The organism is Rhodoflexus sp. (assembly GCF_053489755.1).
Window position 1 is genome coordinate 1 of sequence record NZ_JBRCHD010000013.1, and the last position, 57,671, is coordinate 57,671.

56 protein-coding genes and 1 CRISPR repeat array (1 of these 57 running past the window's edge) are annotated in these 57,671 nt (G+C 45.1%); of the genes, 23 read left to right on the forward strand and 33 right to left on the reverse strand.

The features are described 5' to 3' along the window. Nucleotides 1-64 precede the first annotated feature (64 nt). Nucleotides 65-356: a CRISPR direct-repeat array (repeat unit 30 nt; unit sequence CTTTTAATCGCACCATTTTGGAATTGAAAT). Nucleotides 357-540: 184 nt separating this feature from the next. The 7 genes from ACWIP2_RS02355 to ACWIP2_RS02385 form a co-directional block, all read right to left on the reverse strand. Then, nucleotides 541-714: a transposase gene (locus tag ACWIP2_RS02355; protein ID WP_448518380.1), complete on the reverse strand. Its 174-nt coding sequence runs from the start codon at nucleotides 712-714 to the stop codon at nucleotides 541-543. 89 nt (nucleotides 715-803) lie between these two features. Next, nucleotides 804-1,145, reverse strand: a complete 342-nt coding sequence (locus ACWIP2_RS02360; RefSeq protein ID WP_448518291.1) for a transposase — start codon at nucleotides 1,143-1,145, stop codon at nucleotides 804-806. A 17-nt stretch (nucleotides 1,146-1,162) separates the two neighbouring features. After that, nucleotides 1,163-1,480: a winged helix-turn-helix domain-containing protein gene (locus ACWIP2_RS02365; RefSeq protein ID WP_448518292.1), complete on the reverse strand. Its 318-nt coding sequence runs from the start codon at nucleotides 1,478-1,480 to the stop codon at nucleotides 1,163-1,165. 263 nt (nucleotides 1,481-1,743) lie between these two features. Beyond that, on the reverse strand, nucleotides 1,744-3,486 hold the full coding sequence (locus ACWIP2_RS02370; RefSeq protein ID WP_448518293.1) for an ATP-binding protein: 1,743 nt from the start codon (nucleotides 3,484-3,486) through the stop codon (nucleotides 1,744-1,746). Next, a complete protein-coding gene (locus ACWIP2_RS02375) occupies nucleotides 3,487-5,232 on the reverse strand; it encodes an OmpL47-type beta-barrel domain-containing protein (protein WP_448518294.1) in 1,746 nt (581 codons plus the stop codon). 441 nt (nucleotides 5,233-5,673) lie between these two features. Then, entirely contained in the window at nucleotides 5,674-5,964 is a 291-nt protein-coding gene (locus tag ACWIP2_RS02380) for an integrase core domain-containing protein (protein ID WP_448518295.1), read from the reverse strand. Nucleotides 5,965-5,973: 9 nt separating this feature from the next. After that, a complete protein-coding gene (locus ACWIP2_RS02385; RefSeq protein WP_448518296.1) occupies nucleotides 5,974-6,177 on the reverse strand; it encodes a hypothetical protein in 204 nt (67 codons plus the stop codon). Nucleotides 6,178-6,312: 135 nt separating this feature from the next. On the opposite strand from ACWIP2_RS02385, the gene ACWIP2_RS02390 reads away from it, so the two are divergent. After that, entirely contained in the window at nucleotides 6,313-7,032 is a 720-nt protein-coding gene (locus ACWIP2_RS02390) for a hypothetical protein (RefSeq protein WP_448518297.1), read from the forward strand. 3 nt (nucleotides 7,033-7,035) lie between these two features. Beyond that, entirely contained in the window at nucleotides 7,036-8,001 is a 966-nt protein-coding gene (locus tag ACWIP2_RS02395) for a YheT family hydrolase (RefSeq protein WP_448518298.1), read from the forward strand. On the opposite strand, the gene hslV is transcribed toward ACWIP2_RS02395, so the two are convergent. From hslV to ACWIP2_RS02440, 9 genes are all read right to left on the reverse strand, one after another. Beyond that, nucleotides 7,993-8,535, reverse strand: coding sequence for an ATP-dependent protease subunit HslV (gene hslV, locus ACWIP2_RS02400; protein ID WP_448518299.1), 543 nt, complete (start codon nucleotides 8,533-8,535; stop codon nucleotides 7,993-7,995). The genes ACWIP2_RS02395 and hslV overlap by 9 nt on opposite strands. Further along, the gene (locus ACWIP2_RS02405; protein ID WP_448518300.1) at nucleotides 8,519-9,253 is read right to left on the reverse strand and encodes a hypothetical protein; all 735 of its coding nucleotides are present in this window, start codon (nucleotides 9,251-9,253) and stop codon (nucleotides 8,519-8,521) included. The genes hslV and ACWIP2_RS02405 overlap by 17 nt, the downstream gene beginning before the upstream one ends. A gap of 37 nt (nucleotides 9,254-9,290) precedes the next feature. Further along, complete coding sequence (locus tag ACWIP2_RS02410; RefSeq protein WP_448518301.1) at nucleotides 9,291-9,914, reverse strand: 4'-phosphopantetheinyl transferase family protein; 624 nt, start codon at nucleotides 9,912-9,914, stop codon at nucleotides 9,291-9,293. A gap of 6 nt (nucleotides 9,915-9,920) precedes the next feature. Further along, nucleotides 9,921-10,505, reverse strand: coding sequence for a porin family protein (locus ACWIP2_RS02415; protein WP_448518302.1), 585 nt, complete (start codon nucleotides 10,503-10,505; stop codon nucleotides 9,921-9,923). 23 nt (nucleotides 10,506-10,528) lie between these two features. After that, nucleotides 10,529-11,041 (reverse strand): HNH endonuclease, encoded by a 513-nt coding sequence (locus tag ACWIP2_RS02420; protein ID WP_448518303.1) that lies wholly within the window; start codon nucleotides 11,039-11,041, stop codon nucleotides 10,529-10,531. A gap of 76 nt (nucleotides 11,042-11,117) precedes the next feature. Beyond that, a complete protein-coding gene (locus tag ACWIP2_RS02425) occupies nucleotides 11,118-11,435 on the reverse strand; it encodes a rhodanese-like domain-containing protein (protein WP_448518304.1) in 318 nt (105 codons plus the stop codon). Between the two features lie 34 nt (nucleotides 11,436-11,469). Then, nucleotides 11,470-12,462, reverse strand: coding sequence for a flotillin-like protein FloA (gene floA, locus ACWIP2_RS02430; protein WP_448518305.1), 993 nt, complete (start codon nucleotides 12,460-12,462; stop codon nucleotides 11,470-11,472). 70 nt (nucleotides 12,463-12,532) lie between these two features. Further along, nucleotides 12,533-13,258, reverse strand: a complete 726-nt coding sequence (locus tag ACWIP2_RS02435) for a C40 family peptidase (RefSeq protein ID WP_448518306.1) — start codon at nucleotides 13,256-13,258, stop codon at nucleotides 12,533-12,535. A gap of 52 nt (nucleotides 13,259-13,310) precedes the next feature. Further along, nucleotides 13,311-14,468: a Na/Pi symporter gene (locus ACWIP2_RS02440; RefSeq protein WP_448518307.1), complete on the reverse strand. Its 1,158-nt coding sequence runs from the start codon at nucleotides 14,466-14,468 to the stop codon at nucleotides 13,311-13,313. Between the two features lie 137 nt (nucleotides 14,469-14,605). Between ACWIP2_RS02440 and ACWIP2_RS02445 the strand changes: the two genes are divergently transcribed. Continuing rightward, nucleotides 14,606-15,319: an SAM-dependent methyltransferase gene (locus tag ACWIP2_RS02445; RefSeq protein ID WP_448518308.1), complete on the forward strand. Its 714-nt coding sequence runs from the start codon at nucleotides 14,606-14,608 to the stop codon at nucleotides 15,317-15,319. A gap of 8 nt (nucleotides 15,320-15,327) precedes the next feature. On the opposite strand, the gene ACWIP2_RS02450 is transcribed toward ACWIP2_RS02445, so the two are convergent. Then, a complete protein-coding gene (locus ACWIP2_RS02450; protein WP_448518309.1) occupies nucleotides 15,328-16,011 on the reverse strand; it encodes a histidine phosphatase family protein in 684 nt (227 codons plus the stop codon). 159 nt (nucleotides 16,012-16,170) lie between these two features. Between ACWIP2_RS02450 and ACWIP2_RS02455 the strand changes: the two genes are divergently transcribed. Beyond that, entirely contained in the window at nucleotides 16,171-16,587 is a 417-nt protein-coding gene (locus tag ACWIP2_RS02455) for a hotdog fold thioesterase (protein WP_448518310.1), read from the forward strand. Between the two features lie 5 nt (nucleotides 16,588-16,592). Here the strand turns inward: ACWIP2_RS02455 and ACWIP2_RS02460 are convergent, their stop codons facing one another. After that, a complete protein-coding gene (locus tag ACWIP2_RS02460) occupies nucleotides 16,593-17,657 on the reverse strand; it encodes a tetratricopeptide repeat protein (RefSeq protein ID WP_448518311.1) in 1,065 nt (354 codons plus the stop codon). Between the two features lie 59 nt (nucleotides 17,658-17,716). Between ACWIP2_RS02460 and ACWIP2_RS02465 the strand changes: the two genes are divergently transcribed. Next, on the forward strand, nucleotides 17,717-18,751 hold the full coding sequence (locus tag ACWIP2_RS02465) for an AI-2E family transporter (RefSeq protein ID WP_448518312.1): 1,035 nt from the start codon (nucleotides 17,717-17,719) through the stop codon (nucleotides 18,749-18,751). Nucleotides 18,752-18,886: 135 nt separating this feature from the next. On the opposite strand, the gene ACWIP2_RS02470 is transcribed toward ACWIP2_RS02465, so the two are convergent. The 4 genes from ACWIP2_RS02470 to ACWIP2_RS02485 all read right to left on the reverse strand — a co-directional run bounded on the left by ACWIP2_RS02470 (nucleotide 18,887) and on the right by ACWIP2_RS02485 (nucleotide 22,402). Continuing rightward, nucleotides 18,887-20,149 (reverse strand): adenylosuccinate synthase, encoded by a 1,263-nt coding sequence (locus ACWIP2_RS02470; RefSeq protein ID WP_448518313.1) that lies wholly within the window; start codon nucleotides 20,147-20,149, stop codon nucleotides 18,887-18,889. A gap of 77 nt (nucleotides 20,150-20,226) precedes the next feature. After that, nucleotides 20,227-20,589: an STAS domain-containing protein gene (locus ACWIP2_RS02475; RefSeq protein ID WP_448518314.1), complete on the reverse strand. Its 363-nt coding sequence runs from the start codon at nucleotides 20,587-20,589 to the stop codon at nucleotides 20,227-20,229. Beyond that, nucleotides 20,582-21,064, reverse strand: a complete 483-nt coding sequence (locus ACWIP2_RS02480) for a Fur family transcriptional regulator (protein WP_448518315.1) — start codon at nucleotides 21,062-21,064, stop codon at nucleotides 20,582-20,584. Before ACWIP2_RS02480 ends, ACWIP2_RS02475 begins: the two co-directional genes overlap by 8 nt. A 48-nt stretch (nucleotides 21,065-21,112) precedes the next feature. Then, a complete protein-coding gene (locus ACWIP2_RS02485) occupies nucleotides 21,113-22,402 on the reverse strand; it encodes a bifunctional folylpolyglutamate synthase/dihydrofolate synthase (RefSeq protein WP_448518316.1) in 1,290 nt (429 codons plus the stop codon). Between the two features lie 71 nt (nucleotides 22,403-22,473). Between ACWIP2_RS02485 and ACWIP2_RS02490 the strand changes: the two genes are divergently transcribed. The 4 genes from ACWIP2_RS02490 to ACWIP2_RS02505 all read left to right on the forward strand — a co-directional run bounded on the left by ACWIP2_RS02490 (nucleotide 22,474) and on the right by ACWIP2_RS02505 (nucleotide 26,280). Continuing rightward, nucleotides 22,474-23,268, forward strand: coding sequence for an inositol monophosphatase family protein (locus tag ACWIP2_RS02490; protein ID WP_448518317.1), 795 nt, complete (start codon nucleotides 22,474-22,476; stop codon nucleotides 23,266-23,268). Between the two features lie 25 nt (nucleotides 23,269-23,293). After that, complete coding sequence (locus tag ACWIP2_RS02495; RefSeq protein WP_448518318.1) at nucleotides 23,294-24,364, forward strand: branched-chain amino acid aminotransferase; 1,071 nt, start codon at nucleotides 23,294-23,296, stop codon at nucleotides 24,362-24,364. Nucleotides 24,365-24,447: 83 nt separating this feature from the next. Beyond that, a complete protein-coding gene (locus tag ACWIP2_RS02500; RefSeq protein ID WP_448518319.1) occupies nucleotides 24,448-25,086 on the forward strand; it encodes a M15 family metallopeptidase in 639 nt (212 codons plus the stop codon). A 24-nt stretch (nucleotides 25,087-25,110) separates the two neighbouring features. Next, nucleotides 25,111-26,280, forward strand: coding sequence for a PQQ-dependent sugar dehydrogenase (locus ACWIP2_RS02505; protein ID WP_448518320.1), 1,170 nt, complete (start codon nucleotides 25,111-25,113; stop codon nucleotides 26,278-26,280). 22 nt (nucleotides 26,281-26,302) lie between these two features. Here the strand turns inward: ACWIP2_RS02505 and ACWIP2_RS02510 are convergent, their stop codons facing one another. Further along, entirely contained in the window at nucleotides 26,303-28,162 is a 1,860-nt protein-coding gene (locus ACWIP2_RS02510; RefSeq protein ID WP_448518321.1) for a DNA topoisomerase IV subunit B, read from the reverse strand. A gap of 184 nt (nucleotides 28,163-28,346) precedes the next feature. On the opposite strand from ACWIP2_RS02510, the gene ACWIP2_RS02515 reads away from it, so the two are divergent. From ACWIP2_RS02515 to ACWIP2_RS02535, 5 genes are read left to right on the forward strand one after another with little or no spacing between them, the layout of a single operon-like run. Further along, a complete protein-coding gene (locus ACWIP2_RS02515) occupies nucleotides 28,347-29,258 on the forward strand; it encodes a PfkB family carbohydrate kinase (RefSeq protein WP_448518322.1) in 912 nt (303 codons plus the stop codon). A gap of 9 nt (nucleotides 29,259-29,267) precedes the next feature. Further along, nucleotides 29,268-30,815: an ArnT family glycosyltransferase gene (locus ACWIP2_RS02520; RefSeq protein WP_448518381.1), complete on the forward strand. Its 1,548-nt coding sequence runs from the start codon at nucleotides 29,268-29,270 to the stop codon at nucleotides 30,813-30,815. Next, on the forward strand, nucleotides 30,816-31,802 hold the full coding sequence (locus tag ACWIP2_RS02525; RefSeq protein WP_448518323.1) for a glycosyltransferase family 2 protein: 987 nt from the start codon (nucleotides 30,816-30,818) through the stop codon (nucleotides 31,800-31,802). Beyond that, complete coding sequence (locus tag ACWIP2_RS02530) at nucleotides 31,795-32,811, forward strand: ABC transporter ATP-binding protein (protein ID WP_448518324.1); 1,017 nt, start codon at nucleotides 31,795-31,797, stop codon at nucleotides 32,809-32,811. The genes ACWIP2_RS02525 and ACWIP2_RS02530 overlap by 8 nt, the downstream gene beginning before the upstream one ends. Nucleotides 32,812-32,856: 45 nt before the next feature. Further along, nucleotides 32,857-33,678, forward strand: a complete 822-nt coding sequence (locus tag ACWIP2_RS02535; RefSeq protein ID WP_448518325.1) for a M48 family metallopeptidase — start codon at nucleotides 32,857-32,859, stop codon at nucleotides 33,676-33,678. A gap of 1 nt (nucleotide 33,679) precedes the next feature. Here ACWIP2_RS02535 and ACWIP2_RS02540 read toward each other — a convergent pair whose 3' ends face one another. Then, nucleotides 33,680-34,936 carry an OmpA family protein gene (locus ACWIP2_RS02540; protein ID WP_448518326.1) on the reverse strand — a complete coding sequence of 419 codons (1,257 nt, stop codon included), beginning with the start codon at nucleotides 34,934-34,936 and terminating at the stop codon, nucleotides 33,680-33,682. Nucleotides 34,937-35,061: 125 nt separating this feature from the next. Between ACWIP2_RS02540 and ACWIP2_RS02545 the strand changes: the two genes are divergently transcribed. After that, nucleotides 35,062-37,590, forward strand: coding sequence for a DUF5686 family protein (locus tag ACWIP2_RS02545; RefSeq protein ID WP_448518327.1), 2,529 nt, complete (start codon nucleotides 35,062-35,064; stop codon nucleotides 37,588-37,590). Between the two features lie 159 nt (nucleotides 37,591-37,749). Then, entirely contained in the window at nucleotides 37,750-39,621 is a 1,872-nt protein-coding gene (locus ACWIP2_RS02550) for a tetratricopeptide repeat-containing sensor histidine kinase (protein ID WP_448518328.1), read from the forward strand. Here ACWIP2_RS02550 and nhaA read toward each other — a convergent pair. Further along, the gene (nhaA, locus tag ACWIP2_RS02555; RefSeq protein ID WP_448518329.1) at nucleotides 39,602-40,933 is read right to left on the reverse strand and encodes a Na+/H+ antiporter NhaA; all 1,332 of its coding nucleotides are present in this window, start codon (nucleotides 40,931-40,933) and stop codon (nucleotides 39,602-39,604) included. The genes ACWIP2_RS02550 and nhaA overlap by 20 nt on opposite strands. Then, a complete protein-coding gene (locus tag ACWIP2_RS02560; RefSeq protein WP_448518330.1) occupies nucleotides 40,930-41,979 on the reverse strand; it encodes a hypothetical protein in 1,050 nt (349 codons plus the stop codon). The genes nhaA and ACWIP2_RS02560 overlap by 4 nt, the downstream gene beginning before the upstream one ends. 51 nt (nucleotides 41,980-42,030) lie before the next feature. Between ACWIP2_RS02560 and ACWIP2_RS02565 the strand changes: the two genes are divergently transcribed. From ACWIP2_RS02565 to hisS, 3 genes are all read left to right on the forward strand, one after another. Continuing rightward, nucleotides 42,031-42,441, forward strand: coding sequence for a Dabb family protein (locus ACWIP2_RS02565; RefSeq protein WP_448518331.1), 411 nt, complete (start codon nucleotides 42,031-42,033; stop codon nucleotides 42,439-42,441). A 120-nt stretch (nucleotides 42,442-42,561) separates the two neighbouring features. Then, a complete protein-coding gene (locus ACWIP2_RS02570) occupies nucleotides 42,562-42,963 on the forward strand; it encodes a hypothetical protein (protein ID WP_448518332.1) in 402 nt (133 codons plus the stop codon). A 125-nt stretch (nucleotides 42,964-43,088) separates the two neighbouring features. Then, nucleotides 43,089-44,429, forward strand: a complete 1,341-nt coding sequence (hisS, locus tag ACWIP2_RS02575) for a histidine--tRNA ligase (protein ID WP_448518333.1) — start codon at nucleotides 43,089-43,091, stop codon at nucleotides 44,427-44,429. On the opposite strand, the gene ACWIP2_RS02580 is transcribed toward hisS, so the two are convergent. The 4 genes from ACWIP2_RS02580 to ACWIP2_RS02595 all read right to left on the reverse strand — a co-directional run bounded on the left by ACWIP2_RS02580 (nucleotide 44,415) and on the right by ACWIP2_RS02595 (nucleotide 50,139). Continuing rightward, the gene (locus ACWIP2_RS02580) at nucleotides 44,415-45,539 is read right to left on the reverse strand and encodes a glycosyltransferase (protein ID WP_448518334.1); all 1,125 of its coding nucleotides are present in this window, start codon (nucleotides 45,537-45,539) and stop codon (nucleotides 44,415-44,417) included. The genes hisS and ACWIP2_RS02580 overlap by 15 nt on opposite strands. Before the next feature lie 7 nt (nucleotides 45,540-45,546). Then, entirely contained in the window at nucleotides 45,547-47,049 is a 1,503-nt protein-coding gene (gene dnaA / locus ACWIP2_RS02585; RefSeq protein ID WP_448518335.1) for a chromosomal replication initiator protein DnaA, read from the reverse strand. A gap of 292 nt (nucleotides 47,050-47,341) precedes the next feature. Next, entirely contained in the window at nucleotides 47,342-49,246 is a 1,905-nt protein-coding gene (locus ACWIP2_RS02590) for a T9SS type A sorting domain-containing protein (protein WP_448518336.1), read from the reverse strand. Between the two features lie 53 nt (nucleotides 49,247-49,299). Beyond that, complete coding sequence (locus ACWIP2_RS02595) at nucleotides 49,300-50,139, reverse strand: PASTA domain-containing protein (protein ID WP_448518337.1); 840 nt, start codon at nucleotides 50,137-50,139, stop codon at nucleotides 49,300-49,302. 116 nt (nucleotides 50,140-50,255) lie between these two features. Between ACWIP2_RS02595 and ACWIP2_RS02600 the strand changes: the two genes are divergently transcribed. Further along, the gene (locus ACWIP2_RS02600) at nucleotides 50,256-50,696 is read left to right on the forward strand and encodes a hypothetical protein (protein WP_448518338.1); all 441 of its coding nucleotides are present in this window, start codon (nucleotides 50,256-50,258) and stop codon (nucleotides 50,694-50,696) included. A 64-nt stretch (nucleotides 50,697-50,760) separates the two neighbouring features. Here ACWIP2_RS02600 and ACWIP2_RS02605 read toward each other — a convergent pair whose 3' ends face one another. Then, the gene (locus ACWIP2_RS02605; RefSeq protein ID WP_448518339.1) at nucleotides 50,761-50,982 is read right to left on the reverse strand and encodes a hypothetical protein; all 222 of its coding nucleotides are present in this window, start codon (nucleotides 50,980-50,982) and stop codon (nucleotides 50,761-50,763) included. Between the two features lie 226 nt (nucleotides 50,983-51,208). Between ACWIP2_RS02605 and ACWIP2_RS02610 the strand changes: the two genes are divergently transcribed. From ACWIP2_RS02610 to ACWIP2_RS02620, 3 genes are read left to right on the forward strand one after another with little or no spacing between them, the layout of a single operon-like run. Then, nucleotides 51,209-53,875: an MGH1-like glycoside hydrolase domain-containing protein gene (locus tag ACWIP2_RS02610; protein ID WP_448518340.1), complete on the forward strand. Its 2,667-nt coding sequence runs from the start codon at nucleotides 51,209-51,211 to the stop codon at nucleotides 53,873-53,875. A 16-nt stretch (nucleotides 53,876-53,891) separates the two neighbouring features. Continuing rightward, entirely contained in the window at nucleotides 53,892-55,676 is a 1,785-nt protein-coding gene (locus ACWIP2_RS02615; protein WP_448518341.1) for a tetratricopeptide repeat protein, read from the forward strand. Further along, the gene (locus ACWIP2_RS02620) at nucleotides 55,676-56,422 is read left to right on the forward strand and encodes a LytR/AlgR family response regulator transcription factor (protein ID WP_448518342.1); all 747 of its coding nucleotides are present in this window, start codon (nucleotides 55,676-55,678) and stop codon (nucleotides 56,420-56,422) included. Before ACWIP2_RS02615 ends, ACWIP2_RS02620 begins: the two co-directional genes overlap by 1 nt. A 7-nt stretch (nucleotides 56,423-56,429) precedes the next feature. On the opposite strand, the gene pfkA is transcribed toward ACWIP2_RS02620, so the two are convergent. Further along, complete coding sequence (gene pfkA / locus ACWIP2_RS02625; protein ID WP_448518343.1) at nucleotides 56,430-57,401, reverse strand: 6-phosphofructokinase; 972 nt, start codon at nucleotides 57,399-57,401, stop codon at nucleotides 56,430-56,432. Between the two features lie 168 nt (nucleotides 57,402-57,569). Further along, nucleotides 57,570-57,671, reverse strand: the end of a protein-coding gene (locus ACWIP2_RS02630) for a VWA domain-containing protein (RefSeq protein WP_448518344.1). Its footprint extends 1,557 nt past the window's final position; the window shows 102 of its 1,659 coding nt (coding positions 1,558-1,659); its start codon lies off the right edge, out of view — the gene reads right to left on this strand; its stop codon occupies nucleotides 57,570-57,572.

A 57,671-nucleotide genomic window follows, 5' to 3' on the forward strand; every position in this document is an offset into this window, starting at 1 on the left:
TTTAATCGCACCATTTTGGAATTGAAATGACTGTGCGCTTTGATCTGGTCTGAAAACTTGATAACTTTTAATCGCACCATTTTGGAATTGAAATTATTAATTAATGACATTATAGTAGGAAAAGGAGTTCTTTTAATCGCACCATTTTGGAATTGAAATCAATCTCTTTTTCTTTATTTACCCTTTGCTGCCTGACTTTTAATCGCACCATTTTGGAATTGAAATTAGCATAATTTGGGAAGCACCTAAATCCATTTTTACTTTTAATCGCACCATTTTGGAATTGAAATAGCGATGCGCGGCGTAGCGCTTTGTGACGGGTCATTCTTTTAATCGCACCATTTTGGAATTGAAATTGATGAGAGCATTGTATTTACCAACGACCAAGACCTCTTTTATATACAAGCGCAAGTGCTTTGCGAAAATTTAAAGTCAACCGTTGCACGCGCAACCTACTATTCTGAAACGTAGAGTTACTAACGATTTCAGCCGTTGCACGTCGCTCCATTGCCCACAGATAAGAATGGTTGAAAAAATCCATTACCTCTTGTTTGAAATCATCAAAACTCTCATACCAAAATGAATTAATTTTTTCCTTTTTGAGCAGTTTCCAACATTGTGCGCCGCCGTCCGCTCTATAGGATTGAGATTAGGTGAATAAGGTGGCAGATACATCACTTGTACGTGTGGATGCAGTTTCAGCCAATTTTTAATGACTCTGCTATTCTGCTATGATATATTAAACCTAAAAATAATTATGACATCTTACAGTGTTAGTGTTTTGATTTTCAGATACTTGAAGTCTAAAATCTTATGTCTAATTTCTTAATTCTAATATAATATGCCGCATTGTCGCAGATATGGACAATACGCTTGCCCGGATGTGCGGCTTCAATCTCTTCCCACAACTTAATCGTTGATTGGGCATTGACTTTTTCCTCCGTCACAGCATAGATTTCCTCAGGTTGCTCAGCATTGATAGCCCCTGTGATATTGAGCCGCTGACGACCTGTCTGACTGCGTACCTCAAAAGCCTCCCCCTTTAATATCCAACCATATTCAGGACGTGTGTTGAACTGCGGATAAACACCGTTGCACGCGCCATCATTGAAAAAAATGACTGTATCATCCTGTTTTTCAGCCATGAGTTGCTCAAAAGCCGCTACGTGTGCCTGTTGGGCTGCTGCATCAGCTTTGCCGGTACAACTTGTGTTTTCTTATAGCGAAAACCTAAGTTGTGCGACAACTTCACTACATGCTTTTCGTGGTAATGAATGCCAAATTTATATGCAATCCAAGCTGCTACAGCCCTTGCAGAAGCATATAGGCGTGAAGAAACCTCTTCATAAATAGCCTTGCGCTGCTCTTCGGTCAGTTTCCCTGCGTAGGGCACCCAATTTTCTTTCAAATAGTCTTCTACGCCCGCATTTTGATAGACAGTGGCGTAGCGATATACCGTCGCATTCGTTGCACGCCGCATCAATACCTAAGACCTGAGCAATCGCCTGTGCTGACAAGCCTGCATCTAAGGAAAGCATGATAGAAATCTTGATATAGCGTTTCTTGTCGCGTTCTTTCTTACGCAGCGGCGTGCAACGACTTTCTCAGATGGTCTCGCGTTTCCGTATCAAGCGTGATTTGTATACAGCTAAATTAAGGATTTTTTCGCATTTCGAATGCTACTGTGTATATTAAACCGATAAGTTTGCCTAAAACTATGTTCCGCTTTTCTTGCGGCGATGCTTATTTGAGGGGCGTTTTTACAAACCAATCACTTCCTTTACCAAGTTCGCTGTGCACCCAGATGTCGCCAAAGTTCATTTGGGCAAATTCTTTGCATAGCTTCAAACCTAAACCTACGCCTCGCTCGCCCGAAGTGCCTAAGGAGCTTTTGCCATCTTCAAAAATAGTTGGCAATCGTTCGGGAGCGATGCCTATTCCTGTATCTTGCAAAATAATGATACAGTGATGAGATGTTTGCTCGACGTTGAAGGTAATTTTTCCATTTTTTTTGTTGAACTTTATTGCATTATTGAGTAGGTTGCGCAAAATAAATTGTAAGTGGTTTTTGTCAAATCTACAAAAAACATCTTCCGCTATATGATTACAGATAGCGATTTGCTTTTGTTGAGCGGCTACTCGCAAAAGTTCTAACTGCTCTTGCACAATCTCACGTACGTTGATTTGTTCTGGCGCAGGATGCCCGCCTTTGATTTGGCTATTGCCCCATGCAAGCAGATTGTCCAAAGTAAACATTAACTGCGCAATATTGGAACGGAGTTGTGGGACAAACGATAGAAAATCTTCTCGACTAATATCGCCGGATATATATAAATCAAAAATGCCAACAAAAGAAGCCACAGGCGCGCGCAGGTCATGCCCGATGATGGCAAATACGCGGTCTTTCACTTGGTTCAGTTTGCGAAGTTCTGCTGCCTGAGCGGCAATTTCTTCGTTCTGCTGCAAAATTTCTTTATTTTTTATTTGCAAAATCTTATTCTCTGCAATTTTTCTCTTCCGGCTCACATAAAAAAACCAAGCCGACAGGCAGACGATTATCAAAGCGGCGCTCGCAACGACCACATACAAACGAATTTTTGCTTGTTGCTCTTGCTGTTGCATCTCTAAGCGCTCAATGGTTAGCGCTTTAATCAGACTGTCCTGACGGATAATCTCTAACGCCATCTGATTTTTGGTCAAGCGCTCTTTTAAGTTGTTGAGAGTAGAATCTTTAGCCGAAATCTCCCGACGAACTTTTTCTATCGCCTCTTCTTGTAAACGCAACTCCATCTCGGCTATCCTCTTTTGCTCGGCTAAGGCGATTTGTTTTTCCCGCTCAAAACTACCCTCCAATTGCCTTATCTTGTTTTTTTGCAAAGTCTCAAAAAAGCTTTTGTATAGCTCAAAATATTCTTGCGTTTTGGCGATATTACCCGCTTTTTCATAAGTTTCAGCCAATAGACCATAACAAGTTACAATGCGGTCTATAAAATTATTTTCTTTGGCTAATTCTAAGGCTTCTTCCAAAAGTTTAACCGACTCATCGTATTTTTTCTTGTGATTTAGCACAATAGAGGTGTTAATAAGGGCTGAAATAATTGGTTCAGCTTGTTTGAGTTGTCGCCTACCCGCCAAAACTTTGTTGAAATAAATAATCGCCGAGTCGTACTGCGCCAAATCGGAATGTAAAAAAGCAAGGTTATTATGGATGCCAAAAATGCCGCTTTGGTTGTCAATCAGTTGGTTCAAGGCAAGGGAGAGATGAAACAAATCGATAGCTTTGTTAAAATTTCGGTTTTCCCAATAGGTAAGAGCAGCTTTGTTGATAAAATCGCTTGCGCCGCGCCAATCTTTGGCTGCCTTGCGCGCTTGCGCTTGCTCCAAATATCCGTTTATCAGCAGCGAATCAGCGCCTTTACGGCTTTGACTAAAGGCAAGGCTATGAATGGCAAGCAACGTAACAATAATGCCGAGCGAGGGTTTCATTTAGAAATTGCCTGTTTTAAATTGTATTAGTTTCTCGCTTTTGTTGCCCAACTGGTCTTCCACCGTCACCATAATATTGTATTCGGTTTCCTTCTTGAAACCTGTCAATGGAGCTTGGTAAGGAACAAGAGCCCCGCCATTGATGCTGTAAAAAATTGTTTGCGCATTAGTAGCCTCATCTTGAGCGCTTAGGAACAACTTGACGTAAGAAGGATAAACATCTGGGCCTTCAATAGGCGCTGCGCTAAAAGAATGACTGATGACGGGCGGCTGGCCATCTATGACAAACTCTATGTTAATAGCGTTGCGATTGTTTACATTGTCATAGCCAATCAGTTCGAGTTGTTGCTTGCCTCTTCGCTCGGTCATGCTGATGCTTTGAGCATAATTTTCCTCTTCGCTCTGGTCGGCAAAGCGGTAATTTAGGCGTTGCAAACCTGATTCAGGGTCGTTAGCGATAATCTTTACATTAGTAGAAGGGCTGACAAAAGTTTCTTTGCCTTTTTGGAAGGTTTTTCCTTCAAATCGATAAGTTAGCGCTGGACCTGTTAAGTCCACGTAAACCGCGCCGACGGCATGTAATATTTCATCATAGCGTTTGTTTGCGTTTTCACGCTGATAGACGCCCACATTGCCCATTTTGTCTTGGGCATAATAACGAATCGTGTGGATACCTGACTTATCGGGCAAATAAAAAGGCTCTTGATAAGTTTGAAAAGGGTTGTTATCTATGCTGTAAAGCACTTCTTTAATGCCAGATTTATTGTCTAACGCGGTTAATTTGAGTTTGGTGCGCCCTGAAAAGTAAACTTGATTACCTACGATAAATTTATCACCCAAAATATCGGCAGACATAATTGGAGCGCTGCGGTCTAAATAAAACTCGTAGCTTTGTTCTTGTTCTTGATTTTGCACCCAATCAATCGAGTAGAAGTATATCGTGTGCTTGCCTTCGGTGAGTTTGTCTAAGGGAACGATCGTGTTAGGCGTATATGTCCGCCAAGGTTCATCATCAAAACGGTAAAAAGTTTTCGCTACGCCTACAATGTTATCGCTCACAAACAGATAGAATCGCGTTGTTGGCGAAACCACCTTGTTGTCGTTAATGCCAGTGATGTTTAGCAGGGTGGTTGGCGGGGTGAGGTCGACCGTAAATTGTTCTTGTTTAACTTTTTCTACATTGCCTACCCTATCTATCGCATAATAACTAAGGATTTGTTCGCCTTCTTGGGCAAACGTTAGCGTTTCTTTGTACGAGATGAATTCAGACTGGTTAAGTTTGAACAGCAACTGCTCCACGCCCGACATGTCATCAAAAGATGTAACGCTGATAGCCAAATCTTTGCCATAGTATTGGGTTTTAGCGGATGCATACTGATGAGGCGCTCGGTAAATTGTGCGGCTAACGGGCGCTTTGCCGTCGCCGTGGATTACATATTGAAAGGAATTCTCGGGGTCTATTGCGTCGGTGTGTTTTAACAGATGAATGCCGTGACCGTCCAAATAAATTGGTTTTACTTCTACAGCTTTTTCAGCCACTTTGCGCCCTGAAAGCGGAACGCCCGTCCCTTCCGGCGTAGTGGAAATGCGAATGTAAACAGGCAAATCTATGCGATGATAGTATCGGCTAAGGCTATCTACATAAAATCCGCTTGAAGAGCCGCCCTGCTGTTGCCCTTGCGTTTCTTGGACAAGAACGGCAAGCAAGAAAATAAAAATTACCAAAGAAAGACCTTTGCATTTCATATATCAGCGCAATTGTTACATTCTATGGTTAAAGCCAAATTTGTGCAAATGTTCGCCGAGCTTTGATAAGGAAGCTGATAATCAATACTTTGCGACGCAACGGTCGCATCTGAACCAACAAATTTTTCCAAAAATAGTCACAAAATTTAAGAAACCTTTTGTATCCGCGCCGCTGCGCTTAATAATAATAAAGCGGTTTTTTTATTTTCAGGCATATATCAACTCGTAAAAATTAGGACAATTAATCAGGTAAATCCCAAAAATCACTTCAATCATGGCATAAAAATAAGCCTGCTTTCCAGCGGTTCATTATCCGTTTGAAGCAACGTGCAACGGTTGAAGGCGGCCGCAGCAAAGATGACATTGATGTTGGCGCCAAAGACACCTTGATAGAAGTTCCGCCCCAATCTGTGGTTGTAGGCTTCCCATTTTTAGTACACTTTAAAAGTAGTCAATTACTTCATTGATTGCTAAGGTTGTTGTTTGATTTTGTTGTCTGTACATGTGGGGCAATAAGCCGCCTAATGCCTCGTGTGGTCTTGTGTTGTTGTAGTCTTCTACCCATAGCTGACTTACTTCTCTGACCTGATCAATGGCATCAAACCCATGTGCATCCGGTACCTGTTCCCGATAAGTTCTGTTATTCCATACCGTGCAACTCACCCCAAGCACGCAGCCTGCGGGCAATAAACTCAGGACTATTGCCCATACGAATACACTGGGGTTTACCATAGCGGTTGATCAGGTGGTTGAGTACCCAAACCACACGGCTGCTTTTGAGCGAATAATCAGTTTCAATAAAAACAAGGCCTCGCGCTTGTGATTATCCGGTACATGCAAAGAACGGAATTTAGCGCCATTGCTCAGCGCACCACTCATAAAGCCAATATTCCAAGTGTGGGTAAAGTTTTCGGGTACCTGTAAAGGCGCTTGTGGTTCACACACATTTCGGATTGACGGATGCTGCTGTAGTACTTCCCAAAGCCTTCCAAAGGATAATTCATTTCAGTATTATGCCCTTGTAGCAATGTTTATATTTGATTAAGTGCTTATTTTTGAACCTTAAAATCCCGATCACTTATGCGATTGCAACAGATTGTGCTTTTTTTCTTTCTGTTCCTTTTGACTGTTGCCTGTGGCACAACCGATACTATCGTACCCGGCTATGTCTTAAAAATCAAAGTTGTCAACTTTCGGGGTGAGCCTATGGAAGGCGTAACGGTAACACTTTTTGCCAATCAGGAAGCATTTATCAACAATCAGCAAGGAAACATACCGCCGCAGCAAACCAATCGAAACGGTGAGGTGATTTTTGAAGGGCTGCCTTTCACTACGCCCGGCTACTTTGTCAGCGCAGAGCGTGGAAACTCTAACAACTGGAGCGACCCCGTGAACGCCAGTATTAGTTTCAACATACGCGAGGTAGAGCAAACCCGAACGCTGCGCATTACAGAGTCAAGTATTCAAAATGCACTTGCAGGCAGATTCAGTCGCCGATGGAGGCGTGTTTCCTACAATCTGAATGGAACTGTCAATAATTCTTGCAGCTTTACGCAAGTGTATGAGTTTCGGCGCGATAACTTCATCAATATTTTTATCGGACCGGGTTGCCCTAATGCAGGTAATCAGCAGAGTGCGCTTGTGTGGTCAGTAGCACCAGATAATCGCGGGTTAATTTTTGGTGCTGCCACTACAGGGCGACAAATCTCAATCACTGACCTGACAGCTACTACGCTGCGTACAACCGAAACACCACAGCCCGGAATTATTATTATTGAAGAATATCAACTCATGCAATAGCTTATGCCTGTAACAATTATTAACCACTACAAACCACCGGCTTATTTTTTCAGTAATCCACATTTGCAAACGGTTATACCGAGTCTGTTTCGCAAAGTGAAGGGTATTGCGTATCAGCGCGAACGGATTAATACACCCGATGGCGATTTTCTAGATTTGGACTGGGCAAAGCAAGGTAGCAACAAATTGGTAATTGTTACGCATGGGTTAGAAGGCAGTTCGGAACGGCACTACGTAAAGGGTTTAGTCAAAGCTCTGTACAAAAATGGCTGGGACGGCTTGGGCTGGAACTGCCGTAGTTGCAGCGGTGAACCTAACCGGCTACCGCGTTTTTATCACCACGGCGACACACCCGACCTTGACAACGTCGTACAGCACGCTATTGCCAAAGGCTACGAACATATACTGCTTGCAGGCTTTAGTCTAGGTGGCAGCATGACATTAAAATACCTTGGTGAACGCGGTGCAAACCTTGCATCACAGATCAAAAAAGGCTTGGCTGTATCTGTCCCTTGCGACTTGGCCAGTTGCGGCGAAGAACTCGCCAAACCGGCTAAGTTATTCTACACCAATAAGTTTCTGCGCCGTTTAGAGCGAAAAATTAAGCTCAAATCACGGCTGATGCCGCAGCAAATCCGCTACGAAGACTTTAAAAAAGTAAAAGTTTTCAGAGATTTTGACAATATTTACACAGCTCCGCTGCATGGTTTCCGAGATGCAGATGATTACTACCAAAGTGTAAGTTCGATCAATTTTTTAGATGGCATCCGCGTTCCCACGCTGCTGATCAATGCGCTGAACGATCCCTTTTTGACCGAAGCATGTTTTCCGCGGCAACAGGCAGAAAAGAACCCATTCCTGCACTTGGAAATGACCACACAAGGAGGACACGTAGGTTTCCAGTTGCCGGGAACGAACGAAACCTACGTAGAAAGGCGAGCGCGTGAGTGGGTCAGCGATTTACTGTAATACCTCGATCATAAAGTTATGATTGGTGTAGATGCAAATATCGGCAGCAATCGTGAGAGACTCTCGCACCATCTCCTCAGCAGATAAATGGGGGGCGTGCTTTTTCAGTGCCATCGCAGCTGACTGCGCATACATAGATCCTGATCCAATAGCTGCTACCTGATGATCTGGTTCCAGCACATCGCCTGTGCCTGAGATGATCAAAATTTCGTCTTTGTTAGCTGAAATCATCATCGCTTCTAAGCGGCGCAGGAAGCGATCTGTACGCCAGTCTTTTGCCAACTCGATTGCAGCGCGCTTCATGTTTCCACCGTAGGCATTGAGTTTTTCCTCAAAACGTTCTAAGAGTGTGAAAGCGTCGGCAGTAGAGCCTGCAAAGCCTGCCACCACGCGCCCGTCGTTGAGCTTGCGGATCTTGCGTACATTATTTTTAGCTACGGTAGCACCCATAGTCGCTTGTCCGTCTGCACCGATGGCAATTTGACCGCCATGTGCAATGGCTATTACTGTTGTAGATTTAGTAGTTACTTTCATTGGGTTTGTTGTTTGAATGACGCTCCTGCTGTCTGTGAATTTCATTGACAAGTAAAATGGAACGGCGAATCAGGTTGCTGTTGCCGGGCATGCCTTGTCCGGGGATAACTTGCCTGACATCGGAAAAGCGAAAATACAACTTTTCCAGATTGCCCCCCCAGTCTTTAACAGATGTTTTCGGATGAATGGCAGGATATTTTGCAGTAGGGGAGGCGACAAAATAACCTGCATAGAGCATACGGCAGTCGGGCAAAAAAACTGCCAACCCACTTTCGGAAAAGCCTTTGCCAGTAGGAAATAAATTAATTACTCGTTTGCCAATCAATAGCGTAGTATCGCTGGCAATCAGCACATCTGCCTGTATATCAACTTCGCTGAGTTGGCGGGCAGTGAGCGTATCCGCAATCAGTTGTATGCCCTTGCGCTTGTAGTAAGCAATGACAGGCAAGCGATCGTCGTTCAACTCGGTGAGTACCATGTAGCGGATGCTTTTTCCACCTGCCTTGCGAATCTGTTTGCGCAGTCGTGTAGCCTGTGCTATATCCCATGGTACACCGCTGAGTAGACCTCCTTGCTGTGTCTGTATGTAAATCTGATTAGCAGGAATATCGCCAACAGGCAACCATTTAAAACAAGTCGCTAATGCTACGTCCGGTGTCAGATTTTTAAGAGCAATCCCATGTCGTACCCGTTCGCTTTGCTGGGCAAAAAGACTCATATGCAGGAATGCCGCGAGCCAGCCAAGTAGTATAGTCCTACAACCAGCAGTAAGCAACAACCAGTTCGCCGTAGCTGTCCTGAAAAAGCAGAGGCGAGACAGTGCCATTGATTGTACGCACCTGCCCATAGATCTGATCGCCTTCAAGTCGGATGTTGAGTTGGGTTCGGAAGTCTAATGAGCCAACTTTGTGCCATTTGTAGAGGGCTTCTTTGGCACACCAGCACAGGGTTAGTTGGCTTAAATCATTAGCCTGTGCAATCTCCTCAAGTGTGAAGACACGCGGAGCGATTTTTCGGATGCGCTCATGTGGAAATTCGATGTCTATGCCACAGGCGTTTGCAGTTCGGTGAATAATGGCTGCTGCAAATCCTGTGGTATGCGAGAGTGAAAGTTGCGCCGTGGATTCTGCCCAAAACGGGCAGTCGCAGTCATCTTTGCGAATGATACCGCCCTGTAGACCGATATGCTCAGCCAAGTTCTGCGCTAAAACGCGGGCTGCTATGCTTTCCCGAAGTTTGGCAGCAGATTTTCCTGCCGGTAGTTCGTAGGGAATATTTCTCAAGGACAAAAAACGAAGCAATTCGGGTGTACTTTCGGTAATTTTCCAAAGTCCCCAAATTACTTCATCGCCGATATGGTTTACCTTGACAAGTGGCAAAATGCGTTAATCTAAGCCAAAACTGATACCTACGTTGAGGCTGAAAACGCGATTGTAAACATCTCCTCTGGCTTTGGTAATGTCAGACAGCCCCAGACCGTAGCGCCCGTCGAAGTAGAACCACTTCCCATCGCCCAGCGAGTAGTGTAAACCTGCACCCAGACTTGCACCAAAGTCAGTACTGTTATATAAATCCTTGGCGTTCACTGTAGTATTGGCAATTTCTATTTCTGAATTCATCAGAAAACCGACATAAGGTCCGGCCATTAATTTGGGACGCAAATTACCTTTACCAAAGAAGTAAGTGAAATGTAGCGGTATTTCAACGTAATTAATATTCAGTTTGGACGCAGAAGTTCTCGCTCCTTTTTGTGCATAATTGATCTCTCCTGTTATACCGAAGGTTTCTTTTACGCTGTAGGTTAGAAATGCGCCAAAGTTAATACCTGTTCGGCTGTCAAAACTGGTATTTTCAGCCGACAAGTTGGCAAAATTGACGCCGCCTCGCAGACCAACTGAAAGAGGACTTTGTGCATAGGCAAGAGAGACGACACCCAATAAAAGGGCAAAAAAAAGTAAGATCTGTTTCATTGTATTTACGGTTTTACGCAAAGTTAAAACTCTGCGTGGCTTTGTACCAAATAAGGTTTCCAGCTTTCATCGCCTATGCCGGAAAAATCGCGTAAGAAAACCACATAAGAAGGGCGAAAAGGCGCATAAGGTAAGGGCATTCCTGCCTCTTCGGGAGTGTAGTCGCCTTTGCGAGCATTACATTTTTTGCAGGCTGTTACCAAATTTGTCCATGTAGTCTTCCCACCTCGCGAACGCGGCAGAACATGATCGAGCGTCAGGTCTTCCCTCGAACCGCAGTAAAGACAGCGTCCACCGTCGCGTTTAAAAATATTATGCCTATTCAGCATGACATTCTTGAACGGTACGTTTACATAGCGGTAAAGGCGGATAACAGAAGGAACTTCAAAAGCGCGTGTTACGCTACGGAAGTATGAGTTTTCAACTTTATTGACAATCTCAGCTTTGTCTGAAAACAGTAAAATAAATGCTTTGTACACACTGCAAACGGTAAGCGCCCGATAGTCTGCATTTAGTACAAGGACTTTTCTACCCATGATCTAAACAGATAAATGACTGATTTTCAGTTTTTCCGTAATTTACTACACGCGCTTTGAAAAAACAATGTCCTTGTTAATATTCGACGGGAAATCCTGCTGTAGCAAGCTCAACAAACCCGCCTACATTGTAGGCTCTCTCAAAGCCGGCATCGAGCATCAACTGTGCAGCTTTTCCGCTTCTGTTACCCGATGCGCAGTAGAGATAATAAGTTTTTGATTTGTCGTATTGTTCGAACTCGGCAATAAATTGTCCACCCAGAAAATCTACGTTTGCTGCACCTTCAATATGCCCTGCCTCGTACTCGGCAGGAGTGCGAACATCGAGTAATACTCCTGCATCTTGTGCCTGTTTTTCTCTGAATTCATCAGGCGTTAATCTGATAACTGTCATTTTTTTGATGGGTTGTTAGATCTTATGTTGGGGCTTATTTTAGGCTTTCGGGCTTTTTAACGCCGATTGGATTAGCGATTGCTTCGCGCATTTCGGTATCGGCTTGCAGATTTTGGAGCTTGTAAAAATCTAAAATACCGATCCTACCTCCTCTGAGGGCTTCAGCCATCGCCAGCGGAACTTCCGACTCAGCCTCAATTACTTTTGCACGAGCAGCCTGTGACTTGGCTTTCATCTCTTGTTCTACAGCAACAGCCATAGCGCGTCGTTCTTCGGCTTTTGCTTCGGCTACTTTCAAATCTGCACTTGCTTGATCTATTTGCAATTTTGCGCCAACATTTTCGCCAACGTCAATATCTGCAATGTCAATAGACAAAATTTCAAAGGCGGTACCTGAGTCCAAACCTTTGGAAAGTACTAACTTGGAAATTTTATCGGGATTTTCCAACACGTCTTTGTGCGACTGCGAAGAACCGATCGAAGTAACGATACCCTCGCCCACACGGGCAAGAATTGTCTCTTCGCCTGCACCGCCTACAAGCTGCTCGATATTAGCGCGTACCGTAACGCGGGCTTTGGCAATCAACTGAATACCATCCTGCGCAACGGCAGCCACAGGCGGTGTGTTGATAACTTTTGGGTTTACAGACATTTGTACCGCATCAAACACATTTCTTCCTGCCAGATCAATGGCAGCGGCTTGCTTGAATGTCAGTCTGATATTGGCTTTGTCGGCAGAGATCAGCGCCTTAATTACTGAGGGTACGTGTCCACCTGCCAGATAGTGCGTTTCCAAATCACTGGCAGTCAGGTTCAGCCCTGCTTTGGTTGAGGTAATCAGCGACTCTACAATGATACGCGGTGGTACTTTTCTGATCCGCATAAATACCAGATCGAGCAGACCTACGCGCACGCCTGAGAAAATGGCTGTAATCCACAGGTTAAGCGGCACGAAATAAGTCAGTACCGATATGCCTATGATGATGAGTGCAAGAATAGTAGCTAAAGAAACTAAATCGAATCCCATGGTGAATAATCATTTGTTTGCACTATGATACGATATTATTGCTGATTCCCCAAGTTTTTCTTGTAAAAACCTACTTTGAACTTCTTGTAAGTGGAGGACTGGTTATGAACAGGCGCGTAGCAAAGGCGTAGTGCATGCGCCAGTATTCCGAAGTTTTGAAATCGGTAATGATTACTCCTTTGCTTGTTGTTGAGTGAATAAATTTGCCGTTACCTAAATAGATGCCTACGTGGGTCAGCAGTTTAGGGGTTGGATAGGTTGCTGTAAAGAATACCAAGTCGCCGCGTTGCAGTTTTTCTATCCCCGAAATAATTTTGCCAAAGTAAGCCTGCTCTTGGGAGCCGTGCGGAAAATCTGCGATTCCGGAGCTGCGAAATGATACTGCTACCAGCCCGGAGCAGTCAATCCCTTTTTTGCTGTCGCCGCCGAAACTATGCGGAGTACCTTTATAGCTTTCTGCTGTCTGAATGATTTGGTCGGGGCTGATCGAAGCAATCTCAATGCGCTTGCCTAAACGATTTTTTTTGAAAACCTCTCCTTTAGATTCGGCATCAGGGAACTTGCTTCGGATGAAAGAAAGTACGCTATCTAATGCTGCATCGTCAAAGTCGGGTGCAGGGCGGCTTTCTTGTTCGTCAGGCAGGAGTGTTGCGGTCTCTTCTGCGGGCTTTGCTGCTACTTTGACTGTCGCGGGCTTCTTGCCTGTAGCCGCCTTACGGTTTTTTTGAGAGGGTTTGCAAGCAGTAACCGATAACAAAACTGCCGCAAAAAGCATCAGCGTTATGCGTAAGATCATGTGGGTGTGGGATAGGAGTAAAATACGGTTACGCAAGTTGCAAAAACAGTTCCTACTTTTCCGAAAAAAGAATAAGTAAAAAAGGAATCGCAAAGAAAACGAGCAGTACATACAGAAAACCTGCGAGGCGATAACGCATGGCAAACCTGCTCAGAAGTTGGGAACACAGCAAGGGGATTTCTTTGATGACGGGGAGAAAAAAGAAGATCAATACACCCGAAACATTGAACAAAAAGTGGGCAAAAGCGATACTTAACGAAACTTCAACGTTATTCAATGCGGCTATGATGGCTGTGAAAGTAGTTCCTACGTTTGCGCCCATAATAAAAGGAAAAACTTGTCGCAAAGAGGCTTTTTTATTAGCAACCAATGGTACGGCAAACGAGGTCGTAACAGAACTGGACTGCAACAGCATAGTAGAAAATAGCCCCCAGAAAAGAGATTTGCAGCGCGTACCGAATACGACCTGATCCATTTTTTTACCTACGTTGTACATAAAAAGGCTTTTCAGGATCAGCCCGAGCCAGTAGATCGCTATGAAAAGCAGTAAAACCGCACCTAAAGCTACAAGGATAGGATAAGACTGTAGCGATGCTGCAATGTATTCTGCAAGATACTGCAACCGCCCGCTGCTTTCTCTTATATGGTCTGTATTTTGTGCATCGGCAGAAACAAAAACAGAAGCGGTTTTGATGCAGAGATCGCTAAAAAAATTTGTATAATACTCTAATGGCAGGATCACACATGCTGTCAGAATGTTAAAAAAACCGTTGATTGTAGCTGCCGAAAGTGCGCGTTGGAATTCTTTGCGGCGAAAAATATGATTAAATGCAACTACTGTTGCCGTGATTGTTGTGCCGATGTTTGCACCTATAATAACAGGAATTGCAGTTTCAAGATTTAATGTGCCTCCTGCAACTACTGCAACAGTCATTGAGGTGGTGGTAGAACTGCTTTGAACAATGGCAGTTGTCAGCAAGCCAATAAAAAGCCCGATGAAAGGATTCTGTGTAGCGCTGAGTATGCTATCAAGCAGATCTTTGCTAAGCATTGCGCAAGCCACACTCAATAGTTCTAATGAAAATAAAAACAACAAAACAGGCCCTGCAAGCCAGAAAATTTTCCAGAAAGAAGTAAGGTATAACCTACGGAGCAATGGCAGCGGCCTATTAGATGCTCTTTGATTATTCGTCTGGGCTGTAACAGGCATTTTGAGTGAGTGTTTTTATTTTTGTCAACTGCCTTTCTGAAAAGATATTTGCAAGTAATAGCCTGCAAAAGTAGATTGGCTTAATTTTTTGTCATCTGAAACAGCGTTAATTTATTGTTAAACCCACGTTACAAACTGTGCTATACCTGATCCCGCTACCATTAGCCGATACGCAATCGGCTGATAATCTGTTAGTTCCGCAAGCACGTGAGATAGTCGCTGTAACTGACTACTACCTAGTAGAAAATGCAAGAACGGCGCGCCGTTTTATTGCCTCTCTTAAAACGGGGCGCGTTATTGAACAGATGAAGTTTTTTGGGCTTGACAAGCACACCAATCTGCAACAAGTTGCCGAATACTTTAAGGAGATTCCACAGCACGCATCGGTGGGTGTCATGTCGGAGGCAGGCTGTCCGGGTATTGCCGATCCGGGGAATGTAGCCGTACAGTATGCGCATCGCGCAGGCATCAGGGTAGTTCCATTGGTGGGGCCTTCGTCAATCATACTGGCGCTGATGGCTTCGGGGTTGAACGGGCAGATGTTCACATTCAATGGCTATCTCCCGATCCGGAAGCAAGATAAGATAAAGGCACTAAAGTACTTGGAAAGCCAAGCGGCTCACGGTGTAACGCAGATTTTTATAGAAACTCCTTACCGCAATGATGCATTGGTGAACGATATGCTTGCACATTTGCAGCCGCATACGCAACTCTGCATCGCGGCACATCTGACCGCGCCTGATGAACTGATAAAGACGCAAAGGGTTGCCGATTGGCAAAAAAATAAGCCCGTACTTGGCAAAGTACCGGCTATCTTTTTGCTCGGCGGAGAAATACCGCGCAAATCATAAAATCAATACTAAGGCTTTTGTACAACTGCTACCTTGTGTGCGTGGAAGTCATGCGGCTTGTCATTGCCTATGGTAGGAGGTAGGTGTATAAAATGCTCGGTACTGTTTGCTACTTGCAGTTGGAATTTTTCACCGTCATAGCTAACCACGTACAGGCATAAATTCCCGTGATCATATTGATCCATGCTGCTGAGTGAGGTGTCTAATAGCTGGCTCAGAAATATACGCATGGCTCTACCATGCATACAAATCAGTATGCGTTGTTCATTTGTCTGCTGCATGATGTATCGCAGCGCAACCTGCTGTCTTGCAGCAACCTCAAGGGGGCTTTCGCCGCCGGGAACTTTAGCGGTAAGGTCGCCTTCGCGCCATGACTTGAGCATGTCAAAGTATTGCAGATCGTCCTCGTTGCTAAGCACTTTGCCTTCTTTATGCCCCCAGCTAATCTCATTAAGCCCGGATAGCGCCTGCATAGGGATACCTTTCAAAAAGAAAGGCTCTACGCTTTGCCATGTTCTTCTAAGCGCAGAAACATAAATTTTATCGAACTCAACGTAGCGATAGTGCTCAAAAAAAGCCTGTGCTTGTCTGCGTCCGGTATCGTTGAGGTTAGAGTCAATACCGCTGCCTTGCACAAAACCTCGCTTATTGAATTCGGTTTCGCCGTGGCGTATGATGTAAATTTCTTTCATAAATAAGGTGTAGAAATGTTTTCAAATCACTCAATAGGAAGTAAGTTGCGTTGTTTTCATTGGAACGCGTAGCTGCTTGACTTTGTTAAAACAGCGCGCAGATTGTCATTTGCTATGTATTAACTCTGTACCACAATTATTAAGCCACTCTTTTTTTATATGAAATTTGTCAAACAAATCACCGTAGAGCAGATGAATGCCCACCGTCGTGCAGATATGGTTACACATCTGGGGATAGAATTTACCGAAGTAGGAGATCACTCACTCTCTGCCAGAATGCCGGTAGACGATCGTACACGCCAACCGATGGGCTTGCTACACGGGGGGGCTTCCGTTGTGCTTGCCGAAACTTTAGGCAGCATGGCAGGGTTCCTGATGCTGCCCGAAGGCAAAGCCTGTGTTGGTCTGGAAATTAACGCCAACCATATCCGCAGCGTGCGCGATGGTTATGTTACAGGCAAAGCTACCCCGCTGCACATCGGCAAAAATACACATGTTTGGGACATCAGAATCCACGACGATCAGCAGCGATTGGTATGCGTCAGTCGTTTGACATTAGCCGTGATAGATGTTTAAACCCATTAGCGGCAGTTGCTGCGCATCTCGGCGATGGTTTGCTTTTCGCCCTTTGTCAGCGACTGCTGCCACTGTTCGCAGGCTGCTCTTTTATTACCTGCCGCCAAATATGCCAGCCCCAGATAGTAGTGAATTTCGCCTGTCGCGGGGTTCATTTCAAATGCTTTTTGCAGCATGGTTAGTGCGCTATCGGCATTATTTTCTTTGAGTGCGAGAATGCCTGCATTACGAATCGCCCAACTGTTGTTCTCGTCGTAATAAAGCGACATTTTCAGATCTTCACGAGCGGCGGCGAGGTTGCCTGTCATCAGGTGAGCAAATGCACGGTTGTTGAGGTAATAAGGCTGACGCGGGCTTTGAGCAATAGCTTGATTGAGTTTTTCCAGCGCGTCTGTGTATTGTCCCTGTGCCATTTGAACCGTAGCTATATTATTGATAGCAAAGTGATTATTAGGTTGCAACTGGAGTGCTTTTTCAAAATCTTCAAGTGCTTTGGCGTATTGTTTTTGCTCAAAAAGCAGCGTACCTCTGTTGATATAAGCATCTGCATTGCGGGCATCCAATCGAATAGCGGTTGTAAAGTCTTCAAAAGCGCGGTCGGGCTGCTGCAACTTTGCCAGAATAACTCCACGACTGACAAATACGTAGGCCGAATCTGTATAAATATTAGCCACCCTATTGATGTCAGACAGGGCATCCTCCATTCTTGCTATCTCAAAAAAGGCATTTGAGCGGTTGTAGTATGCGTCGGTAAATGTGCTGTCTGCTCTAATGGCACCTTCGTAGGCGCTGATAGCGGCCTGATAGCGGCCAAGCGCTGCCTCGGCTACTCCCCAGTTATTCCACGCATCAGCAAAGGTGCTGTCTTTTTTAACAGCTTCTTTGAAAAAGCGGATTGCCTCTTCATAATTTTTTTGTTGCAGTGCGGCTTTTCCGCGAAGAAAGAATTTTCCCGCATCTTTATTAACCTTGCCGGACTCCTCAGAACCGCAGGCAACCGAGACAAACAGCAAGATGCCGGTTAGCAATTGTATCCGGCTTCTTTTCGTTGTATTGGTATGATTTCCCATAGAAGAATTGTTAATTTGAATCGGTCATTCATATAACAGACGAACACTCATTTGATTTTATGCAAATATACACTCCGCAGCAGCGCCTTGCACTGCATATATCGCTGATATTGATACTCGGTTGTGCAATTCTCTACGGGATGATAGAATATATCCCTGCACTGATCGGAAGTATTATTATGTATGTATTATTTCGCAAAATGTACAATTTTCTTACGGTTAAACGAGGCTGGAAACCGAGTATTAGCGCTGCACTGATCATTGTTATCTCTCTTTTTATCATTACCATTCCGCTAATCCTGACCAGCATTATGATCGCAAAAAAGATTATTTTCTATGCAAGCTACACCTCTACATTTGTAAATTACATCAATAACCTGATGAATAACCCATTTGTTGTTGAACTACAAACCTTTACGGGAATAGATTTACAAAATCCCGAATTGCTGCAAAAGGCAGTTAGTAAGATAGGGGAGTTTGCTACGAGTTTGTTTACACCGCTATTGTCTGGTACGCTAACCTTATTTATCGGCGTTACGATAATGTACTTTGTGCTGTACTATCTTTTTGTCAATGAAAAACAAGTGATTGAAGGTATTTATTACTACTTACCTTTTGATCGAGTGACTGTCCAGAAAATGTTTGCTGAATTGGAGAACAACGTGAAAACCAATGTTTTGGGACAAACGCTGATTGCACTCATTCAAGGCGGACTCGTAGCGATTGGTTTTCTGATTTTTGGACTTAAGGACGCGCTATTTTGGGGAGTGATCAGTGCCTTTATGGCTTTTGTTCCTGTTCTTGGTACGCCCTTGATCTGGGTGCCTGCCGGTCTGATTGCCATTAGTCAGGGTAACTCGTTTGGCGGCATCGGACTGATCATTTACGGTGCTGTACTGGTAATGAATATTGACAACGTACTGCGTTTTTCAATAGCAAAACAGTTAGGTGATATTCATCCGCTGATAACTATTCTGGGAGTAATTTTTGGGGTGAAATTTTTCGGCATTCTTGGCTTAGTTATCGGCCCGCTGCTGATCTCTTACTTTCTGGTGTTAGTAGAAGCCTATAAGCGCGAATATTCGCATGAGTAACTCATGGGAAATAGTCATCCCGAAGTTTTAGAACACTGACAAGGCAGATGAAGCAGATTGCTGTGTTGGCTACCTAAATCCGTACACTACCCGGATCTTCGGGATGACTTCCTTCTACTATCTACTATCTGCATTTTATCGCATCAGGGTATGCTTGCGATCAGAGCCGTAGGAAAGTAATGTAATAGGAACTCCAACTTCTTTTTCAATAAAACCGACATAAGCTGCCAGTGCCTCAGGCAGTTTGTCAAATGACTGCAAATCAGTCAGTTCACATTGCCAGCCTTTGAAACTTCGGTAAATAGGCTTTACCGGTGTGCTGTTGAGGCAATAAGGCAGGCGATCTGTGATAGTGCCGTCCGGTAGTTCGTAGTGCGTACAGATGCAAATTTCTTCAAATTCATTCAGTACGTCGGCTTTCATCATCAGCAGTTGGGTTACGTGGTTAATCATCACAGCGTATTTGAGTGCTGGGAGATCTAACCAACCGCAGCGGCGCGGACGGCCGGTTGTTGCGCCAAACTCGTGGCCTGTGCGGCGCAGACGTTCGCCTGTTGCGTCAAACAATTCTGTCGGGAATGGGCCGCTACCTACTCGGGTGCAGTAGGCTTTGAAAATACCTAAAACTTCACCGATTTGATGCGGTGCTACGCCCAAACCTGTACAAGCGCCTGCGACGGTTGTGTTAGAACTGGTTACGAAAGGATAGGAGCCAAAGTCTATATCCAAGAGCGAACCTTGTGCGCCTTCGGCTAAGACGCGGCTGCCTCGACTGATTTCGTCGTTGATAAAATATTCGCTATCAACCAAGGAGTATTTTTTAATAAACTCTACAGCTTCGAAGAAGAGTTGCTCTTGCTCCTCCAAATGGATTTCGTAGGCATAGAATCGCAATTGCTCTAAGTGTCTCTCTTTCAGTGCATTGTAGCGATCTTTGAAGTCAGGCAGCAGGATATCGCCTACGCGCAAGCCTACGCGAGCTACCTTATCGGAATAGGTTGGGCCAATACCGCGCAGCGTAGAACCGATTTTGTTATCGCCTTTTTGCCTTTCCGAAGCGGCATCTAACGCGCGATGGGTAGGAATAATCAATTGGGCTTTTTTGGAAATGAATAGGTTTTTTGTAAGGTCTATGCCTAGTTTGATCAGACTCAGAATTTCGTTTTTCAGCGTATGCAGATCTAATACTACGCCGTTGCCGATCAGGTTCTTAATTTCGGGGCGAAAAGCGCCCGATGGGATTTGATGCAGTACGTGCTTAATTCCGTCAAAATGCAAAGTATGTCCTGCGTTAGGTCCGCCCTGAAAACGTGCAACCACTTGATAATCAGGTGCAATAAAATCAACAATTTTTCCTTTTCCTTCATCGCCCCACTGCAAACCGAGTAAAATATCCATACAAGTTTGATTTAAGGCTGCTAATGTAGAGAAGTTCGGGCGCAAATAAAAGCGCATTCTGCACACCTGCCGGTATGTTAATTGCTCTTCTGCGGTTGAGAGAGGTAGGTAAAAGCAGCCTCAGGAGTATCAAAAATATGAAAAATTTGGTTTAATTTGGTAATCAGCAACAACTTTTTAACCGATGCTGAAGGCTGAATCAGCACTAAGTCGCCGCTGCGATTGCGAAACTTGGTCAGCAGCCTGATAAGCACAGTCAGACCCGAACTATTCATATAGGGCACTTGCGAAATATCAACAGCGACAAAAACTATGTGCTGTGGCAACTGCTGCTCTACATATTGAATGATGTCAGACTCATTTTTCTCACCCAGCAAGTCTCCTATAATAGTGATCTTTAAAATTCGATTATCAATAATTTGTGTAAAAAAATTATCCATTGCTGTGGATGGTTGGCTTATCTTTTCTATTGGCACAGTCGGTGCGTTGGCAAGCACCATAGAGTACGAGCGAGTGGTGCTGGATATTAAATTGTAGCAGTTCACCGATCATACTTTGGATATTGTGTATGCGCGGATCGCAAAACTCAAGCACTTGATGGCAATCTACACAAATCAAATGGTCGTGTTGGCGATAGCCATAAGATTTTTCATATTGCGCCAAATTGCCGCCAAACTGATGTTTGGTAACCAGATCGCACTCTACCAACAAGTCCAGTGTATTATAGACAGTCGCACGACTTACACGGTAGTTCTTGTTTTTCATACTGATATAGAGTGATTCTACATCAAAATGGTCTTGGCGCGAGTAGATTTCCTCCAGAATAGCAAAGCGCTCGGGGGTTTTGCGCAACTCTTTGCGTTCCAGATAAGCAATGAAAATCTTTTTTACTTCCTCAAATTTGTTTTGAACCATCGGCAAACTTTGCATGACAGCATGTCTTTAGGCAAAAATACAAAATACTTACAAATCTTCTATCTCAGCCACAACGAAGGTGCTTCCGCCTGCAAATACCATGTCATCGGGTTGTGCTGCTGCAAGAGCCGCCTGATATGCCTGATTAACAGATGGATAGACTTTGCCAACTAAGCCATAGCTTGCCGCCTGTTCCTGCAAAATTACTGCATCTAAGCCACGCGGTAAATCAGGTTTACAAAAATAATAAGTAGCATCTTTAGGCAGCAAGGGCAGCACTTTGTCCAGAGACTTATCTGCCACTACGCCCAGTACAAAATGCAGGTGTTTATGCGGTGTGTGTGCGATCTGACGGATGACATATTGCAAGCCTCCTTCGTTGTGAGCGACATCGCAAATAGCAAGTGGCTGATTACGAATAATTTGCCAACGACCTTTCAAACCTGTCAGCGTAATTACTTGGGCTATACCCTCGCGGATTGCTCTATTGTCAATTTTCCAACCCTGCGCTTGCAGGCATGCTACTGCCTGAACAACACCCGCCAGATTTTTTTCCTGATAATCTCCCAATAACTGGCACTTGACGCAAGGCATGAACAAATCCCCGTCTTTGTAAATATCAAAGATTCCGATTTCCTTACTTTTAGCACGATAGTGGTCGGAAGCAAAGTAAATAGCTGCCTGCTCTTGTGTTGCTTTTTGCCGGAACACTGCGCTGACCTCCTCTTGTTTTTCGCTGATAACCACAGGGATGTGACGCTTAATGATTCCCGCTTTTTCAAAAGCAATCTGGGGCAGCGTATCGCCGAGCAGCTCCTGATGGTCGTAACTGATGTTGGTAATCAGCGAAAGGATAGGGGAGATGATATTCGTTGAGTCTAAGCGACCGCCCAGCCCGACTTCAATTACAGCAATATCTACCTGATTTTGAGCAAAGTAATCAAATGCCATTGCAACTGTTACTTCAAAAAATGAAGGCTTGATTTGCTCAATAGTCGGTTTCAACTTCTCAACCCAGTCGGTAACCCACTGTTGATCAATTTCTTGTCCGTTGATGCGGATGCGTTCGGTAAAGATTTTCAAGTGCGGCGAGGTGTACAGCCCTACCCGATAGCCTGCGGCCTGCAAAATAGCTGCAATTAGGTGCGAACTACTGCCCTTGCCGTTAGTGCCACCTATGTGTATGCAGGGAAAGTGTTGCTGCGGATCGCCTAAATGCTTGCATAAAGCGATGACATTGGTTAAATCAGACTTCAACGCAGCTGCTCCAACGCGTTGGAACATAGGTAGATAGTTGTACAGATAGGCAAGTGTAGCTTCAAAACGTGCTGAATTCATATGCAGAACGCGTTTTTACAAGGCATTTTTCAGGCAAAAAAAGTTAATTTTGGGCTAAAAAAACTAGGTAAGTGAAATTACAAAATCTCTGTCAGTCTGTTGTACAAATTGCCCGCTCGGCAGGCGATTTTATCCGCCGCGAGTCCGAACGATTTGACCGCGCACAGGTGGAAGAAAAAGGACGCAACAACCTTGTTTCTTATGTGGACAAGCAGGCAGAAGAGATGATTGTAGAGAGGCTTTCCAAACTCTTACCTGAGGCAGGTTTCATTGCCGAAGAGGGTACGGGCCAACGCATACAGGGCGGATTCAATTGGGTCATTGACCCCTTAGACGGCACAACGAATTTTATTCATGGCGTGCCTCCCTATGCAGTCAGTATCGGGCTGATTCAGGGCGATGAGGTTGTTCTGGGTGTTATAGAAGAGGCTTTCAGTGGCGAATGTTTTCATGCCACTAAAGGTGGTGGCGCATGGCGCGGCAGCAAAAGACTGTTCGTTTCAGCAGAACACAACCTATCCAAAGGGCTGATTGCGACAGGATTTGCCTACGATACTTCGGAGGTAGATCGTACACTGGCAGTATTGAAACAACTGCTGATACAAACACATGGTTTCCGACGCATCGGCTCGGCTGCTGTTGATCTGGCTTATGTAGCTGCCGGGCGCTTTGAGGCTTTCTACGAAAAGAACCTCAACGCTTGGGATGTTGCAGCAGGTACGCTCATTGTTAAAGAAGCGGGCGGTATTATTTCCGATTTTCACAACGGCGATAATTTTCTTTTCGGAAGAGAAATTGTAGCTTCCTGCACCCCGCAACTACACAACGAGTTACTAGAAACCATCCAGATTTTGCGAAATAACTGATTGTCAATTTCAAACTCTATAAATGATGGAAAACACACTTGCTCTTGATTTAGCAATTGAAAAAACAACACAGTCGCGGCTACCGCAAGTAGATTTAAACAATCCTGTGTTTGGGCGCATTTTTACCGATCACATGCTTTCTGCCGACTATATCAACGGCAGGTGGACAAACGTCCGCATCATGCCTTATCAGGATTTGAGCTTTAGCCCCGCGCTGTCTGCCATTCACTACGGGCAGTCAATTTTTGAAGGACTGAAAGCCTATAAAAACACGGCAGGAGAAGTTTTGTGTTTCCGTCCCGATGAGAACTTTAAGCGCATGAACAAATCAGCAGTGCGGATGTGCATGCCCCAAATTCCCGAAGAGATTTTCATGGGCGGCTTGCGCGAACTGCTCAACTTAGACCGCGATTGGGTGCCTTCGCGCGAGGGTTGCTCACTTTATATTCGTCCCGTGTTATTTGCTACGGATGCCTTTATTGGCTTGCGCCCTTCCGAAACTTTTAAATTCCTGATTTTCTGCTCGCCCGCAGGAGTTTATTATTCTGCCCCTGTGAAAGTAAAAGTAGAAACGCACTTCACCCGCGCTGCTGAAGGCGGTACAGGTGCTGCCAAAGCAGCAGGTAACTATGCCGCCGCAATGTACCCTACTAAATTAGCCTACGAGGAAGGTTATGATCAAGTACTCTGGACAGACGGTAAAGAGCATAAGTACATTGAGGAAGCAGGTTCTATGAATATTATGTTTGTAATCAATGGCACAGTAGTTACTGCGCCTGAAACTGATACCATACTCCCAGGCATCACGCGTAAAACCGTATTGCAATTAGCTCGCGAGTGGGGAATGCCTGTAGAAGAGCGCAAAGCAAGTGTCGCCGAAGTAATCGAAGGCATTAAAAACGGCACCGTACAGGAAGCCTTCGGAGTGGGTACAGCCGCTACGATCGCTCACATCAAAACTATCGGCTACGAGGGTACGCTCTACGAACTGCCTGCCGTAGAAACCCGCCAGTTCAGCAACCGCGTTTATACCGAACTGGAAGACATCAAACGAGGTCGCAAACCTGATACACACGGTTGGGTGATGACTGTCTAACAACAGATGCCATTTCTTGAGCATGTAGCATCCGAAACCAGTTAGGTTAATTGGTTGGGAATGTTATCTTATGAATGTTTCCCATGAGATACCCACTATTTCTACTGCCGGCAGTCTTGTTATTGACCTGCCAAATTGAGGCTCGCTCAATCGGCAAGGGTGAGCCAACCCATACAATCCCGCCTGATACCTCTTGGGTAGAATTGATCCAATTAGACTCAACTTTTGTACTGGACGTAAAATACGCAACTAAGGACAACTTTACGGGTGAGATCCTGTATGATTGTGGGCGGGTATTTTTGCGCAAAAAAGTAGCGGAGGACTTGGTCAAAGCTCATCAAATCGTCAAAGCCAAAGGCTACAGGATGAAGATTTACGACGGTTACAGACCGCTTGCCGTTCAATGGCGCATGTGGGAAAAAACGCCCAATAAGAATTACGTAGCAGACCCGCGCAAGGGTTCTATGCACAATCGAGGCTGTGCCATAGATCTGACGCTGGTAGATGCAGCAGGCAATGAATTAGATATGGGTTCGCCTTTCGATTTCTTTGGCAAAGAGGCGCATCTGGATTTTCCGCATAGCAAGCAAGTGCGGGAGAATCGTCGGATCTTGCAGGACGCTATGAAAAGCAATAACTTTCGGACGATTAAAACAGAATGGTGGCATTTTTCTCACCGCAACCTATACGCAATCAGCAATTTCCCTATTCCTTGTAATTAACTCGCCGACAATCTTTTAACAGTTATGGCATCATTTGCAAAAAAAATCGGTATTGTGCTTGCTATCTTTGGGGTAACGGCTTGCGGAACTACTGAAAATTCCGGAAACAATACTGCCACACAAGCCGAGCCGCATCCCTTCGACAAAAAGCTGCCTTTGGACAAAATTAAACTGCCCGAAGGTTTCAGCATCAGCGTATTTGCCGAGGTAAACAATGCCCGCTCGATGTGCCTCTCGCCTTCGGGTGTGCTATATGTAGGCAACCGTCAGGGCGACAAAGTCTATGCAATCATTGATCGGGACAACGATTTTCGTGCCGATGAGGTCAAAGTTATTGCTTCGGGGCTGGAAATGCCCAACGGCGTGGCTTTCCGCGATGGCAGCCTGTATGTGGCAGAAGTAAGTCGTATTCTACGCTTTGATAATATTGAAGAAAACTTAGACAATCCGCCTGCACCTGTTGTTGTGTACGACAAGTTCCCGACCGACAAGCATCACGGCTGGAAATTCATCGCTTTCGGTCCTGATGATAAGCTCTACGTACCTGTTGGCGCGCCCTGCAACATCTGCGAGCGCTTAGATAACCCTGTATATGCTACTATTACGCGCTTGAATCCTGATGGTTCGGATTTTGAAATATATGCCCACGGCATCCGCAACAGCGTAGGTTTTACTTGGCATCCCGAAAGCAAAGATCTCTGGTTTACAAGCAACGGGCGCGACATGCTGGGCGATGATATTCCCGGCGATGTACTCCACCATGTGGCGCGGGCGGGGCAACATTTCGGTTATCCCTACTGCCACCAAGGCGATCTGCCCGATCCCGAATTTGGCAAAAAGCGCCCTTGTTCCGACTTTGTACCACCTACACAGGTGCTTGGCCCACACGTGGCAGCATTAGGCTGTCGTTTCTACAACGGCACAATGTTTCCTGAAACCTATAAGAATCATCTGTTTATTGCCGAACACGGTTCATGGAATCGCTCCAAGAAGTCAGGCTATCGCGTAAGTTTGGTGCGCATTACACCCGATAATAAGTCCGCAGCCTATGAGACCTTTGCAGAAGGCTGGCTCAATGAAGCTACCGACGAGGCATGGGGCAGACCTGTGGACGTACAATTGATGCCCGATGGTTCTATGCTCGTATCAGACGATAAAGCAAACGTTATTTATCGCATTGCCTACAAAGGTTAGTTTGCGTAGGTTATCAAGTTGTTCAGAATTCGGGAATGACCGGCGAATCTAACTCTATCCGAAGGTTTTCAATGATAAACTGCTGGCGCTCGGGGCTGTTTTTACCCATGTAGTAAGCCAGCAGTTTGTTGATCGGGGTATCTTTTTTCAGGATAATCGGTTCTAAGCGCATATCCTCGCCAATGAAGCGCCCAAACTCATCAGGGGAAATCTCGCCTAATCCTTTAAATCGGGTGATTTCGGGTTTTGCACCTAATTGCTTGATCGCTGCCTGCTTTTCTTCTTCCGAATAGCAATAAATAGTTTTTTGCTTGTTGCGCACGCGGAAAAGTGGCGTTTCCAGAATATAAACGTGCCCATTTTTCACCAAATCAGGGAAAAATTGCAAGAAAAAAGTCAGCAAGAGCAGGCGGATGTGCATACCGTCCACGTCGGCATCGGTTGCTATCACAATTTTATTGTAGCGCAGCCCCTCTAAGCCGTCTTCAATGTTGAGTGCATGTTGCAAGAGGTTGAACTCTTCGTTTTCGTAAACGATTTTCTTAGTCATGCCGAAACAGTTCAGCGGCTTTCCTCGCAAACTAAATACCGCTTGGGTTTGTACATCGCGGGCCTTGGTCAGGCTGCCACTGGCAGAGTCGCCCTCGGTGATAAATAATGTGGACTCAAAACGGCGCTCATCTTTACCTTCGTTGAAGTGCAAACGACAATCGCGTAGTTTTTTGTTGTGCAGATTGGCTTTCTTGGCACGTTCGTTGGCTAATTTCTTAATGCCTGCGATGTCCTTACGCTCGCGCTCTGACTGTAAAATCCGCTTCAGCAAGGCATCAGCGACTTCAGGATGTTTGTGCAAATAGTCATCTAAGGCTTTGCTGACAAAATCGTTGATAAATTTGCGAATGCTAACGCCTTCGGGAGAAATATTTTCGCTGCCCAACTTGGTTTTGGTTTGCGACTCGAAAACAGGTTCTTGTACGCGGATAGCGATTGCGCCCACAATAGAGGCACGTATGTCAGAGGCTTCAAACTGTTTTTTGTAGAACTCGCGGAGCGTTTTTACGATAGCTTCGCGGAAAGCGGTAAGGTGCGTACCTCCCTGTGTAGTATGCTGTCCATTGACAAAAGAATAATATTCCTCACCATACTGGCCGGTATGAGTCATGGCTATCTCAATATCATCGCCTTTCAGATGAACGATAGGGTAACGCATATCTTCTTCGTTGACTTTGCGCACGAGTAAGTCAGCCAGACCGTTTTTAGAAAAATATTTTCTTCCATTGTAGTTGATGGTAAGCCCTGCATTGAGGAATGCATAATTCCAAATCTGGTCTTCCAGAAACTCAGGAATGAAGTGGTAATGTTTGAAAATTGTATTGTCGGGCTCAAAAATAATCCTTGTGCCGTTTTTTTCGGTAGTTTTTACTATCTCATGCTCACGAATAATTTTACCACACTGGAATTCGGCTTTTTTCGTTTCACCGTCGCGAAAAGATTCTACGCTGAAGTAAGTAGAAAGGGCATTGACAGCCTTCGTACCTACGCCATTCAAACCTACGGATTTCTGAAAAGCACCGCTGTCATACTTACCGCCTGTGTTAATTTTACTCACACAGTCTATTACTTTGCCCAGCGGGATGCCGCGTCCGTAGTCGCGAACCTCTACGCGGCGATCAGTAATGGTAATGTCAATATGTTTGCCATATCCCATCATATGCTCGTCAATACTATTGTCAATAATTTCTTTGACAAGCACATAAATTCCATCGTCGTGTGCCGAACCATCTCCAAGTTTGCCGATGTACATGCCCGGACGTAAGCGGATATGTTCGCGCCAGTCTAAGGACTTAATACTCTCTTCGGTGTATGCGATTGCTGTTGCCATATCTCATATATCGGATTACATGAAACCATACGAAATCATGTACCTTTGCAAAGGTAGCAAAACGATCAGGTTTCCACAAAAGAAATCATTATAAATTGATTTTGGGTTCATAATTATTAATGCCTACAAGTTTACTGCCCATTTGCTAACTTCGCGCCTGTAACCGAGAAAAAGAATCTTACATATGAGTTTACTTGCCGTAGGCACTGTTGCCTTTGATGCCTTAGAAACCCCTTTTGGGAAAGCTGATAAAGTTATTGGCGGCTCTGCCAGCTATATCACACTGTCTGCCTCCTATTTTGCACCTAAAGTTAATCTGGTGGCAGTCGTAGGCTATGACTTTGACCCCAACGATATTGCCAACTTTCAAAAGCACGGCATCAATACCGAAGGTTTGCAAGTAAAACAAGATAAGAAATCGTTTTTCTGGGCAGGTCGCTACCACAACGATATGAACACCCGCGATACACTGGTTACAGAGTTGAACGTGTTGGAAGATTTTGACCCGATTATTCCCGACAGTTATCAGGATTGTGAGGTGTTGATGTTGGGAAACCTTACGCCTTCTATTCAATCAACAGTGATTAATCGGCTGAAAAACAGACCCCAACTCATCGTTATGGACACGATGAATCTGTGGATGAATATTGCTATGGACGAGTTGCGCTACACCTTGACTTTGGTTGATGTGTTGTCTATCAACGATGAGGAGGCGCGCCAACTGACGGGCGAATATTCATTGCGGACAGCGGCTCGCCGCATCCACGAAATGGGACCTAAGTATGTGATTATCAAAAAAGGAGAGCATGGCGCTTTGCTCTTTGGCGAAGACAAAATTTTTTATGCGCCGGCGCTACCTTTGGAGGAAGTTTTTGACCCGACAGGCGCCGGCGACACATTTGCAGGCGGCTTTGTCGGCTACCTTGCTAAAATCAAAGATTATTCGTTTGAAAGCATGAAGCGCGGAATTATTTACGGTTCGGCGATGGCTTCTTTCTGCGTTGAAAAATTTGGACCGGAACGCATCATCGGGCTGTCTTACAGCGAGATAGAAGAACGCGCCGCTCAGTTTCACGAATTGGTTAGGATTGGGTAATTGGAAAAGATGCGCAATAACTGGCAGATATTAGGACTCATTCTACTTGGGTGGACTGTATTTTTCTATGCGACGGGATTGCTCACGGCAGGGCTTCATCCTGACTTAGACCCTTATGCTTTTTTAGGGCTTGACGTGTATTACAACAATGGAAAAACTTTTTATCAGGACTTAAAACAAATTTTTCAAAATATTTTATTCAACAAGTTTGGCTTTGGTCTTTGGGGATACATCGTTTTTGCTTTCTTCTCTAAGTTCTTTGGGGAGAATATGATTGGCATCAGAGCATTTTTTATGCTTTTAGGCGCGCTCTCATTTTTTATATTGTACTTAACTGGCAGGCAGGTAGGTTGGTCGCAGCGCGAATCGTTATTGTTTCCCGCCGTGTTGATGTTTGGGGTGCAATTTTGGATATGGTATAATATGTGCGGCGAACCTGTAGGCGTTTTTTTCTCTTCGCTAACTTTCTTATCGCTGAGTATTGCCGCAAATAAAAACAGCGTTAAGTGGTTGTTGTTTTCTTTGCTGGGAATTATTGCGACAAGTCTTTCCAAAGAAAGTTTTATTCTTTTGTTGCCTGCATTTGTATTATTCTATGCATGGCGACTAAGCGTAATAAATAATTTCACATGGAAACAATTGATATTTAAGATTCTTCCGCTGGCAATTCCAACAGCATTGGTATTTCTGGCAGAAATTGCTTATATTCTCATATACTTAGGCGCTAATGCGCGTGGAGTGGGCGTTTCCATAAATACGCCTGTTAGCTTATACATAAGCGTTTTTTTTAACTTCTTCGCATCTAATACAGTTTATATATATCTATTCAGTGGTTGCTTCTTGTTGTTGACCCTCATAACATGGAAAAACCTTTTATCACATGTAACGACAAAAGGTTTTCTGATTTTTTTCTTGTTTTTACTTGCTATTCTTTTACCGCAAGTCATACTTCATGCGCAATCCGGATGGGTTACGAGGTATTTATTTCCCGCTTTGTTTGCCAATGCTTTTGCATTAACAGCTATGCTGCATGAACTACAAGTTCATAAAGAATACTACAGGTTTTACACTTTGTCGCTTTTATTGCTCATAGCGGCGGAGATGATGCCTAAAGTATCTGATAACCCTGAACAAGCGTTTAGGCATCTTCGCAACTATGTAAGTACTTGCCATGCTACCGAAGCCTTATTGAAGACTGTGGTTGCACAAAGCGACTCGGATGATATGATTCTTATTGTCAGTAATCCGGCAGATAGATACGTTTGGCCAGCGAGCATCCAATCTATGTTTCGTTCGCTGTATGATAGAAAAAATATTAGTCGCTTAGCTGTCGTGCCTGCTTATGAATATGATGATGTTGCGCAAAAACAAATAAATTCCATGAAGCCTTACAACGAGGCGTTTGAAAAAAGAGATAAGGAAAAAATTCAACATATTGTCTTGATGCCGTTTATTGAACGACTCTTTTTAAAAGAGCACAAAGGTTGGTTTGATCCTGCGTCTTATGAGCGGCATACATTCTGGCGCTTTGTGTACTATCGCAAGAAAAACAACTAAATGAACGAAAATAAAATAGACATTTCTGTCATTATCCCCGCCTACAACGAAGACGAATCCCTCCCCGAACTGTGCGCATGGATTGACCGTGTGATGCGGGAAAATCGTTTCAATTATGAAGCGATTATCGTAGATGACGGCAGCGCTGACCGCACATGGGAAGTTATCAAAACCCTTGGGCGACAAAACGCAGCCATAAAAGGCATTCGTTTTCGCCGGAATTATGGCAAATCCGCCGCGCTCAATACGGGTTTTAGAGCCGCGGTGGGCAACGTAATCATCACTATGGATGCAGATATGCAGGACAGTCCCGACGAAATTCCCCAACTGTACGATATGATTGTCAAAGAGGGCTTTGACATGGTGTCAGGTTGGAAGAAAAAACGATACGACCCGCTAAGCAAAACCATTCCTACCAAAATTTTTAACGCGGCTACACGTCGGGTTTCCGGTATCTATTTGCACGATTTCAACTGTGGGCTGAAGGCATATAAGCAGTCTGTGGTAAAAAATATTGAAGTCTATGGCGAAATGCATCGCTATATTCCGCTGCTTGCCAAGTGGGCAGGGTTTAAAAAAATAGGAGAGAAGGTTGTCGAACATCGCCCGCGCAAATACGGCGTTACCAAATTTGGTTTAGAGCGCTTCATTTACGGTTTTCTGGATTTAATGTCTATTGTTTTTGTGGGAAAATTTCGCAAACGCCCGATGCACTTTTTTGGGACAATTGGCTTGTTAGCCTTTTTACTGGGGGGCGGAATTGCATTTTTTCTGGTACTTGAAAAGTTTATCAAATCGCAGCCCGGACTGCCGCCACCACGCGATGTTGTAGATCAGCCCTTGTTTTTTTTAGCACTGACAGCAGCTATTATTGGCACACAGTTATTTTTGGCAGGCTTTTTAGCCGAAATGGTTTCGCTTGCTTCGCCTAATAGAAACGATTACGTGGTAGCTGAACGCTCCAATTTTGACAGTAGCCATGCTTAAAATCAGTCAGGTTGCTATAACTTATCCCAATGCCACACAGCCCGCCCTCAACAATATTAGTCTTGAGGTGGAGAGGGGCGATTTGGTGGCAATTATCGGCGAAAGCGGTTGCGGTAAAACAACACTATTGCGATTGATTGCAGGGCTGGAAAAGCCGCAGGCAGGTTCGATTAGCATTAACAATACAGTTGTTGCCTCAGAAAACGAGTGGATCAAACCCGAAAAGCGAAAAGTAGGCATGGTTTTTCAGGACTATGCGCTGTTTCCACACCTAACTGTTGCTGAGAATGTGTGCTTTGGTATCAACGAGGCGAAATCTGCACGGCAAAAACGGATGGCAGAGGTGCTGGAATTAGTAGGTCTGCTGGGCTACGAAAAACGCTATCCGCACCAGCTTTCGGGTGGTCAGCAACAGCGCGTAGCTATTGCACGTGCTTTAGCGCCTCGCCCCGAATTGCTATTACTTGATGAGCCTTTCAGCAATTTAGATGAACTCTTGAAAGACCAAGTGCGCGACGAACTCTTCGACCTGCTTGAAAGCCTGAATATCACCACCTTGTTTGTAACGCACGATACGCGCGATACGTTGGCAACAGCAGATCGTATTGCTGTGATGAAACAAGGCGAGTTACAACAATACGGACAACCGCAAACCCTTTATTACCAACCGGCTAATGAATACGTGGCCGTTTTTCTTGGCAAAGCAAATTTACTGCCCGTAAAAGACGGAAGCATGTTGCAATCTGCTATAGGCACATTCACACGTCCAAACGAAATTAATTTTTTAGTAAAATATATCTGCATTCGACCTGAAAGCATCATTATATCTGATACAGGCGACGAATTGTGTAGAGGAATAGTAAAAAAAATACGCTTTTTTGGTAATTATTGTGAGTACACGATTGCAGGTGCCGATTGGCAAATCATAGCCAAAACCAAGTTCATGCCCGAAGTAGGCGAAGGTAGTAGTGTTTACATACAAGTTAGCCAGTATGCCTGTTTGCCCTGAAACTTGGTTAAAGAATTGCACGTAAAAAAGAGAAATTACTTTATTATGAAGCTCCTGATCAATACCATTCTATTTACCTTTATTCTGATGGCAGCTTGCCAAACAGTTCCCGTTACGGGAAGATCTCAGCTCAGCCTGATCCCTCAAAGGGAGCTACTTGCTATGAGCGCCACACAATACAACCAGTTTTTGCAGCAGCATCGCCTTTCGACAAATGCACAGGCTTCTGCAACCGTTAAGAGGGTAGGAGAGCGCATCAAGGAAGGCGTGGAAAGATACATGGCACAGATGAATATGTCGGATCGCATCAAAGATTTTGCATGGGAGTTCAACTTGGTTGAAAACGATCAGGTCAATGCATGGTGTATGCCGGGCGGCAGGGTAGTAGTTTACACAGGCATCCTTCCGATTTGTAAAGATGAAGATGGTTTGGCAGTTGTGATGGGACATGAAATTGCTCACGCGCTGGCAGGACATGGAGACGAACGCATGAGCCAAAACGTGCTGGCAATGGTCGGACAAGTGGGCTTGGCTGTTGCTCTGAGCAATAAGCCACGCGAAACACAGGCCGCATGGATGGCTGCCTATGGACTTGGCACGCAGGTAGGTATCCTATTGCCTTTCAGCCGCAAACAAGAGGCAGAAGCTGATGAAATTGGCTTATTATTTTCTGCTTATGCGGGCTACGACCCGCGCGTAGCTCCCAGCTTTTGGGAGCGCATGGCAGCAACCAGCCGCAATTCGCCACCGGAGTTTTTATCTACACACCCTTCCAGCCAAACACGCATTCAAAATCTGAATAGGTTGATTCCCAGAGCAATGGAGATTTATGAAAAATCGCCTTATAGAAAATCTGACAGCCGATAGATTATTCTTGAACTACTAACTTGAATTCTACCCTCCGATTTTTCTTTCGGTTCAGATCGGTCGTGTTAGGAACAACCGGAGAGGATTCGCCGTAACCCTTTGGCTTGAGTTGCTTGGAAGGTACTCCTGCATCCAGCAGATACCTGACCACGCTTTCTGCTCGTTGCTGAGAAAGTTGCAGATTCATCTCCTCATCGCCGCGATCGTCGGTGTGCGCACCAATTTCCACGATAATATTCGGCTTGACTAACAGCAATTTAGCCAATTTCTCCAACGTTTTGTAAGCGTTAGGACTTAACTCACTTGAATTGCTGGCAAACGTGAACTCGCCTAATTGGAAAGGGACACCCGTTAGGTTATCGTAAATATGACCATTGTAAAGACTCAAACCTGTAAAATCAATTTTTGCAGGCAGGCGAACGCTAAAAACTTCGCTCTGATTGACTTTGCCATCGCCCAGCCTGCGCCAGCGAACAAAATACAACGTCCGGTCTTTGGAGATACTGCTCCAACTCTCATCTGCATTGGAATTTAATGAGTCTAAACTGACAGGGAATGACCATTTGCCGTTCATTTGCAAAGTGGCTGCATACAGATCCCAGCCTCCCGAACTACCTGAACGATTACTTGAGAATACAAGCGTTTTGCCGTCTTCCAGAATTTTAGGAAATAGATTCATTTCATCCGGATTTTCGGAATTAATAGGCGCGGGTAGGGGAGATGGTTTACCCCATGCTCCCTTAGCATCTTTTTTTGCAACGAAAATTTTACCATTGCTCTCAAAATAAATCGTCCTTCCATCGGGGCTGACAGAGGGGGAAGAACCCCAATCGCTTTTAATCACCTCCTCATGCTTGTCTGTCGCTATGTCATAGACCCATATGCCTTTGTCGCGGCTGGGCGCTTCGTCGCTTTTAGGGTCGTATTCATAGTAAATCTGCTTGCCATCGTAAGTAATAAATGGCGTTCCCGGACGAAAAATGTACTTTCCCTTGGTATCTTTTTTGGAAAAAGCAGGTATCAATTCGGGTTCGCTACAAGTAGAGTCAGATAATAATTCTGTGCGAAAAAGTACAGGCTGCGATTCCCACTGCTTATCCATACGCTTGAAAATCAAATATTTTTTATCTGGGCTGACTGCAACTTCGGAGGCAGCAAGCGGCTTGAGTGAGGTCGCTATTTTGAGTTGGCGGATCTGTGCCTGCACAGGCAAATGATACCATCCATACATCAGAAGCAGGTAAATAAATCGCGTCATTTAGCAATCAAAAATTGGCTTTGCTTTTGATCAATCAAATTTTGCGCCTTAAATAAAAATCAGGAGTTGTTAACTTAAAGCAACTTCGCTGCGTACATTTGTCTATGAATTAAAATTTAGCCGTTATGACATTTTTACTACGCCTGTTACTGATTTTTTGGGGACTTTTCGGCACACTACACATCTCTTTAGCGCAGACGATCAGCGGTATCATCAGAGACAAGGAGACAGGCGAGCGCATTGCATTTGCCAACATAGTCTTCCTACGCGCCGACGGGGAGGCAGTGGATGGTACAAGCTCTGACATAGAAGGTCGCTTCAGTAAAAAACTTGCCGAAGGCAGCATCGTTCGGGCGCTCAGAGTAAGTGTAGTTGGCTATGAGACCCAAACAATAAGCATAGACACCGAAAAAACACTGTTTTACGAACTGGTGGTGAAAAAAGCATCCAGAGAACTTGCCGAGTTAGTCATCTATGCAGGCGAAAATCCTGCACATCCTATCATAAAGAAGGCGGTAGCCAATAAACCCATACATGACCCCGATAAAATACCTGAATATGCTCATAAAGTTTACAACAAATTCATCATTACTGTTTCAGGAACAGCAGCAGCCGAGCAGGCAATAAGCGATTATGCGCTGAAAAGCAGCTACTTAACCGATAGCCTCGCAATAGCAAAAGATACCGCAAATACAAAAAGTGAAAAGATTAAGGCAGCTTTTAGCCAAAAGCATTTGTTTATGAGCGAAGCCATCTCCGAGCGTAAATTCAGAGCGCCCGCTAAAGTGAAGGAAACCATACTTGCCAGTCGCATATCGGGCTTTCAGAATCCATTATTTTCGGTGTTGGCGACCGATTTGCAACCTTTTGGATTTTACAGCGATTTTATTACGCTTTTTAATAAGGATTATCTCAATCCCTTAACGCGAAACAGCACAGCGCGCTACCATTTTATACTCGAAGACAGCACCATAGTCAATCAGGATACCATTTATCTCATTAGTTTTGAGCCTGCCAAGGGTGTGCGTTTTGAGGGTTTGAAAGGGGTATTAGGCATCAGTAAGTCCGACTACGCCGTGCAGCAACTCATTGCAGAAACCTATGATTCAACTGCTATGGTTGCCCTTCGATTCCGCCAGTTGTACGAGCGGCAGGCAAATGGCAGATGGTTTCCCGTACAGTTGAATACGCTGGTAACACTTAAAGGGCAAACCATTGGTAAAAATAATAATCTAATTGGTATCGGATCTGCTTATTTATCTGACATTCAAATAGGCGAGGGGGCAGCGCCTGCCAGTATATTCAATCATCTTTCTTCAGAAACAGTAGCCGATGCCGGAAAAAGAGATGCCGGCTATTGGCAGTCCGTGCGTCCTTTTGATTTGTCTGCATTAGAGCAAAATACCTACACTTTCATGGATTCTGTGCTTAGAAAAACCGGGCTTGAAACTTTTGCCAATGTAGCGCTGGCATTAGGCACAGATGCCCTTCCCGTAGGTAAATTCACCCTCATTCCTTCCAAAATGTTGCGTATTAATCGCTTCGAAGGCGCTAGATTCGGGCTTGGCATAGAGACAGGTTCAGCTATCTCAAAAGTAGCCTCAATGGGGGCTTATGCAGGCTGGGGAACCAGAGACAATGCGCTGAAATATGGCGGTTGGCTGCGTTTCGATCTGAACGCCAATCGGGGTATTTATGCTTCGTTGATGTACAGACAAGACCTGTTCGAGGCAGGACAGATCACTTTTGGAAGTCCTTGGCAGCGACAATCGCTAAGCACTAGTACCGTCAGAAGCGTACTGGGGATTGTTATGGATAGCGTGCGGGAACTGCGCTTAGACTTTGGCTTACGACCCTCGCGCCGCAATCTTATCACAACTTTTTCCATGACTTTGCAGCAAGTCCAGCCAACCTATGATTACAGATTCATACGCACAGCAAACGACGGGACAAAAAGAGAACAAACAGATTTTCGCTTTGCCGAGGCCACAGCCGACCTGCTGTTTTTTGCTAAAGAAAATAATATTCAGATGATGGGGCGCACCGTTTTCTCAAGACACGCGTTTCCGGTATTTAAACTGCGGCTAACGCAGGGCATGGATATGTTAGGCGGTGGATTTGATTATCAAAAAATTGACTTGAGCTTCGAGCAAATGCTAAGAATAAGGAGCTTAGGACGGACACAAATCCGCTTGGATGCAGGGATGGTCAACGGGCAGGTTCCTTTAATGAAAATGTATTTCATGGCAGGTGGCGATGCGGTGAACAGTCGCTTGGTTTATATCAACAATGCATTCCAGACAGTAGGTATTAACGAGTTTGCCGCTGATCGGTTTGCAGCGCTGTTTTTCGAGCACCATTTTGGACCGATCTATCGCGGTTGGCGCTATGCCAGACCTTCGCCGAGCATTGTACACAGCATGGCTTGGGGAACGATGAGCCGACCTGATGATCATGCAGGTATATCTTTTCAAGTGCCGACGCAAGGACTTTTTGAAGGCGGAATTGTTGTCAATCACATACTCAGAGTCGTCTGCGGAAAAGCTCTTTGGCTGGGTTTAGGTGCAGGTGTTTTCCAGCGCTATGGCCCGCACAGCGCTGTTGAGGCTGCGCAGAATCGCACGTTTCGGGTACTGTTAAAGTTCGATTTTTGATTGAGGGGCGGAGCAAAGCCGCCTTTTTTAAGACTTTGTTTAACATAATTATTATTATATAACATTTTAAAATTCTATGATTTCTATGATTTATACTAAATTGCAACTTGCATTCGTTTGTTAAACACCATACTGGCACGGCATATTAAACACCACCTCATGACTGACAGATCTATACTATATCTCTTGATTTACTGCCTACCGCTCATAGCCATTTCATCGTTTGCATTTGCCGATGATATAGAATCATTAAAGATATCTGCAGATGTTAAAGGGCGTATGTATCTGAAAATTGCTAAAGACAGTGCCATTTCTAATCCCTTAAAAGGTTTCGATTTTATCAACAAAGGATTGAGTTTGGGCGACAAGCTAAGCGAACTGACCAGAGCAGAACTTCAGATGGAGCTTGGAAACTATCATCGACTTACCGGAGATTATACGACTGCTATCAACAATTTACTTGCCGTCCTATCTGTATTTGAAAAATACAAAATAGATACCCTTGCCGCAGATTGTTACAACAATCTGGCAGTTGCTTATTTTTTGGCAGGAAAGTCTGGTGATGCAGAAAAGGCTTTCAGAAGCGCTCTTAAAATTTACAAGCAGATTGGAAATGATATAAGAGTAGCAAAGGCGCTTAATAATATTGGTGAAATTTATCAACGGCGCGGCGATCCTGAGACAGCGGAATCCTATTATCAGCAGGCATATGCTCTCGCACTTGAGCAAGGCGATATACACATGCAAGCAGTTGTAATAAATAATTTTGGCGATACTAATTACAACCTTGCGAAATACTCCCGTGCTATTTACTTCCAACATCAGGCACTTCTAATGACAGAAGCGCTTAAAGACGTAGAAGGTATCTCCTACTCTCTTCTTGGACTTGCCAAAGCGCATAACAAATTATCAGCCTATGACTCGGCATTATACTACGCTGACAAAGGACTGGCTATAGCTAAGGAAAACGGTATCAACTATCTGATTAAAGAAGGTCTGATGATTTTGAAGGATATTCATGCGTCGAGCGGCAATTTTGAAAAATCAATGCGATATGCCGATTCGGTTATTTCTCTGATAGACACGATTTACAATCAAGACAAAAGCAAGCTCATTGCACAGAGTATGTTTCAGTATCAACTGGGACAACAGCAAAGCCGCATTGATCTGCTGGCACAGTACAAAATTAACGCTGAACTTACTCAAAATATTACCCTCACAATTCTCGCAGCCTGTGTTTCCTTTGTAGGTCTCCTACTCTACTTTGCAAGGCAGCGACAAATCCACAACGAAGAGTTATCGCAAAAGAACCAGATGCTCGATCAGAAAAATAAGGAACTCAATGCGCTGAACGCTACCAAAGACAAACTCTTTTCCATTATTGCGCACGACTTGCGAGCGCCATTGGGAGCTATGAAAAACGTATTAGATCTGGTTGATTTTAATTTGCTCAAGCCAACCGAATTTGCAGAAATTGCAGTTGATATTAGAAAAAATCTACAAAATATTCTCTACACGCTCAATAATTTATTAGAATGGTCTTATTTGCAGATTAAGGATGGCGATACTGTGCATCAGGAAATCAATGACCTTAGAGAGTTAATTGCTGAAACGGTTGCATTCTATAAAGAAGTTGCTCGCCAAAAGGAAATTGACATCATTACGGCAATAGACCATCAGGCATATGCAAAAGCAGACAAGAATCATCTCAGATTTGTGCTGCGCAACTTGTTGAACAATGCTATCAAATTTTCTTATCCAAAAAGCAAGATTGTAATATATGCCACAACTACAGCCGATAATCGCGTAGAAATAGCAATTACCGATACAGGTGCAGGAATTGACGAGGCTGTTAAGGAACAACTTTTCTCTCCTGCTGTGCGCTCTACCAAAGGAACGGCCGGCGAACAGGGCACCGGCCTTGGCTTAATGCTTTGTAAGGATTTTATACAAAAAAACAACGGAGAAATTTTTGTTGATAGCCAAGTTGGAAAAGGTACAACCTTCAAAATTATTCTTTGGCATCAATAGGCTTATTTGCTGTTCTAAGTAGCATGTAGCCAATCAATCCGCTTAACAGCGATGCGCACAAGATCCCTAATTTGGCTTTGTTGATAAACTCTATATTGGTGTAGGCAAGTTCGGTAATAAACAAAGACATTGTAAATCCGATACCGGCTAGGAAAGCAGCACCTGCCATTTGTTGCCAGTTGGTGTTTTGAGGCAGCGCAGCCAATCCTGATTTGATCAGTGCGCCACTAAAAAGCATGATGCCTGCAAACTTACCGACAAAAAGTCCCAGCGCTACCGCAATCGTTAGCGGTGCAAATAACTCATCTGCCAGATTTGCGCCCAACTCTATCCCCGCATTTGCAAGTGCAAATATTGGCATCACCAAGTAGGCAACCAGTCCGTGCATCCCATGTTCTAATTTCTGCAAGGGTGTTTCAGCGGCTTTACAGGTACTTTTCATGGCATCGAGGATATTGAGCTGTTCTGGGGTAATCAGGGTATTATTATTAGGATCGGCTGCGCGAAACTTTTCTAGCAACTCCTCCATATCTTCTAAGAAATCCTCTTCGTCAACTTTGACCGAGGCAGGAATAGTAAGTGCGGCAAGTACACCTGCAATAGTTGCATGTACGCCCGAAAGCAGAAAAGCCACCCACAGTCCGCCGATGCCCAGAATGCCGTAGATAAGTGTTTTGCGCACCCCCATCACATTGGCTAAGATAAGCAAAGCAAGAAAACCTATACCTGTTGTGAGGCTAACAAAGTCAATTTTTGAGGTGTAGAAAAATGCGATAACCAAGACGGCGCCCAAATCATCTGCAATAGCAAGTGCAGTAAGGAATACCTTCAATGCGAGCGGTACACGATTACCCAGCAGCGACATAATTCCTAATGCAAAAGCAATATCTGTTGCCATTGGAATCCCCCACCCTGCTGCCGATGCTTTGTCCTGATTGATGAACACAAATACAAGCGCAGGAATAAGCATCCCCCCGATGCCCGCCACAATTGGCAAGATCGCATTTTGGGGTTTTGAAAGTTCGCCGCCTACAATTTCGCGTTTCAACTCAAGCCCTACTACGAAGAAAAAGACAGACATCAGTCCGTCGTTGATCCAGTGGTGTAAAGTTTTGCTGACCTCTAAGCCGTTCAATGAAATTCCTAACGGGATCTCCCATAAGTGGTGATAGCTTTCTCTCCAAGAAGAGTTAGCCCAGATCATAGCAATCAAAGCACTCAAAAATAGAATTACGCCGCCGCTGGACTCATTTCGGATAAACTTATTGATTGGTTGAAGTAATATTTTTGTAATTCTTCTTCTTTTGGTCATTGTTTTGCAAATAGTTTGGAATAATGCTTAACAAAATGAGTGATTGCGGTTTTCAATAGCTCATCTTTCGTGATTTGTCCATCAGTACCCTCTAAACGCTCTATCTTAGCAGGATTGTTTGACTGAAAGGGCAATAATTTTGCACTGGGATTGAATATCATCGCACCTCGGGCTGCACTAAACTTGCATTCCAGAAACTGCGAAGGATACGGCTGCCATGTGAAGTTGTTCGTGCGCTCGGCATAGTGTATCCGAACAATCCAATCTGCATCTTTACCTGCAACTTTATCCTCAATGATCAGATAAGAAGTAAACAACGTAGAAGTGCTGCCTGCGTCTTCCTCTTCGTTTTGCTCGACAATTTTAATTTGTATATCCTGACGACGATTTTGGGGGTTGAGCTGTCCTACATTGATTTTGTAGTTCGTGTCTTTGTGTTGGATAGCAATTGTTACAGGAAAAACAGCCATTTGGGGCACAATCGTCAGTTTGGTTTTACCGCTTGCTACACCCGACACAGTGTTGGTGGCTGTATGTGGTGCCATTATTTTATTGTAGTTAACGATCAGATCCTGCACTACATAGTCAATCGCTTTAGCGAGATCTATTGTTTGGGGAGTAACTTTGTCGGCTACTACTTCGCCGTATTCGGGCGTGCGAAATTGAGCAAAAGAGCCTTTTGTTGTGCGCACCACTTTTTTGGCTGCATAGTCGAAAGTTGCTTCCAGCAAACTTTCGCGATTTAAAACCCACTTTTCTCGCTCAATGGAAGCGCGCAGTACTGTAATGACTAACTTTTTATTAGCAGCGACTTCCCCCGTAACGCGCATCAGGCTCTGATAGATCGGGCGATTGCCTGCCTGTGGCGGAACGGTATTAATCGTTAGCTGGTAAGTCCCCTTATTGGGCTTAATTGGATTGATATCGTAGGCATAGTCGCTGTCTTGATAGTTCACATTGCCCGAAAACTGCGCAAACACAGCATAGCAAACAAGCAAGCTGAAAAGCGCTGCCATGATGCCTGAAGAGATAAGGTGTGGTTTCATTGTGCAAAAAAGTTTTGTAATGTTGAGGCAACAAAATTAAATCATTAAGACATGAAAATCAGAGCTATTGCCTTGTTTTTACTACTGATAGGTATGCAGATTGCATTTACCTCAGCTGCTGAAAAAACCATCTATCCGCTGTTAGCGCAGGGAAAGGGCAGTTTTGTACATATAGTTTACATATGGTTGAAGCCTGAACAGACTGAGGAAGAAATCAGGCAATTTGAGCAGGCTATGCGAGGGCTGAAAAAGATCAAATCAATCAGGAAAATGCACATAGGTACACCTGCCAATACCCCTCGCTCGGTTGTTGATAACAGCTATACCTATGCGCTGATCTTGTATTTCGACGACGTTAAGGGACACGATTTGTACCAGGAAGATCCGATCCACAAGGACTTTGTAGCCAAAAACAACCAGCGCTGGGAACGTATTCAGATCTACGACATCGTTCTGAAATAAAATTTTCCTTAAATGGTTTGTTTATATTTCAGTTAAAAGTTTAGTACTTTTGACCGCTCGTAAATTAGTACAACTGCAATTATCTGAAACAACTCTACAACCATTCAACGTTATAACACAATGGAATTCAAGGGATTGGACACCAAAATGGCACCTGCTGAAGTAATGGAAGCCTCGTGTGATGTTGCTACCTTATCGGCTGCCTCAACACTTGAAGGTATCAACCTTTTATTGATTGATCAGCCGCACTTTGCAGGGCTGTTTGATGCGGCATCTCTCAACGGTCTGCATGAAATAGTTGCCGCTAAACGTGCTGCCGATGATGATGATGACGAACTGGAAGACGAAGACTTTGATAATGATTTTGATGATGACTTCGAGGATGATTATGACGACGAAGACTTTGAAGAAGACGATCTAGAAGATGATTTCTACGACGAAGACTTTGACCTCGAAGAAGACTTCGACGACGAAGAGTTTGATGACGATTTCGGCAGCGCTGTCTGGGATGACAAGTTTTAAGCTAAGTTCACCTCGAAACGCATCTTTCTCAATAAATAACCTGATATAGGTTCTGACAAGACCAATCCTGACAGGCTCTTACCTGTCAGGATTTTTCATCAAACGCCTAACCAATTATTGTGATTATGAGCCAAAAACTAAGCATTCCTAAAGGTACGCGAGATTTTACCCCTGAGGTTGTTCTGAAAAGAAACTATATTTTCGATACTATTAGGTATGCTTTCAGCCGTTTCGGTTTTGCACCTATCGAAACTCCTGCTATGGAGAATCTGAGCACGCTGACAGGTAAATATGGAGAAGAAGGCGATCAACTGTTGTTCAAAATACTCAACTCAGGCGATTTCCTGAAAGATATGGATAGGCAGGAGGCAGACTATAAGAAGGTAACGCCAGCGATCAGCGAGAAAGGACTTCGTTATGATCTGACCATTCCCTTTGCCCGCTACGTGGTGATGCACCGCAACGAAATTGTATTTCCTTTCAAGCGCTACCAAATTCAACCGGTTTGGCGTGCCGATCGCCCGCAAAAAGGTCGTTATCGAGAGTTCTATCAGTGCGATGCTGATGTAATAGGCTCAGTATCATTAGTTTATGAAGCAGAGTTGATGCTGATTTACGATCAGGTATTTACAGCGCTGCGACTGCCCGTATGTATCAAAATTAACAATCGCAAAATTTTGCAGGGGCTTGCAGAAGTCATCGGACAGGCAGACAAACTGACAGATATTACTGTGGCAATTGATAAATTGGATAAGATTGGTGCAGCAGGTGTACAAAAAGAGCTGGAAATGCGCGAAATTTCCCGACAGGGCATCGAACAAATTATGCACTATCTGACGCTACCCTTCGAAGCCTTAGGAGATTTCATGCAAGGCAGCGCAACAGGCAAAACCGGAATTGCAGAAGTACAGGAAGTCTTAGACTTTCTGAAGCAAACCCCGCTGCAAAATGAACTGAAAGTAGATGTTGCACTTGCAAGGGGCTTGAACTACTACACGGGCTGCATTTTCGAGGTGCAAGCACTTGGCGTACAGATAGGCAGCATCGGCGGCGGCGGCCGCTATGACAACCTAACTGGGAGCTTTGGTATGCCGGGTATGTCGGGCGTTGGTATTTCGTTTGGCGCTGAACGCATCTACGACGTAATGGAAGAACTACAGCTGTTCCCCGACAATAAGAGCCAAGGTGTGCAAGTCCTGTTTGCTTGTTTTGATAAGGCTGCTCAATTTTTTGCAATGCCGTTGTTGCAGCAAGTGCGCAGCGCAGGCATCCATGCGGAAATTTATCCTGAACCTGCCAAGTTGAAGAAGCAAATAGAATATGCGGACAGGAAAAAAATTGCACACATTGTCATTATCGGTTCGGAAGAAATTCAATCAGGGTTACTTACGGTCAAAAATTTAGGTACAGGCGAACAGCAAAAACTCACAATAGATGCAATGATTGAACTGCTAAGGAGGCAATAGACTCAGCAAGCGATCGGTAAAATAGCGCCAGTCGTATTTCTTTTTCTCCTCCCTAACTGCTGCTGTGAAGGTTTCCTCGCGGTTATTGGTGTAGAAATCGGCCAGTGCGTCGGCAATAGCTGCCGCGCTGACTGCTACGCTGTACCCCACTTTGCCATGCGGTACAATTTCCGATAGCCCCCCCACATCTGTAACCAGAATCGGACGTTCGAAGTGATAGGCTATCTGCGTAACACCGCTTTGAGTCGCTGTTCGGTAAGGCTGTGCAATCAGATCGGCAGCACAGAACCAATCTGCCACCCGATCCTGCGGCACGAACTGCCAACTGGCAGTAATGCGCTCGGAAATTTGCAACTCATCTATCAGTTGAAGGTATTTTGACAACTCCTCGTAAGGTTCGCCCGCAATGAGCAGGTGCACATCGAGCGCGGCGAGGCGCTTATCTGCCAGTGCCTCCAGTAGCAGATCTAATCCTTTATAGGCACGTATCAGACCAAAAAAAAGCACATAGTGCTTGTTGGGTTGCAAACCGAGCCGTTGGCGGGCGAGTTGTTTGTCAACGGTCTCACCGTATGAGTCGTAGAGCGGGTGTGGTGCATAAACGGCAGGTTTCTGCGGCTCAAATGTGCGCAAGTCCTGCATAACTGCCTGCGACATGACCAGAAAAGCATCGCAAGCACTGAGAAAATAGCGCGTCAATATGCTGTCGCCTATTCGCTTTTCGTGTGGAATTACATTGTCCGTAATTGCTATAACAGGTATGCCTGCACCTCGGAGTATCCGGGCGACAGTACCCAAACAGGGAGCCATGAGCGGCAACCAAAATCTAAAAATAGCCAGATCATAGCCCTGCGAGGCATAACGCCGTCCGTTCAACCACCAGTTGAGCGGATTGAGCGAGTGCAGGCGGGTATGGATATGCAAGTGTGGCGGGGCAGCATCGGTACTGTACTGCGAGGTACCGGGAAACAGAAAGTCGGGGTATTGGTAGGAAAAACTTAAAATATCAACCTGATGCCCCTCTTGCTGTAAGGCCGTTGCCAATCGCTCGTTGAGGGCTGCAATGCCTCCGCGAAGTGGATGCGCTGGACCCACAATTAATATTTGCATAACCGAATCAGCGCAAGTTTTTCAACTTAGCTTTCAAAGCCCCTATTAATTTTCTATAGGACTCGTCTGCCTGCATCTTGCGTTGCACGGCTCTACAGGCATGAGAAATCGAACTTTGATCCTTGCCGCCAAATTGGGCGGCAATAACTTTATTAGACGACTCACTGAACTGCGCACAGAGGTACATGGCAATCTGGCGTGGAACAGCCAAATCAGGCTTGCGCGAGGAAGAGTATAAATCGCTGACTTTCAAGTAGTAATGCTCTGCAACCATCTGCTGAATCTGTGCAACGGTAAAACGCTTTTCTACGGACTCCTCTGTGTTGCAAAGTTTGGCTACTACTTTCTTGGCTAGTTCAAGGTTTATTTCTGCTTTACCGAGCGTGTAATGCAAGGCGAGTGTAGTAACTACGCTTTCAAGCATTCGCACGTTGTCGGTTACGTGCTGAGCTAAGTAATCAACTACGTTTTCTTCTACCTGAATACCCTGTGTGTTGAGTTTAGTTTGCACAATAGCAATACGTGTCTGATAATCAGGTGTTTGTATGTCAATAGTTGCACCCCATTTGAAACGCGACAACAGCCGATCCATCAGCCCTTTCATGTCTTTGGGCGCACAATCGCTGGACATAATAATCTGCTTGCCGTTTTGGTGCAGGTGATTGAAGATGTGAAAAAACTGTTCTTGGCTTTTGTCTTTACCTGAAAAGAACTGTACATCGTCAATAATAAGGGTATCTGCTCTTTGGAACTGTCCTACAAAGCCTCGAACTTCGCCTACGCGTACAGCATCAACGAATTGTGTAATAAAACTTTCAGAGGTCGTGTAAATCACCTGATGGCGCGGATGTAATCGCTGAATCTCGTTGCCTATTGCTTGAATGAGGTGAGTTTTGCCAAGTCCAAAACTGGAGTACACCAGAAAGGGATTGAAGGAAGTAAATCCGGGTTTGCTGGCCACAGACAGACCTGCTGCCCGCGCCAGTCGGTTACATTCGCCTTCTATAAAGTTGGCAAATGTGTAGCGTGGGTTCAGATTAGAATCAATCAATCCCTTGCTGTTACCTACGGCAATAGGTGGCTGTGGCTGGCGCTGTTGTAGTGGTTGCGGTTGGATATGCTGCGGAATATTGAGCGTGTAGGGCTGCGCGCCATTGTTCTGATCTACTACAATGGAGTACTCCAATTTCCCTTGTAAGCCCAACACCCGCACGATGGCACGTTTCAAGATGTGTACGTAATGTTCCTCCAGCCACTCGTAGAAGAAATGATTAGGCACTTGTATGACAAGTACGTGATCTGTCAGTTGGAGAGGGACAATCGGCTGAAACCAGGTCTGAAATGCCTGTTCGCCAACAGCAGGAATGATCAGTGCGAGGCATTGCTGCCATACGGTCTTATGATCTTGCTGCTTATAGTTTTCGGTAGCAGGCTTTGTTACTAAAACAGACGGCTTTTTCAGGTCAATCATCACTTGTTCGTTTTTGTAATTGCTACTATCAGACAACATTTTCCGATGCGAAAGAAATACACTTCTCTTGCCTGATGGCAAGCAGCATGGTGTTAAACGTATCGTTCAGTTATGTTAAGAAACCCTTGAACGGGTACAAAAATCTAGATCGGCTGATAGCACCGAAGATGCCTGCCGATCCCTCTGTCTTGAGCGACTCGGAAAACAAAAGTGAATTAAAAAAACTAAAAAAAAAAATGCCGAAAACCCTTGACACGTTCAGGAAGGGCTGCAAGCATGGGCAAAGAAAAAAATTATTTTTCGCCTCAATTCCTTGCATTTTTCCCAAAAATTACTGCCTTTGAAAGCTCAATTTTAAGATTTTTGTATGTTGCTCATTTACAAGATGAAGCAGGTAAACTCCGCTTGGGTAGCCCTCCAACGATAAATTTTCGGCGGTCTGACCTTGCTCAAAAGTTTTTTGGAAAATAATGCGCCCTTGCAAATCGCAAACTGTCAGTTGGCGAACAGTGCCGCGAATGGAAAAAGTACCATTGCTCGGGTTGGGATATACTACCGGATTGAACGCATTCAACTGTTCGGGGGGCAGCCCGGTAATGATGTCTTCTGCAAAGACAGGACGCAACATGATACTGCCTTGCAAGCGCGTATTGCGCTCCCAACGATTGGCTACATTGACCCAGATCTCGTCGCCGGAATTGGTGTTGCGGTCAAAACCCAGTGTCAGCGGACGATTGCTCAGTTGTTCAACTCCAATAAAAAACGAATCTTGCAACAGAATTTTGCGCGAAAGTGGAATTCGGATAAACTTGTTCAGGCTGTCGGAATAGCTAACAAAGGTATTTTGTACCAGCAGCACAGAGTCGCGCACTCCTCCCTGCTCATCTAACTGTTTCCAAACGCGCAGGTTATAGGTTTCTCCTTCCAAATCGCGTAGGATCGGAACAAAGTACAAATCTATATGCGAAAGCACTGCCTGCGTGTTCAGTTTGTAGCGATAGGCAAGTTTGCCAAAGCGCTGATTAAAAGAGATTGCAAACTCTGCGCTACCATCGTCGTAAGCATAGTAATTGTCCAATATTGTCAGGCTGCTGAGCGTATCATTATTGCGGAAATTGATGGGAGGCACAAGGTCGTCGCGCTCGCCGGTATTGAGCCTGAACTTAGTTTCTAAGTGCAGTTTAGGCTGGTTCAGCGGCAAGACAATCGGCGGACGCGTACCCACGCCCCTATTGACCGCACCCACGCGCAAATCACGACGAAACTCCCCGATAATAGCGGTTGTATCTGCCAGTAGTCCCAATTCTCTGCCGGTCAGTTGTTCTTGCAGAATTGCGTCGTATGCAAATACGTTGAATCTGCGATCCAGATTGCTTACTGAAAGGAAAACGGAATCAGCAATTTCTGCCTGCGGATTCTGAATAAACTGTCGCATAGGCATAGCGCTGTAGCGTTTTAGAAATCTGCCCTGAATGCCGTTGGCTGCAATATCGAGCAGAGAGTTGTCTGTTGCATTTCTATTTTTATTCAGGTAGATATAGTCCACATGCCATGTATCGAATGCACCTGCCTGCCTGCCAAATCGGATAAAGCGAAAACGAAAATTTTTGTGAAGGAAATTTGTAGTGTTGATTGGCAAGATGACATAGCGGAAGGCAGTTCCCGGTGCGCCGCCATTTTGTTGCCAGCGCCGTACCCAGTTGTTATTCCGATCTAGAAATTCCAATGCCAGATAATCTTCCTCGTCGGGCTGTTCGCCTAAACCTTCTGCCTGCCAGAAAAAACTCAGAAATAGGTTGTCCTGCGGGCGCAGCGTGTCCAGATCAATTCGCTTAGACTCCAACTTGTCGGTCATCCCGACGGCAAATATGTTGGTAAAATCATAAGGGCGACCGTTTGCCCCTATCCCATCGAATGTGGCTACATTGAAAGAAGGCGGATTAACAGCAATAGTATTATTGACAAAAGTCCCTCCATTGCGCACCCATCGGGAGGTATCCGGCTCATCGGGTCTGCCTTTGTGTATCCACGGCTTGTTGTTAGTAGAGAAATCCTCGAAAAAGGGCAAAGACAAACGCGTCGTATCCTCACCGTTTTCTTCTATTCTGCCAAATGCCGGATTGATGAGGCGGTTTTGTTGCGGAGATATGGGAATTAGTTGCAACTGAGCATGTAGCTGTGATGCGAACAGGCAAAGAAGCACTACCTGCAAAATTGCTTTAGAAATGAATTGCATACCGAAGGAAACAATAGTTGGCGTAGATGTGGACGCAATAAGCAAGGTAATAATTAATGATCAAACTCTGTTGGCTCGTTGCCTGTAACCCACAGGTCTATCACCTCGCCGGTTTTTACCCGTTTACCCGGCTCATAGGCGGGCTTTTGCCTGATTACGATGCCTAACTCGCGCCCGCTGCCGGGTTCGTAGATGATATTACCGGCATCCAGCCCCATGCCGCGCAGCAGAAACTGCACCTCTGCCAATGGTTTACCTACCAGATTGGGAAGGTCGAATTGCGTATTGCCTAAACCATCGCCTACTTCGAGATCTATTTTAGAGCCTTTGGGCAGTAAGAAACCTTCGTCCATTTGCTTTCTTGTGATTTCTTTGCCATTGTAAAACACCTTAAGAACAGCATTGGACGCAATGTCGGATACGTAGCGGATTTCTCCGCGTTTGAATCCGTAGCTTTCCAAAATCTGATCTGCCTGCTTAACCGAATTATCAATGATATTGGGCAGTTGTTCCATTGGCGGGCGCGTCGCATTGACTACCAAGTGAATGCGCCTATTAACTTTGACCTTAGAGTTCTTGATCGGATCTTGTGATAAGATTGCCAAAGGAGGCATTTTAGGGTTGTAGCTGGAGTCGGTAACGATGTAACGCAGTTCTCTCTCCTCCAGAAAACGTTCTGCCTCCTGCAACGTCATGCCTTCCAAATCGGGTACGGTGATGCTTTCCCCGTGGTTCGTGGTTAGTGGTAGATAAACATAAAAGAAGAGGATAATCACCATAAAACCCGCTAAAACTGCCAGTAAGGCGTTCAAGGCTAAAGCTATAGGCGAGTTGCTGCGCAAATCAAGACTGATATTGTCTGCGTTGAGTTTATCCAAAAAAGACTTCCACATATTGCAAAGCTAAAAACTTGCGTCGGCACGACAAAATATTCCACAACTAATAAAGTAAGTCTGATGTAATTTTGTTCCGACTTTTCGTTATGTTATTACAACCCAACCAACAACAGATGAAGAAGATTTTTGAAAATGCCTATGCAGAATTGTACGACATTAGCGACGAGGTTCCACATACTATTTTTGGCTATTGGAAAGGGCTTTGGCTATTAGATGATCAGGAGGCTATGCAGGCGCTGTTCTTTCCTCTGGACTATATCAAGGAGCATCAGGTGAAAGTAATGATAACAGATTATCGCTATTTGGAGATCGTTCCAGTGGAAACAAACGACTGGTTACAAAAGGAATGGTTTCCTACAGTAGTAAAGAATGGGTTATTGGCAGAAATAGTCATTGATTCTACAGAAAGTCTGTTTAGCAAGATTTCCGTAGATGTGATGTACGGAGATGTCAATAAGCAAACCGGACTGATGACTCCCGTTGTAGGTTCTCTGGAAGAAGCAAAAAAATTAGCGCTGACATTTATTCAGGATCTGACCCTCAGAAATCACTGATGCTATTTGACTGATCGCATAGCGCCGTCGCAAATGCTGCGACCTGTCGAGCCGAGAAAACAGTTTACTCCGCACATTCGCCGCGCATTTCTTCTGTAACTTTCTTGTTATGCCCCCATGCCATTAACAGATGCATAATGCTAATCAGGGCTGGCATGCGACTGCTGCCCTTCCGGCTTTGCGGCAAATGGCAGTTTTTCAGATCCGGTTCTGCGAAGAGCCGCTCCCGCGCCGGAATCTGCGCGACAATGCCTTCGCGCATCTTGCACTGACGCGAAAAAAACATCCATTTTCTCGCTATGGATTCGGTTTACATACCGGTACAAGATCCTGTGCAGGCAGATAACCATACCCGATGCTCCATAACCGGGCGCAGCAATTGCCCCCGATCGGTTGGCTGCCTGTGCGAGGCAAGTTGTGCTAACGGCCGATAGACTCGACTCCTAAATGCACACAACTTTTGCCAATTGGCATTGTGGCGTGCTATATTTGTATCAACTATTCTTTCAACAATGACTGCTATCAATCCTGAATTTATTCGCCTCAAAGCCACACACAACAACACAGGCTGGAAACGCTGGGGGCCGTATCTTTCTGAAAGACAGTGGGGAACAGTGCGCGAGGACTACAGCCAGCACGGTTATGCGTGGGGCTACATCACCCACGACATGGCTCGTAGCAAGGCCTATCGCTGGGGCGAGGACGGTATCGGAGGCATCTCAGATACCAAACAGACTATTTGTTTTGCCAATGCTTTCTGGAACGGCAAAGATACAATTATCAAAGAACGACTTTTCGGACTTGGCAACGGCGAAGGCAATCATGGCGAAGATGTCAAAGAACTTTATTATTACCTCGACTCAACGCCTACGCACTCCTACATGAAAATGCTCTACAAGTACCCGCAAAGCAGGTTTCCTTACGAGCAACTCGTAGAAGAAAACAAGCGCCGCAGCCGCAAAGAAGTAGAGTATGAGATTATTGATACGGGCATATTTGAAAACAATGCTTACTTCGATATTTACATCGAGTATGCCAAAGCCGATCCTGAGGATATTCTGATCAGGATAACAGCAATCAATCGGGGTGATGCGGATGCTATTCTGCACTTTCTGCCTACGATCTGGTTTCGCAATACTTGGGCTTGGGGCTACGAAACTTGGGAGTGGAAATATAAGCCAACCCTTTTTGCCGATCCGGAGGCCAGACTTTTACATATCCAGCACAAGAATCTGGGTGAAATGCGCCTACATTACGAAGGCAATCCTGAGTTATTGTTTTGTGAAAATGAGACCAACCACCGTCGGCTGCGCCATCTGGCAGATGCCGTTAAGCCCGATAGGCCCTTTCCCAAAGATGCTATCAACGATTACATCATCACCGGCGATAAACGGTTTAAAAACCCCGAACAAAAAGGCACTAAGGCTTCTCTCCATTATTCTACTGTTGTTCCGGCAGGTAAAGCGCATACCATTCGTCTGCGGCTCAACAATCTGAACACAAATCAAGATCCTTTTCAAGATTTTAATGCTATCTTCGAACTGCGCAAGCGAGAAGCCGATCAGTTCTACGAAGAGATACAAAAAGGTATTGCACACAATACAGACCTACTCAATGTGCAGCGGCAGGCTTTTGCGGGCATGATGTGGAATAAGCAGTATTATTACTACAACGTAGAACAGTGGCTAAACGGAGATCCTATTCACGGCGATAATCTGTCCAAAGAGCGCAAGTTGGGGCGCAACCACAAGTGGAAACACCTGTACAACTCTAACCTGATTTCCATGCCTGATAAGTGGGAGTACCCATGGTATGCGGCTTGGGATCTTGCCTTCCACTGCGTGCCTATAGCCAAAATAGATCCTGCATTTGCCAAACGACAGCTCGTGCTGATGTTGCGCGAATACTACATGCACCCTAACGGGCAAATTCCCGCCTACGAATGGCATTTCAGCGATGTAAACCCCCCTGTACATGCATGGGGGGCATGGAAGGTTTACACAATAGAAAAACAAGCCAACAACGGCATCGGAGATATAGACTTTCTGGCAGTTGTTTTCCAGAAACTGCTCATGAATTTTACATGGTGGATCAATCAAAAAGACCGGGAGGGTAACAACCTGTTCGAGGGCGGATTCCTTGGCCTGGATAATATCGGAGTGTTTGATCGCAGCAGCACTACCCTGCCTACGGGCGGCTATCTGGAGCAGGCAGATGCTACCAGTTGGATGGCGATGTACAGCCTCAACATGCTTCGGATTGCGCTGGAACTGGCACAAATCAAGCCCTACTATCAGGAAATGGCATCCAAATTTTTTGAACACTTTTTGGCTATTGCCTCTGCTATGTTCAATATGGGCACAGAACACATTGACCTTTGGGACGATGAGGACGAGTTCTACTACGATGTACTGCACCCTGCCAACCACAGAAGCCATCGTCTCAAGGTACGCTCCATTGTCGGTATCATGCCGATCATGGCAGTAGAGGTACTCACCCCCGAACTGATTGACAAACTCCCCGATTTCAGGCGACGCTTAGAGTGGATCTTGCGCAATAAACCTGCTGCGGCAAGTTTGATTTCGCGCTGGTATGAACTGGGGCGCGGCGAAAGCCGGATGCTCTCGCTGTTGCGTATTCACCGCCTCAAGTGTATCCTGCGTCGCATGTTAGATCCCGAGGAGTTCCTCTCTGAATACGGCATCCGCTCACTTTCCAAATATCACAAAAAGAATCCGTATGTGTATTATTTCAAAGACAGAGCCTACACGGTAGAATACCTGCCCGGCGAGTCGGACTCGTCTATGTTTGGCGGCAACTCAAATTGGCGTGGGCCTGTATGGTTTCCGATTAACTACCTGATCATAGAGTCGCTGCTAAAATTTCACGAATACTACGGCGATTCCTATAAGTTTGAGCATCCGACGGGCAGCGGTAATATGCATACCCTCAAGGAAATTGCACAGGATCTCAAGCAGCGGCTGATCAAGCTGTTTATCAAAAATGAAAAAGGAGAGCGCGTAGTTTTTGGAGACTGTCCGAAGATGCAACACGACCCTAATTTCCGCGATCATATTCTTTTCTATGAATATTTCGACGGCGACACCGGACGCGGACTGGGTGCTTCTCATCAATGTGGTTGGACGGGGCTGATAGCAGCGCTGATTGGTGATTTTTAGCTCCAAAACATGACCTATGACCAAATCAACCTTGCTATTCCTTAAGTTGTATTTCTTGTTTGCACTGCCGCTTTTGGGGCAAGATATAGCGGACAGTCTGAATAAAGTATTGCAAAGCCAACTCTCCGATTCGCTGCGCTGCGAAACGCTCATCAGGCTGGCAAGTATCAGGCAGCAGCATGGCGATTACCTTAACGCAACGCTTTTGGCAGAAGAAGCATACAATTTGGCGGCAGGACTATCCGCTGCACAGCAAGCAACCGTTGCATTGCGCTTAGGTACAATCCTCAGCGATCGTTCGGAGCATAAAGAAGCGCTTAACTATCTTTTCAAAGCAGCGGAAAATTTTGCCAAAGCAGGCGATGAACTCAACCGCGCTCGCGCTTTGAATAATATCGCGGCCGTATATCACGAGTTGCAGCAATATCCGCTCGTACTCCAGTACATGGAGCAAGCGCTGCAAATCGTAGAAAAGTTACAGGCAAAGCCCGCCATTGCTGTTATCAGTGGCAATCTGGGTAATTTATATGCACAATCCGGCGACTTCAATCGCGCCAGGCAGCTCGTCGAGCATTCTTTAGTCCTGAAAAAAGAGCTTGGAGATCGGCAAGGCGAGGCTTATTCACTTAATTTTCTGGGTGGAATAGCCGAGAAACAAGGCAACTACGCCCGCGCGATGCAGCTTTATTTGCAGGCGCTCAGCATTGAAAAAGCTATTGGCGAGCCTTATCTGCTGACGCATTCTTACCAGCATATCGGTAATATCTATAAGTTGCAAGGCAACTCGCGGTTGGCACAAAGCTATTATGATAGCGCCGCCATCCAGGCACGCAGCATAGGCGCTACCAAAGAACTGGCGCAGGTTTACCTCGCCTACGCAGAGCTAGACTCTGCCAAAGGTGATTTCAAAGGAGCGTACCAATGGTACAAACTGCACAAGCAACTCTCGGACAGCGTATTCAATAGCGATCGCAGCCGTCAGATTGCCGAATTGCAAACCCGCTACGAAGTCAGCGAAAAGCAGAGCGAAATCAATCGGCTTTCGCAACAGGCGCAGATCCAACAACTCGAAATAAAACAACGCAATGTTTTGATATTCAGTGGATTAATATTGAGCGTGGCAATACTTGCAGCCATTGCGATATATAACCGCAACAGGCGACTAACCATGCAGTCTTCCCTTTTGCAAACCGAGCAACGCTGGCGAAGGGCACAAATGAACCCGCACTTTTTTTTCAATGCACTCATGGCGATTCAGCAGTATGTCAATCGCGCCGAAACACTGACGGCAAGCAGCTATATCGCTCGCTTTGCCCGCCTGATGCGCCGCGTATTAGATAGCTCCGAGCGTGAATTTACCAGCCTTGCCGACGAGCTGGAAACCCTACAAACCTACATAGACTTGCAGCGTATCCGCTTTGAGCAACCCTTTGATTATCAGGTAACTATTGCCGAAGATTTAGATCCCGAAGAGGTGCAGATTCCTGTAATGCTGCTGCAACCATTAGTAGAAAATGCCATTGAACACGGCATTCGCAGACTTGCTGTAGGCGGTAAGTTACACATGGAAATAGGCACAGAAGGCAATCAACTCCTCATCAAATTGAGCGACAACGGTATCGGAAGACAGGCGGCATCCCAACTACGCGATCAGGCACACGTTTCCAGAGCTACGGGCATCACCCAAGATCGCATCCGACTGTTAGAAAATCAGGCAGGTTTTGCTATTATTTTCCGCATTGAGGATTTGGAACAAGGGACAGCCGTATCTTTGCAAATGCCACTTAAATACCACCTCTGATGCGCTGGATAACGATAGACGACGACAAACAGCAACGCGACTTTGTAAAAAATATTATCGGAAGGTTCTGCCCGCAGGCAATATTTGCAGGCGAAGCTGAAAATATACAAAAAGGACGCGAATTGATAGAAGCAACCCATCCCGATTTGGTTCTGCTGGACATTGATATGCCCGATGGTACGGGCTTTGATTTGTTGCAACAACTACAAAGTATTGATTTTCATCTTATTTTCATTACTGCTTTCGATACCTACGCGCTACAGGCTTTTCGCGTGTCGGCATTGGACTATCTACTCAAACCAACTGATCCTGAGGAACTAGTAGCTACTTTCAACAAAGCAGCAGAAACCATCCGCAGCCAGCAGTTGCAGCAACAACTTTCCGTTATGATGCAATATTTGCAGGCGGGAAATGCAACTGCCCGCCGTTTGGTGCTCAAGGATATGGATGCTATCCACATCGTCGAAACTGCGGAGATTGTGTATTTGCAGGCAGAGGATAACTACACCAATTTCTTTCTGAGCAACGGGCAGAAAATGATGGTTGCCAAAACTTTAAAGGAATATGAGCAACTACTTGAAAAACAGGGTTTTTTTCGCTGCCACAAATCCTATTTGTTCAATCTTGCCTACCTGAAGCGAATCGAAAAATCGGATGCGGGGGCAGTCGTACTCAAGGATGGTACAGAACTGCCGCTCGCTATTCGCAGGAGGGAAGTACTGCTCAAAGTCTTACAAGGTATGTAAAACTTAGCTACTTGCTAAGGACATCTACCAAACGGATCATCTCTGCAATCTGCTCGTTTTTGTGCTTGAAGGTCTCCTTAAAAGGCGTATATTTAAGGCGACCGTTTACAATACCGACCATAATGCCTGCCTTTCCGCTGAGTAGTGCCTCAACGGCCGCCAGCCCTATGCGGCTGGCAATGACGCGATCTACTGCAGAGGGCGAGCCGCCTCGTTGAATATGCCCCAAAGTAGAAACGCGGATATCCAGATCAGGAATCTCCCTTTTAACTTTTTGTGCAATTTCTGTTGCATTACCGGGTTGTTTTCCTTCAGCAACTACCACTATGTACGAGCGCTTGGTACGTCCCCAGCCAACTTTGAGTTTTTCAATAATTCCATCAATGCTGTCCGGTTTTTCAGGGATGATGGCCAGCTCGGCACCGCCGCCAATGGCAGAGCGAAGAGCAATATAACCCGAGTCGCGCCCCATTACTTCGATGAAAAACACGCGATCGTGTGAGTCTGCCGTATCGCGGATTTTATCAATCGCGCTCAGTGCCGTATTAACCGCTGTATCAAAGCCAATGGTGAAGTCAGTACCAAAGAGGTCATTATCAATCGTACCCGGAGCGCCTACCGTTGGGATTCCATACTCTTCGTAAAAAATCTGCGCTCCTGTGAAAGTTCCATTACCGCCAATGGCGACCAATCCTTCGATGCCGTGTGCCTGCAATTGGTCATAGGCTTTTTTACGGCCCTCTTTGGTGCGAAATTCTGCACTGCGGGCCGACTTGAGGATTGTACCCGCGCGCTGGATAATATTGCTTACTGACTGAGAAGTAAGTGGCTGAATATCACCACTAATCATGCCGTTGTAACCGCGATAAATACCAAAGACATTCACATCGTGATGCAGTGCGCCTCTGACAACTGCGCGAATACAGGCATTCATACCAGGTGCGTCGCCGCCGGAAGTAAAGACGGCTATGTTTTTCATTACAGGCTTACCTATCACGTTTGTATCTAAAAATGATGAAGCGCAAATTTGGGAAAATTCCCGCTTTTATTGAATAGCGATACCCATTTTTGTTATTTGGCTAACGAAAATTTAAAAACACCTGCGCTTTATTAACAAATCTGCAAAAAACAGCGAATCGTCTGCTGCTTATTGCAAGCGTCGAATATCATCCCACAAGCGACGCATGATGTTGCGCTCCTTCGGATCATATACCCAGTAGTTATCGAACTGTTGTACCACTTGTAAGTT

Coding starts and splice junctions, on each gene's coding strand:
- ACWIP2_RS02360 (WP_448518291.1), bottom strand. CDS start 1,145: ATGGCTGAAAAACAGGATGATACAGTCATTTTTTTCAATGATGGCGCG.
- ACWIP2_RS02365 (WP_448518292.1), bottom strand. CDS start 1,480: ATGCGGCGTGCAACGAATGCGACGGTATATCGCTACGCCACTGTCTAT.
- ACWIP2_RS02370 (WP_448518293.1), bottom strand. CDS start 3,486: ATGAAACCCTCGCTCGGCATTATTGTTACGTTGCTTGCCATTCATAGC.
- ACWIP2_RS02375 (WP_448518294.1), bottom strand. CDS start 5,232: ATGAAATGCAAAGGTCTTTCTTTGGTAATTTTTATTTTCTTGCTTGCC.
- ACWIP2_RS02380 (WP_448518295.1), bottom strand. CDS start 5,964: ATGGTAAACCCCAGTGTATTCGTATGGGCAATAGTCCTGAGTTTATTG.
- ACWIP2_RS02390 (WP_448518297.1), top strand. CDS start 6,313: ATGCGATTGCAACAGATTGTGCTTTTTTTCTTTCTGTTCCTTTTGACT.
- ACWIP2_RS02395 (WP_448518298.1), top strand. CDS start 7,036: ATGCCTGTAACAATTATTAACCACTACAAACCACCGGCTTATTTTTTC.
- hslV (WP_448518299.1), bottom strand. CDS start 8,535: ATGAAAGTAACTACTAAATCTACAACAGTAATAGCCATTGCACATGGC.
- ACWIP2_RS02405 (WP_448518300.1), bottom strand. CDS start 9,253: ATGAGTCTTTTTGCCCAGCAAAGCGAACGGGTACGACATGGGATTGCT.
- ACWIP2_RS02415 (WP_448518302.1), bottom strand. CDS start 10,505: ATGAAACAGATCTTACTTTTTTTTGCCCTTTTATTGGGTGTCGTCTCT.
- ACWIP2_RS02420 (WP_448518303.1), bottom strand. CDS start 11,041: ATGGGTAGAAAAGTCCTTGTACTAAATGCAGACTATCGGGCGCTTACC.
- ACWIP2_RS02425 (WP_448518304.1), bottom strand. CDS start 11,435: ATGACAGTTATCAGATTAACGCCTGATGAATTCAGAGAAAAACAGGCA.
- floA (WP_448518305.1), bottom strand. CDS start 12,462: ATGGGATTCGATTTAGTTTCTTTAGCTACTATTCTTGCACTCATCATC.
- ACWIP2_RS02435 (WP_448518306.1), bottom strand. CDS start 13,258: ATGATCTTACGCATAACGCTGATGCTTTTTGCGGCAGTTTTGTTATCG.
- ACWIP2_RS02440 (WP_448518307.1), bottom strand. CDS start 14,468: ATGCCTGTTACAGCCCAGACGAATAATCAAAGAGCATCTAATAGGCCG.
- ACWIP2_RS02450 (WP_448518309.1), bottom strand. CDS start 16,011: ATGAAAGAAATTTACATCATACGCCACGGCGAAACCGAATTCAATAAG.
- ACWIP2_RS02455 (WP_448518310.1), top strand. CDS start 16,171: ATGAAATTTGTCAAACAAATCACCGTAGAGCAGATGAATGCCCACCGT.
- ACWIP2_RS02460 (WP_448518311.1), bottom strand. CDS start 17,657: ATGGGAAATCATACCAATACAACGAAAAGAAGCCGGATACAATTGCTA.
- ACWIP2_RS02465 (WP_448518312.1), top strand. CDS start 17,717: ATGCAAATATACACTCCGCAGCAGCGCCTTGCACTGCATATATCGCTG.
- ACWIP2_RS02470 (WP_448518313.1), bottom strand. CDS start 20,149: ATGGATATTTTACTCGGTTTGCAGTGGGGCGATGAAGGAAAAGGAAAA.
- ACWIP2_RS02475 (WP_448518314.1), bottom strand. CDS start 20,589: ATGGATAATTTTTTTACACAAATTATTGATAATCGAATTTTAAAGATC.
- ACWIP2_RS02480 (WP_448518315.1), bottom strand. CDS start 21,064: ATGGTTCAAAACAAATTTGAGGAAGTAAAAAAGATTTTCATTGCTTAT.
- ACWIP2_RS02485 (WP_448518316.1), bottom strand. CDS start 22,402: ATGAATTCAGCACGTTTTGAAGCTACACTTGCCTATCTGTACAACTAT.
- ACWIP2_RS02495 (WP_448518318.1), top strand. CDS start 23,294: ATGGAAAACACACTTGCTCTTGATTTAGCAATTGAAAAAACAACACAG.
- ACWIP2_RS02500 (WP_448518319.1), top strand. CDS start 24,448: ATGAGATACCCACTATTTCTACTGCCGGCAGTCTTGTTATTGACCTGC.
- ACWIP2_RS02505 (WP_448518320.1), top strand. CDS start 25,111: ATGGCATCATTTGCAAAAAAAATCGGTATTGTGCTTGCTATCTTTGGG.
- ACWIP2_RS02510 (WP_448518321.1), bottom strand. CDS start 28,162: ATGGCAACAGCAATCGCATACACCGAAGAGAGTATTAAGTCCTTAGAC.
- ACWIP2_RS02515 (WP_448518322.1), top strand. CDS start 28,347: ATGAGTTTACTTGCCGTAGGCACTGTTGCCTTTGATGCCTTAGAAACC.
- ACWIP2_RS02520 (WP_448518381.1), top strand. CDS start 29,268: ATGCGCAATAACTGGCAGATATTAGGACTCATTCTACTTGGGTGGACT.
- ACWIP2_RS02525 (WP_448518323.1), top strand. CDS start 30,816: ATGAACGAAAATAAAATAGACATTTCTGTCATTATCCCCGCCTACAAC.
- ACWIP2_RS02530 (WP_448518324.1), top strand. CDS start 31,795: ATGCTTAAAATCAGTCAGGTTGCTATAACTTATCCCAATGCCACACAG.
- ACWIP2_RS02535 (WP_448518325.1), top strand. CDS start 32,857: ATGAAGCTCCTGATCAATACCATTCTATTTACCTTTATTCTGATGGCA.
- ACWIP2_RS02540 (WP_448518326.1), bottom strand. CDS start 34,936: ATGACGCGATTTATTTACCTGCTTCTGATGTATGGATGGTATCATTTG.
- ACWIP2_RS02545 (WP_448518327.1), top strand. CDS start 35,062: ATGACATTTTTACTACGCCTGTTACTGATTTTTTGGGGACTTTTCGGC.
- ACWIP2_RS02550 (WP_448518328.1), top strand. CDS start 37,750: ATGACTGACAGATCTATACTATATCTCTTGATTTACTGCCTACCGCTC.
- nhaA (WP_448518329.1), bottom strand. CDS start 40,933: ATGACCAAAAGAAGAAGAATTACAAAAATATTACTTCAACCAATCAAT.
- ACWIP2_RS02560 (WP_448518330.1), bottom strand. CDS start 41,979: ATGAAACCACACCTTATCTCTTCAGGCATCATGGCAGCGCTTTTCAGC.
- ACWIP2_RS02565 (WP_448518331.1), top strand. CDS start 42,031: ATGAAAATCAGAGCTATTGCCTTGTTTTTACTACTGATAGGTATGCAG.
- ACWIP2_RS02570 (WP_448518332.1), top strand. CDS start 42,562: ATGGAATTCAAGGGATTGGACACCAAAATGGCACCTGCTGAAGTAATG.
- hisS (WP_448518333.1), top strand. CDS start 43,089: ATGAGCCAAAAACTAAGCATTCCTAAAGGTACGCGAGATTTTACCCCT.
- ACWIP2_RS02580 (WP_448518334.1), bottom strand. CDS start 45,539: ATGCAAATATTAATTGTGGGTCCAGCGCATCCACTTCGCGGAGGCATT.
- dnaA (WP_448518335.1), bottom strand. CDS start 47,049: ATGTTGTCTGATAGTAGCAATTACAAAAACGAACAAGTGATGATTGAC.
- ACWIP2_RS02590 (WP_448518336.1), bottom strand. CDS start 49,246: ATGCAATTCATTTCTAAAGCAATTTTGCAGGTAGTGCTTCTTTGCCTG.
- ACWIP2_RS02595 (WP_448518337.1), bottom strand. CDS start 50,139: ATGTGGAAGTCTTTTTTGGATAAACTCAACGCAGACAATATCAGTCTT.
- ACWIP2_RS02600 (WP_448518338.1), top strand. CDS start 50,256: ATGAAGAAGATTTTTGAAAATGCCTATGCAGAATTGTACGACATTAGC.
- ACWIP2_RS02605 (WP_448518339.1), bottom strand. CDS start 50,982: ATGTTTTTTTCGCGTCAGTGCAAGATGCGCGAAGGCATTGTCGCGCAG.
- ACWIP2_RS02610 (WP_448518340.1), top strand. CDS start 51,209: ATGACTGCTATCAATCCTGAATTTATTCGCCTCAAAGCCACACACAAC.
- ACWIP2_RS02615 (WP_448518341.1), top strand. CDS start 53,892: ATGACCAAATCAACCTTGCTATTCCTTAAGTTGTATTTCTTGTTTGCA.
- ACWIP2_RS02620 (WP_448518342.1), top strand. CDS start 55,676: ATGCGCTGGATAACGATAGACGACGACAAACAGCAACGCGACTTTGTA.
- pfkA (WP_448518343.1), bottom strand. CDS start 57,401: ATGAAAAACATAGCCGTCTTTACTTCCGGCGGCGACGCACCTGGTATG.